48 protein-coding genes (1 of these 48 only partly in view) are annotated in these 54015 nt (G+C 46.6%); 18 read left to right on the top strand and 30 right to left on the bottom strand.

The annotated features are described in order from the left end of the window. Positions 1 to 177: 177 nt before the first annotated feature. From nagB to C8N47_RS06945, 6 genes are all read right to left on the bottom strand, one after another. Positions 178 to 1005: a glucosamine-6-phosphate deaminase gene (gene nagB / locus C8N47_RS06970; RefSeq protein WP_107821818.1), complete on the bottom strand. Its 828-nt coding sequence runs from the start codon at positions 1003 to 1005 to the stop codon at positions 178 to 180. A 10-nt stretch (positions 1006 to 1015) separates the two neighbouring features. Continuing rightward, entirely contained in the window at positions 1016 to 3019 is a 2004-nt protein-coding gene (locus C8N47_RS06965) for a DUF4954 family protein (protein WP_107821817.1), read from the bottom strand. Positions 3020 to 3022: 3 nt separating this feature from the next. Then, positions 3023 to 3736: a class I SAM-dependent methyltransferase gene (locus C8N47_RS06960; protein ID WP_107821816.1), complete on the bottom strand. Its 714-nt coding sequence runs from the start codon at positions 3734 to 3736 to the stop codon at positions 3023 to 3025. Between the two features lie 16 nt (positions 3737 to 3752). Beyond that, positions 3753 to 4031 (bottom strand): hypothetical protein, encoded by a 279-nt coding sequence (locus C8N47_RS06955; RefSeq protein WP_146161453.1) that lies wholly within the window; start codon positions 4029 to 4031, stop codon positions 3753 to 3755. A gap of 181 nt (positions 4032 to 4212) precedes the next feature. Continuing rightward, on the bottom strand, positions 4213 to 5760 hold the full coding sequence (locus C8N47_RS06950) for an OmpP1/FadL family transporter (protein WP_107821814.1): 1548 nt from the start codon (positions 5758 to 5760) through the stop codon (positions 4213 to 4215). A 54-nt stretch (positions 5761 to 5814) separates the two neighbouring features. Further along, a complete protein-coding gene (locus C8N47_RS06945) occupies positions 5815 to 7233 on the bottom strand; it encodes a hypothetical protein (protein WP_107821813.1) in 1419 nt (472 codons plus the stop codon). A 98-nt stretch (positions 7234 to 7331) separates the two neighbouring features. Between C8N47_RS06945 and proS the strand changes: the two genes are divergently transcribed. The 4 genes from proS to tilS all read left to right on the top strand — a co-directional run bounded on the left by proS (position 7332) and on the right by tilS (position 12134). Continuing rightward, positions 7332 to 8807 (top strand): proline--tRNA ligase, encoded by a 1476-nt coding sequence (proS, locus tag C8N47_RS06940; RefSeq protein ID WP_107821812.1) that lies wholly within the window; start codon positions 7332 to 7334, stop codon positions 8805 to 8807. 71 nt (positions 8808 to 8878) lie between these two features. Continuing rightward, positions 8879 to 9565, top strand: coding sequence for a hypothetical protein (locus tag C8N47_RS06935; RefSeq protein WP_107821811.1), 687 nt, complete (start codon positions 8879 to 8881; stop codon positions 9563 to 9565). Position 9566: 1 nt separating this feature from the next. Further along, positions 9567 to 10790, top strand: coding sequence for a peptidase T (gene pepT, locus C8N47_RS06930; RefSeq protein ID WP_107821810.1), 1224 nt, complete (start codon positions 9567 to 9569; stop codon positions 10788 to 10790). Then, on the top strand, positions 10791 to 12134 hold the full coding sequence (tilS, locus tag C8N47_RS06925) for a tRNA lysidine(34) synthetase TilS (protein WP_107821809.1): 1344 nt from the start codon (positions 10791 to 10793) through the stop codon (positions 12132 to 12134). 101 nt (positions 12135 to 12235) lie between these two features. Here the strand turns inward: tilS and C8N47_RS06920 are convergent, their stop codons facing one another. Further along, positions 12236 to 12841 (bottom strand): outer membrane beta-barrel protein, encoded by a 606-nt coding sequence (locus C8N47_RS06920; protein ID WP_107821808.1) that lies wholly within the window; start codon positions 12839 to 12841, stop codon positions 12236 to 12238. Positions 12842 to 13325: 484 nt separating this feature from the next. Between C8N47_RS06920 and C8N47_RS06915 the strand changes: the two genes are divergently transcribed. Then, a complete protein-coding gene (locus tag C8N47_RS06915) occupies positions 13326 to 13673 on the top strand; it encodes a hypothetical protein (protein WP_107821807.1) in 348 nt (115 codons plus the stop codon). Between the two features lie 65 nt (positions 13674 to 13738). On the opposite strand, the gene C8N47_RS06910 is transcribed toward C8N47_RS06915, so the two are convergent. Further along, positions 13739 to 13993 (bottom strand): hypothetical protein, encoded by a 255-nt coding sequence (locus tag C8N47_RS06910; protein ID WP_107821806.1) that lies wholly within the window; start codon positions 13991 to 13993, stop codon positions 13739 to 13741. A gap of 1619 nt (positions 13994 to 15612) precedes the next feature. After that, complete coding sequence (locus tag C8N47_RS06905; RefSeq protein WP_107821805.1) at positions 15613 to 16518, bottom strand: OmpA/MotB family protein; 906 nt, start codon at positions 16516 to 16518, stop codon at positions 15613 to 15615. A 177-nt stretch (positions 16519 to 16695) separates the two neighbouring features. Here C8N47_RS06905 and C8N47_RS06900 point away from each other — a divergent pair, with 177 nt between their 5' ends. Together C8N47_RS06900 and C8N47_RS06895 are read left to right on the top strand one after the other, a co-directional pair. Beyond that, positions 16696 to 17418 (top strand): DUF4163 domain-containing protein, encoded by a 723-nt coding sequence (locus C8N47_RS06900; protein ID WP_170111319.1) that lies wholly within the window; start codon positions 16696 to 16698, stop codon positions 17416 to 17418. 502 nt (positions 17419 to 17920) lie between these two features. Then, entirely contained in the window at positions 17921 to 19126 is a 1206-nt protein-coding gene (locus C8N47_RS06895; protein ID WP_107821803.1) for an aminotransferase-like domain-containing protein, read from the top strand. Between the two features lie 114 nt (positions 19127 to 19240). Here the strand turns inward: C8N47_RS06895 and C8N47_RS06890 are convergent, their stop codons facing one another. Genes C8N47_RS06890 through folP form a run of 6 tightly spaced genes read right to left on the bottom strand, consistent with a single transcriptional unit; the run spans position 19241 to position 25453 of the window. Beyond that, entirely contained in the window at positions 19241 to 20518 is a 1278-nt protein-coding gene (locus C8N47_RS06890; protein ID WP_107821802.1) for a M16 family metallopeptidase, read from the bottom strand. Continuing rightward, positions 20515 to 21750, bottom strand: coding sequence for a M16 family metallopeptidase (locus tag C8N47_RS06885; protein ID WP_107821801.1), 1236 nt, complete (start codon positions 21748 to 21750; stop codon positions 20515 to 20517). Before C8N47_RS06885 ends, C8N47_RS06890 begins: the two co-directional genes overlap by 4 nt. 5 nt (positions 21751 to 21755) lie before the next feature. Beyond that, positions 21756 to 22718 carry an NAD(P)H-dependent flavin oxidoreductase gene (locus C8N47_RS06880; protein ID WP_107821800.1) on the bottom strand — a complete coding sequence of 321 codons (963 nt, stop codon included), beginning with the start codon at positions 22716 to 22718 and terminating at the stop codon, positions 21756 to 21758. A gap of 52 nt (positions 22719 to 22770) precedes the next feature. Next, positions 22771 to 23841: a mechanosensitive ion channel family protein gene (locus C8N47_RS06875; RefSeq protein ID WP_170111318.1), complete on the bottom strand. Its 1071-nt coding sequence runs from the start codon at positions 23839 to 23841 to the stop codon at positions 22771 to 22773. A 13-nt stretch (positions 23842 to 23854) separates the two neighbouring features. Then, complete coding sequence (gene cdaA / locus C8N47_RS06870) at positions 23855 to 24643, bottom strand: diadenylate cyclase CdaA (protein ID WP_107821798.1); 789 nt, start codon at positions 24641 to 24643, stop codon at positions 23855 to 23857. Beyond that, the gene (gene folP, locus C8N47_RS06865) at positions 24644 to 25453 is read right to left on the bottom strand and encodes a dihydropteroate synthase (protein ID WP_245915680.1); all 810 of its coding nucleotides are present in this window, start codon (positions 25451 to 25453) and stop codon (positions 24644 to 24646) included. It lies immediately after the preceding gene. Between the two features lie 4 nt (positions 25454 to 25457). Here folP and C8N47_RS18750 point away from each other — a divergent pair, with 4 nt between their 5' ends. The 5 genes from C8N47_RS18750 (at position 25458) to C8N47_RS06845 (ending at position 30231) form a co-directional block, all read left to right on the top strand. Next, complete coding sequence (locus C8N47_RS18750; protein ID WP_170111302.1) at positions 25458 to 25700, top strand: hypothetical protein; 243 nt, start codon at positions 25458 to 25460, stop codon at positions 25698 to 25700. 38 nt (positions 25701 to 25738) lie between these two features. Beyond that, positions 25739 to 26281, top strand: a complete 543-nt coding sequence (locus tag C8N47_RS06860) for a DUF1599 domain-containing protein (RefSeq protein ID WP_107821796.1) — start codon at positions 25739 to 25741, stop codon at positions 26279 to 26281. A 39-nt stretch (positions 26282 to 26320) separates the two neighbouring features. Then, positions 26321 to 27469 (top strand): BT_3928 family protein, encoded by a 1149-nt coding sequence (locus C8N47_RS06855; protein WP_107821795.1) that lies wholly within the window; start codon positions 26321 to 26323, stop codon positions 27467 to 27469. 316 nt (positions 27470 to 27785) lie between these two features. Continuing rightward, complete coding sequence (locus C8N47_RS06850) at positions 27786 to 29729, top strand: sialate O-acetylesterase (RefSeq protein WP_107821828.1); 1944 nt, start codon at positions 27786 to 27788, stop codon at positions 29727 to 29729. A gap of 79 nt (positions 29730 to 29808) precedes the next feature. After that, complete coding sequence (locus C8N47_RS06845) at positions 29809 to 30231, top strand: gamma-glutamylcyclotransferase family protein (RefSeq protein ID WP_107821794.1); 423 nt, start codon at positions 29809 to 29811, stop codon at positions 30229 to 30231. Between the two features lie 394 nt (positions 30232 to 30625). On the opposite strand, the gene C8N47_RS06835 is transcribed toward C8N47_RS06845, so the two are convergent. Next, positions 30626 to 32284 carry a diphosphate--fructose-6-phosphate 1-phosphotransferase gene (locus C8N47_RS06835; protein ID WP_107821792.1) on the bottom strand — a complete coding sequence of 553 codons (1659 nt, stop codon included), beginning with the start codon at positions 32282 to 32284 and terminating at the stop codon, positions 30626 to 30628. A gap of 253 nt (positions 32285 to 32537) precedes the next feature. On the opposite strand from C8N47_RS06835, the gene C8N47_RS06830 reads away from it, so the two are divergent. Then, positions 32538 to 32819: a YciI family protein gene (locus C8N47_RS06830; RefSeq protein ID WP_107821791.1), complete on the top strand. Its 282-nt coding sequence runs from the start codon at positions 32538 to 32540 to the stop codon at positions 32817 to 32819. Between the two features lie 164 nt (positions 32820 to 32983). On the opposite strand, the gene fabD is transcribed toward C8N47_RS06830, so the two are convergent. The 3 genes from fabD to C8N47_RS06815 form a co-directional block, all read right to left on the bottom strand. Continuing rightward, positions 32984 to 33874 (bottom strand): ACP S-malonyltransferase, encoded by an 891-nt coding sequence (fabD, locus tag C8N47_RS06825; RefSeq protein ID WP_107821827.1) that lies wholly within the window; start codon positions 33872 to 33874, stop codon positions 32984 to 32986. 196 nt (positions 33875 to 34070) lie between these two features. Beyond that, positions 34071 to 35075: an ornithine carbamoyltransferase gene (gene argF, locus C8N47_RS06820; RefSeq protein ID WP_107821790.1), complete on the bottom strand. Its 1005-nt coding sequence runs from the start codon at positions 35073 to 35075 to the stop codon at positions 34071 to 34073. Positions 35076 to 35087: 12 nt separating this feature from the next. After that, complete coding sequence (locus C8N47_RS06815) at positions 35088 to 36044, bottom strand: carbamate kinase (protein ID WP_107821789.1); 957 nt, start codon at positions 36042 to 36044, stop codon at positions 35088 to 35090. A gap of 590 nt (positions 36045 to 36634) precedes the next feature. On the opposite strand from C8N47_RS06815, the gene C8N47_RS06810 reads away from it, so the two are divergent. Together C8N47_RS06810 and lolA1 are read left to right on the top strand one after the other, a co-directional pair. Continuing rightward, positions 36635 to 39103 carry a DNA translocase FtsK gene (locus C8N47_RS06810; protein ID WP_107821788.1) on the top strand — a complete coding sequence of 823 codons (2469 nt, stop codon included), beginning with the start codon at positions 36635 to 36637 and terminating at the stop codon, positions 39101 to 39103. An 18-nt stretch (positions 39104 to 39121) separates the two neighbouring features. Further along, positions 39122 to 39772: an outer membrane lipoprotein periplasmic chaperone LolA1 gene (lolA1, locus tag C8N47_RS06805; RefSeq protein ID WP_107821787.1), complete on the top strand. Its 651-nt coding sequence runs from the start codon at positions 39122 to 39124 to the stop codon at positions 39770 to 39772. A 75-nt stretch (positions 39773 to 39847) separates the two neighbouring features. On the opposite strand, the gene rocD is transcribed toward lolA1, so the two are convergent. The 8 genes from rocD to C8N47_RS06760 all read right to left on the bottom strand — a co-directional run bounded on the left by rocD (position 39848) and on the right by C8N47_RS06760 (position 47563). Beyond that, positions 39848 to 41065 carry an ornithine--oxo-acid transaminase gene (gene rocD, locus C8N47_RS06800; protein WP_107821786.1) on the bottom strand — a complete coding sequence of 406 codons (1218 nt, stop codon included), beginning with the start codon at positions 41063 to 41065 and terminating at the stop codon, positions 39848 to 39850. A gap of 453 nt (positions 41066 to 41518) precedes the next feature. Next, entirely contained in the window at positions 41519 to 41791 is a 273-nt protein-coding gene (locus C8N47_RS06795; protein WP_107821785.1) for a DUF493 family protein, read from the bottom strand. Between the two features lie 272 nt (positions 41792 to 42063). After that, positions 42064 to 43503, bottom strand: coding sequence for a peroxiredoxin family protein (locus tag C8N47_RS06790; RefSeq protein ID WP_107821784.1), 1440 nt, complete (start codon positions 43501 to 43503; stop codon positions 42064 to 42066). After that, positions 43460 to 44572, bottom strand: coding sequence for a glycosyltransferase family protein (locus C8N47_RS18665; protein WP_146161451.1), 1113 nt, complete (start codon positions 44570 to 44572; stop codon positions 43460 to 43462). Before C8N47_RS18665 ends, C8N47_RS06790 begins: the two co-directional genes overlap by 44 nt. A gap of 72 nt (positions 44573 to 44644) precedes the next feature. Further along, entirely contained in the window at positions 44645 to 45682 is a 1038-nt protein-coding gene (locus C8N47_RS06775) for a DUF4097 family beta strand repeat-containing protein (protein ID WP_107821782.1), read from the bottom strand. Further along, entirely contained in the window at positions 45663 to 46250 is a 588-nt protein-coding gene (locus C8N47_RS06770; protein ID WP_107821781.1) for a hypothetical protein, read from the bottom strand. The genes C8N47_RS06775 and C8N47_RS06770 overlap by 20 nt, the downstream gene beginning before the upstream one ends. Before the next feature lie 9 nt (positions 46251 to 46259). After that, positions 46260 to 46817, bottom strand: coding sequence for an RNA polymerase sigma factor (locus C8N47_RS06765; RefSeq protein ID WP_107821780.1), 558 nt, complete (start codon positions 46815 to 46817; stop codon positions 46260 to 46262). A 53-nt stretch (positions 46818 to 46870) separates the two neighbouring features. Next, positions 46871 to 47563, bottom strand: coding sequence for a tRNA/rRNA methyltransferase (locus tag C8N47_RS06760; protein WP_107821779.1), 693 nt, complete (start codon positions 47561 to 47563; stop codon positions 46871 to 46873). A 213-nt stretch (positions 47564 to 47776) separates the two neighbouring features. Here C8N47_RS06760 and C8N47_RS06755 point away from each other — a divergent pair, with 213 nt between their 5' ends. Next, positions 47777 to 48670, top strand: a complete 894-nt coding sequence (locus tag C8N47_RS06755; protein WP_107821778.1) for a cation diffusion facilitator family transporter — start codon at positions 47777 to 47779, stop codon at positions 48668 to 48670. Between the two features lie 6 nt (positions 48671 to 48676). On the opposite strand, the gene C8N47_RS06750 is transcribed toward C8N47_RS06755, so the two are convergent. The 3 genes from C8N47_RS06750 to C8N47_RS06740 all read right to left on the bottom strand — a co-directional run bounded on the left by C8N47_RS06750 (position 48677) and on the right by C8N47_RS06740 (position 50717). Then, positions 48677 to 49153, bottom strand: a complete 477-nt coding sequence (locus C8N47_RS06750) for a DUF456 domain-containing protein (RefSeq protein ID WP_107821777.1) — start codon at positions 49151 to 49153, stop codon at positions 48677 to 48679. After that, positions 49153 to 49974 carry a CPBP family intramembrane glutamic endopeptidase gene (locus tag C8N47_RS06745; RefSeq protein ID WP_107821776.1) on the bottom strand — a complete coding sequence of 274 codons (822 nt, stop codon included), beginning with the start codon at positions 49972 to 49974 and terminating at the stop codon, positions 49153 to 49155. The genes C8N47_RS06750 and C8N47_RS06745 overlap by 1 nt, the downstream gene beginning before the upstream one ends. Positions 49975 to 50072: 98 nt before the next feature. Beyond that, positions 50073 to 50717: a peroxiredoxin gene (locus C8N47_RS06740; RefSeq protein ID WP_107821775.1), complete on the bottom strand. Its 645-nt coding sequence runs from the start codon at positions 50715 to 50717 to the stop codon at positions 50073 to 50075. A gap of 343 nt (positions 50718 to 51060) precedes the next feature. On the opposite strand from C8N47_RS06740, the gene C8N47_RS06735 reads away from it, so the two are divergent. Continuing rightward, entirely contained in the window at positions 51061 to 53460 is a 2400-nt protein-coding gene (locus C8N47_RS06735; RefSeq protein ID WP_107821774.1) for a TonB-dependent receptor, read from the top strand. A gap of 34 nt (positions 53461 to 53494) precedes the next feature. Next, positions 53495 to 54015 carry the 5' end (the start) of a PepSY-associated TM helix domain-containing protein gene (locus tag C8N47_RS06730; protein WP_107821773.1) on the top strand. 589 nt of this gene lie beyond the right edge of the window, so only the first 521 of its 1110 coding nucleotides appear in the window; the start codon lies at positions 53495 to 53497; the stop codon falls past the right edge of the window.

Genomic DNA, 54015 nt, shown 5'->3' with positions numbered 1-54015 from the left:
AAATCATAGTACATCCTTTTTTTTGTGAAACATCAAGGATGTGAAAATCGAAAGAATAATCCCGAAAGCCTATACGTTATCGTGGAGACGGATACTTTTCAACCTTTAGCCCGAAATGAACAAGAGCCACAACTGATTAGGCTGTGGCTCTTGCTTTTTACTGAGGTCGGGACGGACCTACCAAATCAAGTCACTTTCCAACACCTTTTGGGCATCCAGGTTGTTCGCTTCAATCGATTTGAAGTGCTTGTAAGTACCCACTTTCAACTCGTAAGTGGCATGTTCGTCGCATACGATCATTCCTTTGGGGTGCAATTGTAACGCACTGATGGTCCATATATGGTTTACACCTTCTTCCACGGCGTGTTTCAATGCACGGGCTTTATTCAGTCCATTTACAATAATCAACACTTCTTTGGCATCCATTACGGTTGCAACACCAACAGTCAGCGCTAATTTTGGCACTTTGTTGACATCGTTTTCGAAGAAACGCGAGTTGGCAACAATGGTGTCGTAATTCAGTTCCTTGTCTCGTGTGCGCGAGGCAAGCGACGATCCCGGTTCGTTAAAGGCAATGTGTCCGTCGGGACCAATACCTCCCAGGAACAGGTCGATACCACCAACTTCCTTCATTTTCTGCTCGTAGCGGGCGCATTCTTCTTTCAGATCCGCGGGGTTGCCATTCAGAATATTTACATTTTCTTCCGCAATATCGACATGGCTGAAGAAATTGTCCCACATAAACGTATGGTAGCTTTGCGGGTGATCTTTCGGAATACCGACATATTCGTCCATATTGAAGGTGACGACATGCTTAAAGCTAACATTTCCGCTTTGATGCAATTTGATCAGCTCTTTATAAACACCCAGCGGAGATGAGCCGGTTGGGAGGCCAAGAACAAAAGGTTTTTCCTTGGTCGGCGCAGCTAACTGAATTTTTCGGGCTATGTAGTTGGCAGCCCATGCGGATAACTCTCCGTAATTTTCCTGAATAATGAGTCTCATTTTTCTTTTTTTAATTTGTGATGGTTATTTGTTGTAGTTGGTTGATTACACGTTCGCCAAGTTTGGTTTTCCGGTCAATATGGTGAAGAACTTCCTTCACAAAGCTGTTTTCTTCGAAACGTCCCCGAACTTGTTCAAAATCTTTTTGCTTAATTTCCTGATCTCCGTCGATGCCAAAGCCGGTCATCGAGTCCAGCCGGAACTCTTTTTTAGCGTCTTCATAAAGCAATTCATCCAGTTCAACGACACTTTCACGCCATTTACGAATAATATCAATAAGTTCGTCGCGGCTAAAATCGGCAAGCGGCTTTTGAAGGTACGATTCCATAAACCGAACGGTCCAGTTCCATTCGTAATCGTAATAATTTTGGTGAAGGGTTCTGAAAAACTGATCGATGGTTTTCAAATCGGTGATCGTACCGTTTTCGATTCCGTTCAGCAATTTGATCACTTCATTTTTGGGAGCAAGCAGTCCCGAGAGGTCAATCCAATCGCCCAAGCCTATTTCACTATCGGCCTTCAGGCAGTCTTGCAGCCCGGCACCTCCTTCGAGCTGGGCTTTGTTCAACCGGGTGATTATAGAGTTGCCAATGAATTTCATAATGGCCATGTCGTATAGTTTCAGGCCTTTGTGCAGCGCATCGCGTTTGATCCGGGTGTTGTTGTACGAATACTCGCCGGTTGTTTCACCCGATATCCGGCGTATCTGGTGCAGAATAGCGATGGCCTGTGCCATCTTTTGAATGGTAAACGGACTCAGTAAGTTGAAATTGATACAATCCAACTGGTGTTCATCAGTTCGTTTGTCGCGCTTTGGCCATTTCAACACATCGCGGATGGTTCCCACGCTGCGCAGGTTAACCCCCGGAACCAGCCAGCTCTCGTCGTTCTTTTCGATGAGGTAGGAGAAGGGCATATCCGAAGTATCCGAGTTTTTGTAGTGCCGTCCCATAACCAGCGTGAATGCACCGATTTTGGCTGGCCACAGCAGGTAGGAGTCGCTGGTGGTTTTCGAGCCACGTTCAACAACACCATGGTGAATGGGCCCCAATTTATACATGTGGTTACTTTGGTTCGACCCACTTCCGGCATTGCAAAACGAAAACATCCCGGCAATCAGCAAGGTTGATTTGTGATGCGTAACGGTGTAAGGGCCGGCAAAAACTGCGCAAGCCTCACCGTGAAACCCCTGGCAATTGGCGAAGAATAACGAGTTTTGTGCCGAATATTGTGCGCCAATCGAACAACCTTGGCCGACAAAACAATTGGATACGATAGCTCCGTCGCTAATCTCGGTGCCCGATGAAACGATAAAATTTTTCAGGATAACATCCTGGCCAATCAGTACGGGCGCAGACTTTGTAGAGTTGATGGTTCCGTTTTGCAGGCTGCTGGCACCATTAATCCGGGTGTACGCTCCGGTTTTTACATTTCGAAGCTCCTTGCAGTTAAATATTTGGGTATGTTCACCCAATACGCCTTTGTTGCTTTCAACCTCATGGCAGTACTGGCCGATCATTGTTTCGATTTTACAAACGGCATCGTGCCGGTGTTTGTAAAAAGCCATAATGTAGGCCAGGTGAGCCGATAACTCGTCGTAGATCACCACCGACCGTCCGCCGGTTTCATCCATCACGTCAACCGTTGTGCCGTTGCCAAAGGTGCTTGGTCCTTCAACTGCACAGATGTCGGTATTGTCGATAATCACATGATCGTGAATGCTGTAATTGGCGATGTAGTTTTTGATGTGGTTGATGAACACATTGTCGCCAATCTCACAATTGTGAAGATGGGCATGGTATATGCCGCATTGCTTTTTTACCCCTCCGTAAAGCTCAATTTCGCCCGTTTGGCTCCCGAGGTAGATTGTCCCGCTAAATTGAACGCTCATAAAACGCGTCGGATCAAATTCGTCGGAAACAAAAATCCGACTCCAATCTTCAGCCTGGCAATTTTGTTTTGTAAGTTGCTCAATTTCTTCCGTTCGCAGGGAGCGATATTGGTGTTCGTTCATAGTTTATATATGTTTGATCGTTGCGAGGTAGTCGTAGTGATCGCCCTCGTCGATAGATTCGATTCTGAGCTCTGCCTTTTCAAGCTCTTTGGCCAACGATTCCGGATCGAGATAGAGCCAGGGGAAAGCTTCTCCTTTTTGTTGGTTGTATTCAACCTGGTAGTTCATTTCGCCATAATAGGCTGTGGCATTAATATCAACACAGGCCGAACCGTCATCGTCCAGGTAAAGGTAAATTAAATCAGACGAATCGATCAGAATTTGCCCTTCCGGAGCCAGTAAGCTTTTCAGTTGCTTAAGAAATGTTTGAAAATTAGCCAGATTTCCGGCAATGCCGGTGCCATTCATCAGTAACAGCAGGCTGTCGAAATTCGACTCATGGTACCCGAATAAATCGGAATGAATAACTTGCCGGAGTCCGCGGTCCTTCATCACTTCGCAACAAAGAGCAGACTGCTCGAGTGCCGTCACATCATATCCCTGATCCTGTAAATACAGACTGTGACATCCGGCGCAAGCACCAATGTCCAGAACTCGTCCCCGGGCCTTTTTCAGGGCTAACTGCTCCAGTGCTGGCATCTGCTCGAAGCTGCGGAAAAAGTAGGAGGGAAGAACCTTATCCGGATCAAAATCATCCGCATAAATTACAACAGGTTTATCTTCTTTTTTGAAGTGAAAATTGTGGACTGCTAGTCCGATGGGATCATATATTGGCATTCTTTTCTTTTGAAGGCTATTCAACACTTAAAATAGGCGCTTCAAATTTAAGACAAGTTTCCTTTTTTTGAGAATAAATATAGAATCCTTCGGTATCTCCTTCACCAATAATGAAGATTCGCAGGTCGGGGAGCTTTTGTGAAATTGATTTAATATCGTCGAGTTTGATATTTTCTTTCTGAAGCCATTGGGAAGTTTTGATGTCTCCAAGCTTCAAGCGTCGCCCTGTGCGATCAGCTTGGTTAAATATCTCCAAGGAGGAGTGATAGTCGATATGTCGAAATAGATTAGTCATCGGTTATTCGGTTCCTGTTTCCGAAATCAAGTTACGGCGAAAGTTTTTCAAAAAAAACAGAACCGGCTGTTATTTTACGAACGACTATAAATTGAAGGTCGAAACATCAGTTTCGCTATACGAACGAAAAAGAAAAAGCACCCCGAAAGGTGCTTTTTATCATTGAAAATATGATGTTCTTTTAGAATCTGAACCCGAGGGTAAAGCTCACATAGTCCTTTTGGTAATCCATTTTTGCAGCTGGTGAACTTCCCAAATCCAAACGGCTCGGAAACTGGTAGAGCTCCAGGTGGTTTGTATTGGCAATGTGTTTATAGGCTAAATCAAAGAATACGCCACCACTTTTAATGCCAAAACCCAGAGCATAAGTTTGGGTGTCCTCGTTACCATTGGGTTGGTTTGTGTCGAATGCAAATTTTTCGTACGGACTGGGAAGATACTCATAGCCTCCCCGCAAGCTGAAGAAATTATTGACGCGGTATTCGGCTCCAATCCGAAGATTGCCGACTGCTTTAAATGCCTCTTCAATATCATTATTCTCGTAGCTATAATCCCATCCATCGCTTGCATCGCGAAGCTTCATGGACGAATAATCGACATACTCATAGTCTACACTGATCAGTCCGGCCTTACCAATGATGTAGGCAGCGCTCAGAACACCTTTCATCGGACTATCAATTCGGTAATCGTAGTCATAATAGGGAGAGCCAGCTTCTCGGCTAACATTTTGGCCATCCTCCGAAATGTTCGAGTACATATAAGTGTCAAAACTATCGTGCAGATCGTAGAAAGTTGGCGTGTGGAACGCTACTCCCAGACGAAGCTCATCAATCGGTTTGAAGATTGCTCCAACTTTAAAGTTAATTCCGGTTCCGGTGGTCTTTAAATAGGATTCGAGTTCGTAACTGTTCAACTTGTAAGGAAAGTCGCTGCCCTGATAACTCTCATTTCCACGAATATCCTCAATAAAACGACTGGTCTCTTTATAGTATACATCCTGAATGCCGACCGTTGCGCCCAAATAAACCTTATGGTTGAAGTTGGCTGCAAAGGAGATGGTATATTCATCCTGACTCCCTTTTTGTGAAAACGTTCGGCGCTGATCGTGCGCAAAATTCTTAGAGCCTTCGATACCGCTTTGAGTTTCTTGCATATCATGGTAATATACAGAAGGCTCATCAGTGTAGTCGTACACTAATCCCGTCTCAATTGCTAAACCTTCGTATGCATCATAGTACATTATTTCAACGGGATGGTTGAGATTGTAGGTAAATTGATCCAGCATTGATGAAGTTGCTCCGGCTCCGCTGATGATCTTGTGCATATTGAAATTATTCATGCGGTTATAGCCTAAACCCAAACTGAAGCTAACCAGCGAGCTGGTACTGTTAGGAGATGAGGGGAAGTTAACAACATAGCCAATGTTGGGAACACTAAGATTGAATTTTGAATCGGATGCAGTTGTTCCCAGGTAATTGGCTTCAACATCGGTATTTCCCAGTTGTGTTGTAATAACAAACTCGCTACTTCGGTACACTCCCAGACCTGCCGGGTTTATGCTGGCAGAAGTGAAGTCGCCGCCAAGCGCTCCAAAGGCGTTTCCCATCGCTGTAGCCCTTGCTGTCCCCTGAATGCGGGTGTCCGAAAGCCGAATGGCATCGACCATATTTTGAGCAAACAGGGGCGAGCTTGCAAGGAGAATAATAAAGGCACTAATAATTTTTTTCATAACTATCTCATTTTAGCTAATTATTGTAAGCTTTCTGTTGTTGGGGACACCCAGTTAGCGGCGTCCACCACTTCTGCTACTACCGGAGCTGCTTCGTGTTGAGCTACCCGATGATCGGCTCGGACTGCTTGTGCCCGACGAACGGTAGCTTGACGAACTACGGCTTGGCGTGCTATACGACGATGAGCTGCGGCTCGGACTGCTGTACGATGATGAACTGCGGCTTGGCGTACTGTACGACTTGCTGCTGCTCGATCCCCGTTGGTAAGTAGTCCCCGATTTATAGGTGCTTCGGTAGCTCGAGTTTTGTTGTGTTCGTGTAGCCGGTTTCGAGTACGACGAGTTGGACCCTGAACTTCGGTAGGTGTTATTGTTGTAGCTCGAACGGGTTACTGTTCTGGGTTTGGTATAACTTGGCGTATAGCTGCGTGTTTGAGTCGGTGCCGTATAACGCGTGCCGCTCGTGGTGCTTCTGTTAGTCGTTGTTGCCCGGGTTTGGCTGCCTGAACGAACTGCCGGAGTTTGACTTGCTCCCTGGCTTGAGCGTGTGGTTGTATTGATCGTTGACACGCTTCGTCGGCCACTGGAGCTTACGCCGTTAACATTTGCATTGCGACGCTTATCCATAATTGTAGCACTTCGGGTTGTCGCTGTGCTCGTACGTGCTGTAGAGCTCGATACGGACCGGCGGGTTGTCGCAGCACTGTTCATTGTGCCAGATGATCTTCGAGCAGCGGCTTGCCTGGTTCCTGTTGCAATATTACCCGACGAGCCACCAAAAGTCGTCCTTCGACCATATCTAACGTTACCATCGTGGTAGTGAGGATATGAGGTCCAGTGGCTTCCATAATACGGATATCCCCAGTAGCTTCCGCCGTAATACCACGAACTGCCCCAATGGTATGGGCTTCCCCAATAGCTGTAGTATGGGTAACCCCATCCGAAGCTTATGCCAAAGCTCCAGCGCGGGTAATACCAATCGAAGTAAAACGGATCATAGTAGAATGGATCGTAATAGAACGGGTCGTAGTACCAGCTGTAAGGCGAATAATAGCCATAACGATGAAAGCGGTTGATCCGATAGGCAAAATCCAGATCATCACCTTCATAATAATTATTGATAATATAATTAGCGGTATCCTCATTTTCCAAGGTCGTGGTATCGCTATCCACCAATTCCATGGATGACATATCGTAGCGGTGGATATCGGCGTTCGGATCATCGGTGGTAAAAACGTGATTCTCATACGTGCGATTTCCACTTTGGTCAACCGTTTGTTCCTGCATGACAAGTGGTGCGGCATTTGTTGGCTGCAGACTTTGATCAACAGGAACCGGATCTGTCATAACCGGTGGAGGAACATCTCCGGGAGTAAAGTAGATGTCATCGTACCGATCGGTTACATAGGTCCCGGTTGTACATGCACTCAGTAGCAGTGCTAGTGCCGAGATGATTGTAACTTTTGCTTTCATAACTATCCCTCCTGTAACTTTTAAAAATAAATTTATTTACTTTGTAGCCTCTATAATTACATTACAAATAAAGCAAATACCATACCAAATCAAAAGAAATGGCGAAAGAATTAACCCTTAGGGCAGAGAATTACTCGCAGTGGTACAACGAGCTGGTTGTGAAGGCTGATTTGGCCGAATCATCAGCTGTTCGGGGCTGCATGGTGATTAAACCTTACGGATATGCAATATGGGAAAAAATGCAGGCCGAATTGGACCGTATGTTCAAAGAAACAGGACATGTTAACGCTTATTTTCCCTTGTTTATTCCCAAATCGTTTTTTAGTAAAGAAGCCGATCATGTTGAAGGCTTCGCCAAAGAGTGTGCCGTAGTTACACATTACCGGTTGAAAAACAGCCCGGACGGAAAAGGAGTGGTTGTTGACCCGGATGCAAAACTGGAGGAAGAGCTGATCGTTCGTCCCACTTCGGAGACCATTATCTGGAACACTTATAAAAACTGGATCCAGTCGTACCGCGATCTTCCGATTTTGTGTAACCAGTGGGCCAATGTTGTACGCTGGGAGATGCGTACCCGTTTGTTTTTGCGTACGGCCGAATTCCTGTGGCAGGAAGGGCATACCGCCCATGCTACCAAAGATGAAGCATTGAAGGAAACGGAGCAGATGGTGAATGTATACGCCGATTTTGCTGAAAATTTCATGGCTTTACCGGTCGTTAAAGGAGCCAAATCGGCCAACGAACGTTTTGCCGGAGCACTGGAAACTTACACCATCGAAGCCTTGATGCAGGACGGAAAGGCGCTGCAGTCGGGAACTTCGCACTTTTTGGGACAAAACTTTGCCAAAGCATTCGACGTTCGTTTTGCAACCAAAGAAGGAAAAGAAGATTACGTTTGGGCTACCTCCTGGGGTGTTTCAACCCGTTTGATGGGGGCCTTGATTATGGCTCACTCCGACGATAACGGCTTAGTCCTCCCTCCCAAATTGGCCCCTTATCAGGTGGTTATTGTGCCAATCTACCGGAATGATGATCAACTCAATGCAATTAATGCCAAAGTTGACGAGCTGATTGCAAAGTTGAAAGCGCGCGGTATCAGTGTGAAATACGATAACTCGGATAACAAAAAACCGGGCTGGAAATTCGCCGAGTACGAATTGAAGGGTGTTCCCGTTCGTTTGGCTGTTGGTCCGCGCGACCTGGAAAACGGAACGGTTGAAGTTGCCCGCCGTGACACCCTGACCAAGCAAGTTGCGCAGCTGGAAAATATCGATCAGTATGTGGCTGAATTGCTGGAAGAAATTCAAACTTCGATTTACAATAAAGCGAAGGACTTCCGTACGGAGATGACAACCAAGGTTGATACTTACGACGAGTTCAAAGACGTACTTAAAAATAAAGGCGGCTTTGTGCTGGCTCATTGGGATGGCACTCCCGAAACCGAACAAAAGATCAAAGAAGAAACCAAAGCAACAATCCGTTGTATTCCGTTTGACGGCGAGAAGGAAGAAGGAGCATGTATTTACACCGGAAAACCATCTCAGCAACGTGTTTTGTTCGCTATTGCTTACTAACATGATTTTTCATACCCGATAAAAGCAGTCAATTATGGCTGCTTTTCTTATTTTTAACAGAAAAACAGCGTATGGATGCTCCCAAAAAGAAGGCCGATCAGTTGGAAACAATTGTTATCAAGTCCAATATTAAGCAACAGGTTTACAAAAATACACTTGAGTCTTTTAATTTATTGAAGGATGCCTTGCGTGAGCTGGTCGATGAGTATTCGCAAACCTTGCGTGGCAAGATTAGTGATGAACTGTTGCCGACTTTTCACGAAAAGGGGCCTTTTGAGGCCGAGTTTCGCCTGGCAGCCGACATGCTACTGTTTAGTATGCACTCCAATGTGTTTGTGTTTAACCGCGAACATCCGGTATGGAAAACCGAGTACGTAAAGGAAGATCCGCTAAATTCGTATTGCGGAATTATCAATATTTATAATTTCTTGTCCGACTCGTTCAAATACAACCGGATGCAGGATTTGGGCTACCTGATTGCCCGTATTTTCATCAACAAGGAGAGCCATTTCTTTGTTGAAGGAAAGCGTCAGTCGGGCGAGCTGGTCAAAGATTTCAAAAACGATGTGATGTCGAAGAAAAACATCAAGCAGATTCTGGACACATCCATTCGTTATGCCATCGAGTTCGACTTGTTGGTGCCACCTTACGACCAGGTAAAAATTGCGTCGGTTGAACAGATGAAGGAAGAAATTTTTCACTCGAAAATGAAAACCGGCAAACGTGTCGGGTTTAAATTTAATTCAGACGATATTTAATATGAAGGAGACAATTGTTAAGCGTTTCATCGGATACGCCAAAGAATACACCACATCCGATCCGGCAAGTAAAACTTTTCCCAGCACAGCGCGCCAGCTGGCTTTTGCCGACAAGCTGGTGGAGGAACTCAAGCAGATTGGCTTGAGCGAGGTTATAAAGGATGAATATGGCTATGTAATGGCCACCCTGCCGGCAACAACCAACGAAAAAGCACCCGTAATTGGCTTTGTGGCACATGTGGACACGAGCCCCGATTTCTCGGGCGAAAATGTAAACCCCATCATTCGCCAATATGAAGGAGGTACCATCCAATTGAACTCCAAAATTGCGCTTTCGCCCGATCAGTTTCCCGACCTGCTGACCTACCTTGGCGAGGAAATCATCACCACCGATGGAAATACGCTGCTTGGTGCCGACGATAAAGCCGGTGTTGCTGAAATTGTAACAGCGATGGAATACCTGGTTCAGCATCCCGAAATTAAACACGGAAAAATTCGCATCTGCTTTACGCCGGACGAGGAAATCGGTAAAGGTGCCGACCATTTTGATGTGGCTAAATTTGGTGCCGACTTTGCCTACACCCTCGACGGTGGCGAACGGGGCGAGTTGGAATATGAAAACTTCAACGCGGCCATGGCTTCCATTACCATTCAGGGACGCAGCGTGCACCCCGGAGCTGCCAAGGATAAAATGATTAATGCCATCCACGTGGGGCAAAAGCTCGACAGCATGCTGCCGGCAGAACAACGCCCCGAATATACCACCAATTACGAAGGCTTCTTTCACCTGATTTCGTTCGACGGTAAGGTGGAGCAAACAAAAATGATGTACATCATTCGTGATCACGACCGCAACTTGTTTAACCGCCGCCAGGAAATGCTGACGCAGGCTTGTATCTTCCTGAACGATGAGTACGGCGAAGGCACCGTGGCCCTGGAGATGGAAGATCAATATTACAACATGCGCGAAAAAGTGGAGCCGGTGAAACACATTGTTGATTTGGCCGAAGCAGCCATGATTGACGTGGGTGTGACACCGATCATCCGCCCTATTCGCGGAGGTACTGATGGTAGTCGCCTCTCGTTTATGGGACTCCCTTGTCCCAATATTTTTGCCGGTGGGCACAACTTCCACGGCCCTTACGAGTATGTTCCGGTTAACTCGATGGTGAAAGCCGTTGAAGTGATTGTGAAAATTGCTGAAAAAGCGGTAGGCCATTGCTAGATGCTCGACAAGTTTACAACATACATCCGGGATGAAAAACTGTTTGCCGATACCGACAAGCTGGTGGTAGCCGTAAGTGGTGGTGCCGACTCGATGGTGCTGCTGAAGTTGTTTCAGCAGTTACCCAACACGTTTTGTGTGGCCCACTGTAATTTTAAGCTGCGTGGAGCAGAATCGGACGGCGAGGAGGTTTTCATCCGGGATTATTGCGCTGAGCAGGGCATTGAGTTGTTTGTTCAGCAATTCGACACGCGCGAGTATGCGCAGCTCGAAGGAATTTCAATTGAAATGGCTGCCCGCGACTTGCGCTATGCCTGGTTTGAAGAGCTTCGCCTGCAGTTGCAGTACGATTATCTGGCAACAGCCCATCATCGCGACGATCTGATTGAAACCATGCTGATCAATCTGAGCCGCGGAACGGGTATTCGCGGGCTGAGTGGCATACAGGCTAAAAACGGAGCGGTTGTACGTCCGTTGCTGTTTGCCTCGCGCGAAGAAATACTGGCCTTCGCAGCTCAAAACGAACTGCCCTATAAGCACGATTCCAGCAACGACGAGCTGGTGTACCAACGCAACATCATCCGCCACCAGCTAATTCCGTTGTTCGAGACCCTGAATCCTTCGTTCCGGAAAAATGCGGCCAAAACAGCGGCTATCCTGAAAGATACTGCTGTGCTGTATCAGCAAAAGCTGGGCGAAATTGCAGCCGGCATAAAGGAGGAAGAGCCCGGGCTTACGCGTTTTAATATTGAAAAACTGAAAGCTTTGCATCCCCAACAAAGTCTGATGTTCGAGTTATTTCATCCTTTTGGTTTCAAGGCCGAACAGATCCCCGAAATTATTGCGGCGTTGGAGGCCGGAGCCGGGAAAAGCTTTTTCAGCAAAACACACCGGCTGGTAAAGGATCGAGATGCCTTGCTTTTAACGACCTTAAAACCAGACGACGCGCAACGCTTTTACATCGACAGCAACTGCCGGGCAATTGCCGACCCCCTGCAAATGACTTTTGAGCAGATGGCTAAAAGTTCCGCCTTTCGCTTTTCAACCAACCCGTTGGTGGCCGACTTCGACCTGAGCAAGCTACAGTTTCCGCTGCTTTTGAAAAAGTGGGAGCAAGGCGAGTATTTCAGGCCGCTGGGGATGCAGAACCTGAAAAAACTGAGCGACTTCTTTATCGATCAGAAGCTTTCGATCCCCGAAAAAGAAGCCCTTTGGATTCTTTACAGCGGGAAAAAAGTTGTCTGGGTCGTTGGACACCGCATCGACGATCGCTTCAAAATTACCAACGACACGCAGGAGGTTTTGCGGATCTCAATGGTATCCGAAAGCTGGAAGCATGAGTAGGGGATTTAATGCAAGAAAATAGTCAATTTATAATTGATTAAGACCAATTGCCTACCGTCAATCCGATAGTCAATTGGTCTTAATCAACGCAATCTAGATTTTTATTTCAGGTAGATGGCGATCCCGATATTCGCGCCAAAGTTACCTTGCTTAATTTTCTCACTATCATCATCCTTGTTTTTAAATGTTGCTTTGGTATAGGATAACCCAAGGTTGAATGATATGTTTTCTTTGACAAAATAGGCTAGACCACCGCCGAAATTTATCGTTAATCCGCCGTATGAATCTTCGTAATTACTACCGGTTTTTGGCTCCCATTTATTGGTCATGGAAGAATAGCCGACACCTGCTTGTGCAAACGGTTTTATGTCTCCTTCTACCGGAAAAAATATGAATGCACTGGGAATCATCATCACTGAGTTCATGATTTCCTTATCTCCATCTTCATATTTCATCGTCTCGAATGACATGGTGCTGGATAGTCCGATTGCGATGTTATCCTGAATAAAATAACCAAATGAAGGCATCACGCTGAATGAACTCAAGTCGTAGTCATCATAGGTTTCGCCATCGTACTGAACTTTGTAGTTCATGGCTAAGAAATTTAGACCGGTACTACCGGATAACAGGAAAGTCCCTTTTTCGGTTTGAGCTGAAGCCACGAAAACGAACACAGAAAAGATTAAGGTTAGAATGTTCTTTTTCATAAAAATTAGTTTTTAGATTTATAATTAAGAGCGAACAATATCAGAAATTAGCAGAGGCTCAGGCTTACATTCTGAATGCGCCGAATTCATGATTGAAACCCATAAGTAAATTACAAATTGCTATGCATAACCGCAATAGCTCAATTGAGATTTATGTTGTCTTATTGATTGAATCGCATTCGTGGTATTAGGGATACTTGTTTCAATGTATATTACTGCACGGATGAATAAAAATACGTTAAATAAGACGATAGATAAGTTATTAATGAGCAATAATTACCGGTTATTGATATATAGAAAACGATAATTGAGGATTATTTATTTGAATGCGAGTATGAAAGAGTCGAATTAGCTAAAATATTTAGCAAATTCGGTTATTTTTTATGCCTTGTCGCATAATGAAGAGTCGAATAGTTGTAATTTTTAACGAAAATAGCTGTAACTTATCCTTGTTATTCATTTCGAAACCACAAAACATAGTGCTATGAAAGAATTACCGGTTAAGGCCATGGTTCAGCGCGAGGCGCGAAAGCGGAAAATAAGGGCTGCCGATGTTGCCAAGGGGCTCGGCATTGATTACACCTCGGCGCGGACCTTGTTTTTGCGTCCCACAATGCAGGTGCAGCGTCTGGCTGACTTGTCGGAGCTGTTCGAGTACAACTTCTTTCGCGAGTTGGCGCAACAGTTGCCCTACGACGCACCTTACTACAACGATGAAAACGAATTGAACAGCGCAACCGATGAAATTGGAAAGCTGAAACAGCGAATCTTTGAGCTGGAAATTGAAAACCGGACACTCAAGGAAGCTTTTCAGCAAGCCTTAGCGCGTTGATCGCAAAGCTTGTCAACAAAAAAGCCCCCGAACAATTTTGGAAAATCACCAACAGGAATGAAAGGTTAGTAGTTTTCGACCAGGCTGTTGTCGTTGTTTTCAACAGTTGTCGGGTTGTCGGGGTGTCGTGTTTTCCCGTTGTCGTGGTTGTCACAAGTTATCGGGTTGTCGTCCAAAACAGCATCAACAAGCAAATAGGCCTTCTTATCAATAAGGAAAAGTCGAAAAACCGGTTGGCCTATTTTTATCGAGAGCGGAATCAAACGGAAAGCTTCGTGCGATCCCGGAGGGATGCAATTTGGGTAGCTTATCGAAGACAATGGGAAATTCCGTCCCGTACGGGACGGTACAAGCTGCTGTGATATCGTTTATGCTACCCAAATTATACCGTTTTACAGGCTAATTTATGCTCTGAAATAGGATGGGATAATGCCGATAGACTGAAAAAGGAGCATTGGAACGAAGTGATCCGATGCGACATTTTTGAAGCTAATCGGTATTGAATGGCTAAAGCCATTGCTGAAAGCGTAAAACCCGTCCGGTAGGACAAGGTTCCTCTTTAATCAAAAGTAGAACTAGAAGAAGCAACCTCTGAAACGCCGTGAAAGGAACTTTCAAAGCATATACCAGTAGCCCTCTGTAACTCTCCCCTGAATTGAACCAATTCTGGCGGATTAATTCAATTCTGTCCACGCTCTGCCCGCAGAGAGGGGAACCCCGAAGCTACAGGTAGATTGCAAAAAACGCATCCACGCATAAGAATGAGGTTTGATCAATGCCGAAAAGTTGGAACCCGGTTGGCCTACTTTTATCAATGCCGAAATCAAACGAAAAGCTTAGAGAATCCGGGAAGCTCCGACGTGAGTCGGAGATCACCCGGATGAACTTAGCTTTTCGGCAGATGGCGGTTGCAGATAAAAATCAGCCATGACTTTTTTGTTTCGTTTTTGTGTCACTACAAAAATGAAAACCCGTCCGGTAGGACAAAAGATCCGAATTGAGTTAAATGTTGGAATGAAAAGAATAGGCTATGAAGTGGCCGTGGAGGAACGTTCAGTGAATGCGAACGTCCTTGTGTAACTCTCCCCTGATTTGAACCAATCCTGCGGATCGCGTCAAATCTGTCCCCTCTCTGCAAGCAGAGCGGGGGAAGTCGAAACCGGACTCAGTTTCATTTGGTGAGAGGCGAATCGTAAGCTTCGTGCGATCCCGGAGGGATGCAATTTGGGTAGCTTTGGCATTTCCGCGGGTAAAATTCCGTCCCGTATGGGACGGGAAAATCTTCGATTTGTCTTTGGTGCTACCCAAATTGAATGGCTAAAGCCATTGTCAAAAAATGAAACCGCATCTGGTAGGACAAAACATCCTCTTTTATACAAAGTAGAATTGACGGAACACTCGCTTAAGCGTCGAAAAAAGGGACATTCAGAAAAAACCTTCATGATTCCGGGGAATCACCAACAGGAATGAAAGTGGCGGAAGACAGCAAAAGGCATTTAAGAGAAGACGGAAGCTCGCTCGGAGCGGGATCGGCCTACTTTTTATCGATGGTGAGAGGTGAACCGGAAGCTTAGTGAATCCGGGAAGCTCCGCCGACAGAAGGAGATCACCCGGCTGAACTTAGCTTTCGGGAGCTGACACCTGAAGATAAAAATAAGCCTTGCGTTTTCTGTTTCGTCTTTGGGGCAAGCCAAAGATGAAAACCCGTCCGGTAGGACAAAATATCCGAATTGCGCAAAAGTAGGAGTGAAAAACAGCCAGTTTTGGGGCAACTCTCATCAGCGCTGGTTTGCTACAAAAGAAGCCTGGCTACCGGTTGAAGCTGAACCCCTATTCAATACATCCCGGATGCGGTTTAGAAACCACATCACCTAAAGGGACTTTCAGGAAAAAGCCCCGAACAATTCCGGAGGCTTCCATTAACAAAAAATCAGCTTGTTTAATCATCCATTTTCAGCAGTTGCATAATTTCTTCCAACTTGGGCGAGAGGATGATCTCGGTGCGGCGGTTTTGCGCCCGGCCTTCGGGGCTTTCGTTGCTGGCTTTGGGCGAATATTCTCCCTTGCCCGAAGCCGTCAGGCGGTTTGGTTCAATACGATACTCGCCAGTCAGGATTCGCACAATGGAGGTTGCGCGGGCAACGCTCAGGTCCCAGTTGTCGGCGTATTTAGCGGTGTGAATCGGGATGCTGTCGGTATGTCCTTCAACCAAAATATCGATATCGCGGTTCTCTTCGAGTACGCCGGCCAGCACTTTCAGCGCTTCTTTGCCCTTGGCCTCCACAGCGGCACTTCCCGATTTAAACAGCAGCTTGTCGGACATGGAAACGTACACCTTGCCGTTCTTCACGTCAACCGACAGCTCGTCGGACTGAAAGCCCAGCAGTGCATCACGAATCACATCATTCAGCCGGCGGGTAATCGAATCCTGGCGGGCAATCACCTGCCGAAGATCGTTCAGCGCTTGTTCGCGTTCGGCCAGCAGGCGTTCCTTTTCGTTCAGCTCCTGCGTTTTCTGTTGCAGCGCCAGGCTAAACTGCTCCGATTCCGACAGCTTTTCGCCCATCAAATCTTTATACCTGCGCTCAACGTCGCGGAGTGAAGTTTGCAGCCGGGCAACATCATCGTTCAGCTCGTCGATGTTTTGGTTCAGTTGACCGATCTCCGTTACCCGCGCATCCAGCGCATAACACAAGCTGTCGCGTTCGTCGAGCAACAGCATGGCCCGCTTGGTCAGAAAATAGTTGTTTTCGGGCTTGGCTTCTCCGCATTTATAGAATGGAGCGCACGAACTTGCCGCTATGGCTGCGGCACAAAGCCATAAGATGAATCGATTTGTTCTCATTTGTTTCTTCGTTGAATTGTTATCCTGTACGTCATCAACACAATCGTGTTGCGCGATTTCTTCGGCTTCATCTTACAAATTTCGTTCCGCGATGGGGGAAAAATGCGAACTCCGAAGAAGGCCGGCAGGCTGTGTTTCTGGCTTGGTAATTGTTATGTGACTCCCCAAAACAGAAAAATGAAACGAACGAAATTTTTGAAACGGCTTGTGTACAGCAGTGGTTGCTTGTTGATGCTGCTACTGGCCGCGTGCAGGTCGGGCGAAACGCCGGTTGTAGTGGACGCGCAAAGCACCACAGACCGGGCAACCAACTGGACTGCCGAGATGCAATATCCGGTGTTCTCCTCAGCCAACGAGCGGGTTAACCGGAGTCTGACCCGGCTGAACCGCGAAATAAGCGCTTATCTCGCAGCACAGCAAGAGGCTATGAAAGAGGATGCCGATGCTTTATTTACTGATTTCACCGATCAACAACGGCCAGCCTGGAACTACGAGCTGGTTGTTAACAACCGGGTGTATCGGGCCGACGATCACTATGTGAGCTTGCAGCTGGAGCTGTATCGGTACATGGGCGGGGCACACGGAACAACCGATTTTGTAGCATTAAACTACGATGTAGCCAGTGAAGAATTGTTGTCGGCAAACGATATTTTAGATTTGCGGCAAAGTTCAAAAATCAATCAGCTGTTGCAAGCGAATTTCGGGAATCCCGAGCAATGCTTCGATACCGATCCGACCATGGAACTGGTTTCCGCAGTCTGCTTTTCGCCCGATACGGTTTACTTTACCTTTGGGCACTATGCCTTGGGGGCTTATGCCTGCGGGCCAGCCGAAATTTTGGTGCCTCAGGAGGAATTGGGCGAAGCATTTCTTCCTCAAATTGGATCTCCGTTGAATTAAGCATACAACGCTTAACATTGGCTGTTTCATTTTAATTTTTCCGCCCGTGAACTGAAAAAAAACAGAAAAGGCATGGCCGGGAGCCAAAATCTCTTTCCTTTGTGAAAACAATGCAGAACAACACCATTCATACGATTCTTGTCGTCGCGCTCGTGGTCTCCGCGATGGGCTAGGGAAGAGTATGGGTGAATAGATATTAAATTTTGGATCAAAGCCATTCTCTTCGGAGGGTGGCTTTTTTAGTGCTTATTGCTGAAGATTAATAATTCATGTTGAAGAATAATATGCCTGAAATTTTTGGATATATCCTGGTCACGGCCGTCGCGTGTGTCCTTGTGGAACTGACCACATAGGAGCGGGACTGTATGGCATCAGGCAAAGCCCTTTCCGTTGTGGTCAATCAGCGGGAAGGGCTTTTTTTATTTTATCAACCGGTTCAGCTGAAGCCGTTTTTAACAAGCTTGAATTTCGAAAAACAAACAAAAACCTTAAATAACAAACTATGGAAGATCAGTTTCCTGAAGAAAAGTTTTCCGCACAGTACCGGAACATCCCGGCATCGTTTGTCCGGAGTATCCTAAATGCCATCGGGCAGCAGAAAATGATATCGTTTGCCGGCGGATTGCCGAACGCTTCACTTTTCCCGGTCGAGGCATTGGCCGAAAGTACCCGCGCGGTGATGGCCGACTCGGGGCACACCATCCTGCAATATGCGGGGTCGCTGGGCTATTACCCGCTGCGCGAATGGATTGCTGCGCGCTACAGTGCCAAGTATGAGATGGAAATCACTCCCGAGATGGTGGTCATCACCAATGGCTCGCAGCAGGCCATCGATATCCTTTCGAAACTGCTGATCAATCCCGGCGATCGTGTTATCCTCGAGAAACCAAGCTACCTGGGCGCTATTCAGTCGATGTCGGCTTACCTTCCCGATTTTAGGGAAGTAGACCTGCTGAAAGATGGCGTGGATTTGTCGCAGGTGGAAAACCTGTTTCGCAACGACGACATCAAATTGATGTATGCTGTAACCAATGCGCAAAATCCCTCAGGCATCAGCTATTCGTTGGAAAAGCGGAAGGATTTGGCCATGCTGCTGCGTAAATATAATCAGCTGTTGCTTGAGGATGATCCTTATAACGAGATTTGCTTCGGTGACGAGTTTCCGGCTCCGGTGCGTAATTTTGCACCCAACCACGTGGCCTGGACGGGTTCGTTTTCGAAGATGGTAGCTCCCGGAATGCGCAATGGCTGGGTGGTGCTGCCCCCGGCATTGGTTCCGCACTTCGATAAGGCTAAGCAGGCATCTGATCTTCACCCCAACAATCTTACACAATATGTGCTGCACCACTATCTGACGCATAACGATTTGGATGAACATTTGCAGCGTATTCGCACTAAATATGCCAGTCAGGCGGCCTGTATGACCGAGGTGTTGGAGCGTTACCTGCCCAACGAAGTGCAAATAACCCCACCGACAGGAGGCATGTTTATCTGGCTTACTTTGCCCGATGGCCTGCGTGCTGACGAGTTAATTCACAAAACCATGGAGCGCGGTGTGATCTTTGTTCCCGGGAACTCGTTCTACACCAAAGGGCAGGGCAGCAATCATATCCGCCTGAACTTCACCAATGCCGAGCCGGCAGAAATTGAAACCGGCGTGAAGATTATAGCCGAAGAAATGGAGAAGATGCTGTGTGTGGTTTCTTAATCAGTGACACCTTATAAGAAGAAAGTCATCCTGAACTTGTTTCAGGATCTTGATCGATTAAACGACAGATCCCGAAATGAATTCGGGATGACTCTTTGAACGATTGCCGGAGTTTTATTGTCCGGCAACGACGGTATACAGACTGTCGGTCTGCAGGTATTGTTTAGCCAATTGCTGCAATTGCTCAGCTGTGATGCTCAAAATCGCTTGATGATAGTTGTCGTAAAACGAATAATCCAGCCCAAAATCGTGCAGGTTGCGGAAGGCTTGTCCTAATGCAAAAGCTCCGTCAAAGTCGCGCAGAAACTCGCCGGTCAGGTACTGACGGACACGTTCCAGCTCGTCTTGCGGAACCGGCTCGTTTTGCAGACGCTCAATTTCGAAGGTTATTTCTTTCAAAGTCGCTTCTTCGTACGATTTGTCAACTTCGGTGGCAATGAGCAAATATCCCTCCCGGTTCAGGTTGATGAAGTTTGCACCAATACCGTAAGTGTAGCCTTTGTCCTCACGGATGTTCAGCATCAGGCGCGAGCTAAAGTAACCACCCAATATGGTCACCAGTATCTGCAAGCCAAAGTAATCGGGGTGTTGTTTGTCTACCAGCAGCTTCCCCAGGCGAATAGCCGACTGAATGGCGCCTTCTTTATGCACGCGCTCCCGTTTATTCGTTTGCGGCTGAGCGTGGAATTGCGGAGTCTCCACAGGAGTTCCGTTCCAATCATCACCTCCAAAATGATGATCCAGCTGTTGAATCACCTTATCCGTAAATTGGCCGGCCAAATGAAGCTCGCAGTTCTGCGCGTGATAATGTGTATTGTAAAAATCGACGAAGTCGTCTAAGCAAACATTTTCAAAATCCTCGGCCTTTAAGCCCAGTGCATACGGATGGCCTTCGCCAAACAATACCTGGGAGAATTTCTTCTGACAAAGAATCTTTACCTTTTCCATCTCGAGCATAAAACGTTGTTTACGACGATTCAGCAGGTTGTTGAATTCTTTCTCCGGAAACACGGAGGCTTTCAGCATATCTTCTACAACCGGCAATAGTTTGCCGATATGCTTATCGAGTGTTATTACCGAAATGGTTGCGTAGTGGTAGTCGGCCGTACACTGCAAGTAAGCGCCGTGAAAGTCGAATAGCTCAGCAATTTCGGCAGCCGTGTATTTAGCAGTTCCTTCCTGCAACATGGCGTTTGTCAGCGAGGCCAACAGCTGCTTGGGCTGATACCACACGCCCGCATTAAAAACGAAATCAATTTTACAGACTTCCTGTTTGCCGGCTTTCAGGGCATAAACCGGTATGCCGTTTTTCAATACATGCTTTTCTGGGCGAACTAAATCGGGTTTGCCAATCGGATGCAGGGCGGGGGCTATGGTTCTGTTGATACTCATTGGGCCATGTAATTTAGTTGTGAACAGTTTTCCTTGCGGAAGATTTTTTGCGCTGTTTCGCGGATCTCCTCAGCTGTTATCGAACGATACCAGTCCAGCTGGTCATTCATCATTTCAGCCCGGTCGATATTTTCGTAGGTTGCCAGCTCCTGAGCCATATTCAGATAGCCCATCTGAGCATAAACATGGTTCGCCTCCAGCTTATTCTTCACCTTTTCAAGCTCCCGGCTGTCTACCGGATCTTGCTTTGTTTTGTTCAGTTCGATCCATACGGCTTTTTGGGCCACATCTATGCTCACGCCTTTGTTCAATTTGCCGGAAACCACAAACAGCCCCGGATCATGGTCGCCCGAGATGTAGGCATCCAGTTCGGTGAAAAGTTGTTCCTCCTGAACTAATTTCCGATACAGCCGCGATGAATTACCCGATGAAAGAACATCGGAGATCAGGTCGCAGACGTAGTACTCGCGACTACGACGGTCGCTCATCCGGAAGGCCAGGTAGAGTGCAGTATCGGGCACTTTACGGGTTACCGTAAGTTCGCGAAACTCGGTTTGCTCCGGCTCGACGGGGAGATCCGTTTGGCGAACGTCGCGTTTGGGAATACTGCCAAACCATTTGTCGGCCAGTTGCAGGCATCGGTCTTTGTCGATGTTGCCGCTTAACACGAGCGCTGCATTGTTGGGCGCATAAAAGCGGTAGAAAAAGTCTTTTACTTCTTGCAGACTTGCATCAGCGATATGACTGATTTCCTTTCCAATGGTTGTCCATCGGTAGGGATGTTTGGTGTAGGCCAGTTCGCGCAGCAAAGCCCATACATCGCCATAAGGCTGGTTCAGGTTGCGCTGTTTAAACTCTTCAATGACCACATTCTTTTGTACATTCAGGCTCTTTTCCGAGAAGTCCAGCTCCAGCATACGATCCGATTCCAACCAAAAGGCCGTTTCCAGGTTGTCCTTGGGCACGGTCAGGTAATAGTTTGTTAAATCGTTGGTAGTGTAGGCATTGTTTTCGCCACCAGCCAACTGCAACGGAATATCGTAATCGGGAATGTTTTTGGTACCTCCGAACATCAGGTGTTCAAATAAATGCGCAAAACCCGTGCGGTGCGGGTTTTCATGCTTTGCTCCAACGTGGTAGCAAATATCCATGGCTACCATGGGCGTTGAATAATCCGGATAGAGAATGATATCCAAACCGTTCTCCAGGCGGTGTCGTGAAAATTCAATCATAAAATTTAAAACGAAAATTTAGAACCTTCAACAATCAATTGGCGGGTTTGGCTGTACTCGTCGATCAATTTTTTCATGATCTCTGCTACGCTGGGAATATCGTCGATGATTGAAGCGATCTGGCCAATTTCCAATTCGCCTTCATCCAGATCTCCCTCGAACATTCCTTTTTTTGCGCGACCGCGGCCCAGTAGGTTTTTAAGTTCTTCTTCCGAAGCGCCCCGGGCTTCCATCTCAGCCACGCGATTAAAGAATTCATTTTTAATCAGGCGAACCGGAGCCAGCTGTTTGAGTGAGAGTTTTGTATCACCTTCTTTCATGCCGACAACCAGCTTTTTAAAAGCTTCGTGTGCTGATGACTCCTGAGAGATAGCGAAGCGTGAACCAATTTGCACACCATCGGCACCTAAAGCCATGGCAGCCATCATGGCCTGTCCCGTAGCAATACCCCCGGCAGCCATCAGGGGCATGGAGGTGGCTTTACGCACCGAAGGGATTAAGGTCAATGTTGTTGTTTCGTCGCGACCGTTGTGCCCGCCGGCTTCGAACCCTTCGGCAACGATGGCGTCAACTCCGGCATCTTCACATTTTTTGGCAAAGAAGGCACTGGCAACCACATGAACCACCATTATACCACGTTGATGCAGCCATTGTGTCCATGCCTTGGGGCTTCCGGCCGAGGTAACAACGATTGGCACTTTCTCCTGCTCAATGATTTCCATTACTTTCCCCAATTCGGGGTAGAAGAGCGGAACATTCACTCCGTAAGGTTTGTCGGTTGCAGCTTTGGTTTTTTTGATGTGTTCCAACAGGGTTTCGGGATGCATCGATCCGGTGCCCAGCAGCCCCAGACCACCGTGATTACTCACTGCCGAGGCCAGTTTCCAACCACTGCACCACACCATACCACCTTGGACAATCGGGTATTTTATCTGAAATAAATCAGTTATTCTGTTTTTCTGAGACATATAAAATAGCTTTTTCAATTATAAACACGAAATGGAACGCCCGGCAATCGGGCTATTCAAAACTTTTGGAGCGCAAATGAAGGTCGCGTTGGGGAAAGGGAATTTCAACACCTTGCTTGCGAAACTCATCGTCTATCACAAAACGAAGGTCGCTCTTGATATTTTCAACCAGGAAATCGCTTACGGTCCAAAAATACAACTGGAAGTCGAGTGACGACTCCCCGAAGTCGTTAAAGCGAACAAAGGGCTTCGGATTCTGAACAATTTCCTGATGTTGGCTGGCCGCAGCAAGCAGAATTTGTTTCACCAACTGCACATTGGAACCATAGGCTACGCCAACATTAACATGAAAACGTGTAGCTTCCATATTATGCGTCCAGTTGATCACTTTTTCGGTTGTAAAGCGGGAATTCGGGACAATAATAACCACATTATCGCGTGTCAGCACTTTCGAAAAACGTAAGCCAATGGTCAGTACGCGACCAATTGTTCCTTCAACCTCCACAATATCGTCAACCTTGATTGAACCGTCGAAAAGGATGATAATTCCCGAAAAAAAGTCGTTGAAGATATGTTGCAGCCCGAATCCAACACCGATCAAAAGTGCCGAAATACTGGCAATCACAAAGGTCATATTCAAGCCCAGCGAACTGGCAATGATTGAAAGTCCGAGCAGCCACACCAGGTATTTCATAATCTGCCCGAAGGACTTTCCCCGGCCGCGGTCCATCCGCTTGCGGATAATGCGTCGGTTCATCCAAAAATCAAGTGCGTAAGTCATCATCCGGGTGATATAAATCACAATAATCGCTCCGATCAGGCTTTTGACGGTTACCTTATAGTCCTTGTTCGAAAAAATAGCCTGATCCAGAACCTGGTGATAATTGATGTGCAAAACATCCAGGATCAAGGCAAGCACCAGCAGCGTCGATGTCACGCGGATTCCCTGGCGTACAAAGCGGATAAATTTGGCATCGAACATATTTTTGCTGCCAAAACGCAGTACAAGGCGGTTTAATGCGATGGTCAGAATGATACCTGATATCAGGATGGATACCGATACAACCAGCTGGAACAGGGTGACGGTTATATTGTTGCCATGTAAAACAATAATTTCTTTCATACGCATTATTATCTTAATCCGATGGATGTAGTACTTGCTCCAGAATTTTAGTCAGCTCGGCCTGCGAGATATTTACCTGCACATGGCCGGCACGGGCGATTGATATTTTGCCTTTTTCTTCGGACACAATAATGGCGACGGCATCCGTTTCTTCAGTAATACCAACTGCTGCACGGTGGCGTAAACCTAAATTCGGATCAATATCCTGCTTGTTGGTCACCGGCAGAATACAGCGTGCTGCAATAATTCGGTTGCCAATAACAATAACAGCGCCGTCGTGCAGGGGCGTATTTTTAAAAAAGATCGTTTCCAGCAGCGCATCCGAAATCCGGGCATTAATTTTTTCACCCGTACGAACGTATTCCCGTAGTTCAGAATGCTGAGCAATAACGATCAGTGCTCCGGTCTTTGTTCGGGCCATACTTTCGCAGGCTTTCACCATCATCCTGATTTGCTCTTCCGAGGCGGTTCTGTATTTATCTGACGAAAAAAGCTTATCAACGCGCAGTAATTTATTGACCTGGCTGTTACTTCCGATGAGCAACAAAAAACGCCTGATTTCGGGTTGAAAGACGACGATCAGTGCCAGCACCCCAACGCCCAGGAACTGCGCCATCAAGGTGTCCAGCAGTTCCATATTCAGGGCTCTGATGAGCATCCAAAACAGGTAAACCACAAACAATCCGATAAAGATATTGAAGGCCACCGTTCCTTTAATCAGCATGTATAGCTGATACAATAAAAAGGCGACCAACAAAATGTCGAGGATATCTAAAAATCGGATGGTGATAAACAAGTTCATCTATTTGGCAGACTCTTTTAGTTTATTGAAGATTTTTACCGCATGAACGGCTTCCTGCACGTCGTGTACCCTCAAAATGTCGGCTCCGCCCAGCAGGGCCATGGTATTGGCAACAGTTGTTGCCGGCAGGCTGTTTTCCGGATCAATCTCCAACGCTTTATACAGCATCGATTTTCGGCTTACACCCACCAGAACCGGAAGTTGGAATACTTTAAAAGCATCCAGCCGATTGAGCAGATCGTAATTATTTTCCAGGCTTTTGCCAAATCCAAACCCCGGGTCCAGAATAACATCTTTGACCCCAGCCTTGGAAAGCTTTCGCACTTTATCGGAGAAAAACTTCGAGATATCTTTAATCACATCCTCGTATTGCGGCGTTTCGTGCATATTGGCTTGCGTGCCGTGAATATGCATCAGGATGTAGGGGACACCCAGCTTGGCAATCGTGTCGTACATGTGCTCGTCGAACGTGCCGCCCGAGATGTCGTTCACAATACATTCACCAACCTCGTCGATCACGCGCAGAGCAACCCACGAGCGGAAGGTGTCGATCGATAAAGGAATATCGGGAAAGCGTTTTCGCACTTCCGTAATTACCGGCAACAAGCGGGTCAATTCCTCTTTTGTTGAAACGTTTTCCGCTCCCGGACGGGTGGATACCGCTCCCAGGTCGATGATGCCGGCACCTTCAGCAATCATTTGTTCTGCCCGGGCAACAGCCGCATCAACATTGGTGTATTTGCCGCCATCGAAAAACGAATCGGGGCTTACATTTAAAATCCCCATCACCACGGGGCTGGTTAAATCCAAGAGTTTGCCATTCAGTGAAATGGAACTTTTTCGTTTGAAAAATTTACTGGCAGAACCTGTTATCAACATAAATCCTAACGCTTTGAGAAGTTATACTTTGTCTTATACAAATGTAAAAATATGCCGTCAAAATACGCATTTAATTCCTATTTTTATGGCTGCATCGGCCTTGAAAAGCGATGCCCGAACGGAGTTTGTTGCTGGTTATGAGTCTGATTTGGATTGCAGGCCGGTAAAACTTCCGTAAATAGATTATCAAAAAAACTTTGTTGTATTAATTTCAAGATGGAGAAAACAATTCAGGAATATCAGCATGTGATTGCGATTTGCGAGGATATCTTTACGAAAAAAATGCAGGATTACGGTACTGCCTGGCGCATTTTGCGGCCCAGTTCGCTCACCGATCAAATCTTTATCAAAGCGCAGCGCATTCGCAGTATCGAAATGAAAGGCACCATGAAGGTGGACGAGGATAGCCGCTCGGAGTATATCGGCATCATTAATTATTGTATCATGGCCTTGATTCAACTGGAAAAGGGAATTGCTGAAAACGATGACCTGAGTGCCGACGAAACACTCGAACTTTACCGGTTTTATTTCAACAAAGCCCTGGATTTGATGTTGAATAAGAATCACGATTATGATGAAGCCTGGCGTTTTATGCGAATTAGCTCGATTACCGATTTAATTTTGATGAAAATTAAACGGACCAAACAAATCGAGGACAATGCCGGGAAAACAATCATATCGGAAGGGATTGATGCGAATTACCTGGATATGATCAACTATGCAGTATTTGCAATGATCAAGCTGGAGTTTCCCGAATAGCGGGACTAAAGCAGCGCAAACAACTAAAACAAGGAGCTTATGAAGTACATCTGGCATCTGTGTCGCATTTTGCTGGGACTGGTTTTTATCTTTTCCGGTTTTGTAAAGGGGATTGATCCACTGGGCTCGGCCTACAAGTTTACCGATTATTTTCATGCCTGGAATATGGATGCGCTGGTGGCTCTGGCATTGCCGCTGGGGATTCTGTTGTCGCTGGCCGAATTTGTCACCGGAATTGCGCTGGTTACCAATGTGTTTAATAAAGTATTCAGCTGGTTTGCGCTGTTGTTTATGGGCTTTTTCACCATCATTACCTTAATTGTAGCCCTAAACAATCCGGTAACCGATTGCGGCTGTTTTGGTGATGCGCTGACCCTGACTAATTGGGAAACCTTCTATAAAAATATTGTCTTTTCGGCCTGTGCTGTTATACTCGTTGGCTGGGGAAAGAAATTTCGACCGGCAAAATTTCCGCTCATTGCGACGATCATGGCCGGTGCAACAGTATTGGTTTTTGGCTATCTGATCGATTATTCATACAATCATTTGCCGATCATCGATTTTCGGCCGTATAAAATTGGAACAAACATTCCGGCGGGCATGGAAATGCCGGCTGATGCGGAGCCCGACGAATATGCCAACATTTTTGTGTACGAAAACCGGGAAACCGGGAAACAGCAAGAGTTTACCGAAGACAACTACCCCTGGCAGGATAGCCTGACCTGGAAGTTTGTATCGATGGAAAACGAATTGGTGAAAAAAGGCTATGAGCCACCAATTCATAATTTCAGCATTGAAACGATCGATGGAGAAGACATTAAAGACTTTTTCCTTTATGATGATGCGTACACATTTATGTTGATCTCTACAGATTTAGACGAGGCAAACTGGTCGCCGCTGGAACGAATAAAGGCTTTGAGCAGTTATGCCCAGGATAATGGCATGCACTTTATTGGACTGACGGCTTCCTTACTGGACGATGCGCAAATGATTGCAGAAGAGAAGGAGTTGCCTTTTGAGTTTTTCAATGCCGATGAAATTACCCTAAAAACCATTGTGCGAGCGAATCCGGGGCTCATTTTGTTGAAGAAAGGCACTGTAATTGACAAATGGCACTTCAATGATATTCCAACGGTAGAGGAGTTCCAAAAGCAGCTGACTTATTTGGGACAACGGGAGGTTGAATAAGGAACACACTTTTTTATACTCTGGAAAACCGGCTTCGTTTGAGGTCGGTTTTTTTTAAAACTAAAAACCCCCGCCTCTGGTAAGGTGAGAAGAAGGATTTCTCGGCGGGGGAGTTTAATTAATAATGCCTAAAAATAGTCATTTTCGCGTGCCGATGAACGCGTGACTAATTCCTTTTCAAAAAAATCTGCTAAAAAATACCAGTACAGAACGGGACATACCAGCTTGATTTCATTAAATTGCAGATCCAATAATTTCTGAACGGATGGGAGTCGGAAGCTTCCTCTGTTTACACATCATCAAAACAAACAAACTTATGAAACAACTGCTTAGCCTGCTGGTATTGCTTTTGTCTATCAACTCGTTGAAGGCTGAAGTAAAACTGGCACGAATTTTCAGTTCAAACATGGTCCTCCAGCAGGGGATTGAAAACCCGGTTTGGGGATGGGCTGATAAAAATGAAAAAATTACCGTTCTGTTTGCCGGGAAAGTATTAAAAACCAAAGCCGGTGGCGATGGTCGCTGGCATGTAAAACTGCCTTCGATGGATTACGGAGGGCCATACACCTTGCTTGTGGAGGGGAAAAACGCCATCCGGCTCGAGAATATCCTGATTGGCGAGGTTTGGGTGTGCAGCGGTCAGTCGAATATGGAGTGGATTGTGCAAAATGTGCAAAATGCCGACAAGGAAGTTGCGGAAGCAAACTATCCGCAGATTCGCATGTTCACCGTTCCTAAAAAGGTGGCCACCACGCCTCAGCGCGATTTGGCGGGCGGTGAATGGGAGCTTTGCACACCCGAAAATGTGCCGCATTTCTCTGCCGTTGGTTATTTCTTCGCCCGCAATTTGTTTCACGACCTGAATGTGCCCGTTGGCATGATCCATACGTCGTGGGGCGGAACCGTTGCCGAAACCTGGATGAGCCCCGAAATGATTGCCCGGGAACCGGAATTCGCCGAGCAGCTCAACCAGCTGAAAACTTTCGATATGGATGCTTTTGTGGCGGAGCGCACCAAACAGATTGAAACCGTATTGGGCGGGACTGTACCGAAAGAAGATGCTGGACTGGTTAATGGCAAAGCGGTTTACGCAGCTGTTGATTTGGACGATTCCGCCTGGCATTCCATTCAAACGCCAAAGGTTTGGGAAGAAGAAGGCTACCCCAATATCGACGGTATTGGCTGGTATCGGAAGACCGTTGAGTTAACAGCCGAACAAGCCGGGTTGCCGGCAAAAGTAGCCTTGGCAAAAATTGATGACCGCGATAAAACCTACATCAACGGAAGGCTGGTGGGCGAGACCAATATGTACAACGAAGATCGTTTGTACGCTATTCCGGCGGGTGTTTTGAAGGCCGGCAAGAATGTGATTGCCGTTCGTGTGGAGGATACTGGCGGCGGTGGCGGTATTTACGGCGGTGATGATCAATGTTACCTGCTGACCGGCGAAGAGAAAATCAACCTGGCCGGTTTGTGGAAATTCAGCATTACCGAGGTGAACGATGTTGCGGTGACTTTGGGGCCGAACGATTTGCCCTGCTTGCTTTACAATGGTATGTTGAAGCCAATTATTCCTTACGGAATTGCGGGCGCAATTTGGTACCAGGGCGAAGCGAATGCTGACCGTGCTTATCAATACCGCAAATTGTTTAAAGATCTGATTAGCGACTGGCGGGCCCAATGGGGCTTGGGCGATTTTCCGTTCTGCTGGGTGCAGCTGGCTAATTTTATGGCAGCCGACCAACAGCCATCGGAAAGTGCCTGGGCCGAACTTCGCGAAGCACAAACGATGGCGCTGGAGCTACCAAATACCGGTCAGGCTTTGGCGATCGACATCGGCGAGGCCGGCGATATTCACCCACGCAATAAACAAGATGTGGGAAAACGCTTAGAACTGAATGCGCTGAAGATTGCTTACGGTAAAGATGTTGTCAACTCGGGCCCGATGTTTGACTCGATGGAGGTAAAAGGCGATCAAGTGTACATTCACTTTAAAGAAACCGGCAGCGGTTTGCTGGTGAACGACAAATATGGTTATGTGAATGCCTTCGCCATTGCGGGCGAGGATCAGCAGTTCCACTGGGCGAAGGCCGAATTGGTGGATGACACGACCGTGGTTGTTTCTTCCGCAGATGTTGAAAAGCCCGTTGCGGTTCGCTTTGGCTGGGGCAATAACCCCGACGATCTGAATTTGTACAACAAGGAAGGTTTACCGGCTGTTCCCTTCCGCACGGATAGCTGGAAAGGCGTAACGGAATAGATTTCGATCCAAATACGATTGATGAAGCCTCGCGATGCGGGGCTTTTTCAGTATATTGAATCGGTCAAAATAAATCATAATGGCAGATCCCTGGCTTTTTTCGTACGGCACCCTTTCGGAGCCCGAATACATTCAACGTTTACTAAAACGCTTACCCGCCTACAAACCGGGCAGTTTGGAGGGGTATGGCCTGTATCAGCACCCCGGCAATGGCTATCTGTTTGTAAAACCCCAATTGGGAAGTCGGGTGGAGGGGCAGCTTTTTCGCGTCAGTTGGCGCGAGCTGGAGCTGATTGACTGCTGGGAGGATGTGCCGCTTTACCAACGCGAGCTGCTAAGGATTCAAACCGGGCCCGGGCAATGGGTTGAAGCCTTTGTTTACACGCAGAAAGCATCAAATGGCGTCCCTGCCACTTCTGAAAATTTGAAGCGCCGTCAGGAGATTCTCAATGACCTGGACAGTTTTCTGGAAAGTATGCGGCGGGGCGGTTTTTTCAAGTAGGCAAGTTCTGAGTCGTGCCGCGCATCAGCGGGAGGCTTTCGAAATTGTTCAGAGCCTTGCCGTGCATCAGCGGCATCGCTTCGAAACGTTTCAGGGGCTTGCCACGCATCAACGGCAAGCTTTCGAAACAGAACATTCGCGCCCCGCGCCCCGGAGGCGAGCTTTCGAAAGGGAACAAAACCGTCCCTCGCACCGCTGGCGAGCTTTTGAAGTATCTCAGAGTCGTGCCGCGCTCCAATGGCATGGTTCTGAAGAGTAACAAAGTAACAACGCTTTGCCACAGCCGTGCGGCAAAGCTTCGAAAAGCGTAATTATTCGGTTTGCTTTCTGGTAATTCAAAAATAAAAGAGCCTCCTTACAAAGGAGGCTCTTTTTAGATATTTGGAAGTCGGAATTATTTCTTTTGTTCCAATTGCAGCGTTACGGTTGTACGGTCGCAAACTTCGCTTGGTCCCCAGTACTGGATTGGTCCAGGGTACAGGTAGCTTGTTTCGATTGCCCATTTTTCGCGGTTTTCGGCCAGGTATTTGAATGGAGCGCCGTCCAATTCAACCAATGCCTTTTGAATAACCGGTTTCATGTGTCCGTGACGTTTTTCCATGTTCATCATCATCGTTACAGGAACACCACCAGCGATCCATTCGTCGGCAGGAGCTGTTGTGTTACGAACACTTGACATATAACCTGTTTTACCTGATCCGATCAATACAGATGCCGTGTAACCCAACGAGTAGCAATAGTCAGCATCGAAGTTCGACGGAGCAGCACAACGACCTTCGTAACCGAAGAAGTGGAACTGCGTACCGAATTTACCAACATATTTACCTTCAGCTTTCAGTTCAGCCAAACGGGTTTTCACCATTTCACCCAACAGTTTTTCTGTTTCGATCAATGATACTTGTACGTTACCGTGCGGGTCACGATCCAGTGTCAACTGGTCAGCGATCAATGAAGGCAGTGAGTTGTAAACTTTGGCCGATTCAGCAGAAAGAATGCTTGATACAAATGCACGACCTTCAGCTTTGTCCGTGTATGATTTGAATTTAGCTTCCGATTCAGAACCTTCGGCCAACAAGTCGTTCAATTCAGCGATCAAGGCTTTCATTTCCGGAACGAATTCAACCAAACCTTCAGGGATTAATGCCACACCGAAGTTGTTGCCGTTTGCAGCACGCTTCGCGATGATGTTGGCCATATAATCAACAATTTCGCCCAAAGTTTGCTTTTTCGCAGCAACTTCTTCCGATACCAAGGTGATGTTGGGTTGTGTTTGCAATGCAGCTTCCAAGCCAATGTGCGACGCAGAACGTCCCATCAGTTTAATGAAGTGCCAGTATTTTTTAGCCGAGTTCGCATCGCGTTGGATGTTTCCGATCAACTCCGAGTAAACTTTAACAGCTGTATCGAAACCGAATGAAGTTTCAATCATTTCGTTTTTCAAGTCACCATCAATTGTTTTCGGGCAACCTACCACTTGTACACCTGCGTTTTTAGCGGCATAGTATTCGGCCAATACACAAGCGTTGGTGTTACTGTCGTCACCACCAATGATTACCAAGGCTTTGATGTTCAGTTCTTTCAAAATTTCCAAACCTTTGTCGAATTGCGCTTCTTCTTCCAGTTTGGTACGTCCCGAACCGATGATGTCGAAACCACCTGTGTTGCGGTAACCTTCCAGGTATTCAGCAGTGATTTCCATGTATTTGTGATCTACCAATCCGCCTGGTCCACCTAAGAAACCATACAGTTTACTGTCGGCGTTCAGTTTTTTGATACCGTCGAAGATACCGGAAATTACGTTGTGACCACCAGGAGCCTGGCCTCCTGAAAGGATCACGCCAACATTAACGGGACCTACATTGGCAGCAGCGTCAGTTGCTTCGAAAGTCAACAACGGCATACCATAAGTATTGGGGAATAATTCTTTAATTTCGGCCTGGTCGGCTACAGATTCGGTTGCGGCACCGTCTACGATTTTTACCGCACCTTTTAATGATTTTGGAAGTTTAGGCTGGTATTGAGCCCTGGCTTGTTGTAATGCACTAATGGTCATCTTTTTAATTTTTTGGAAAGATTTACTTTTTTCTGAAAAATTCTCCCCAAAAATAACCTAAAAAGCTGGCATTCGTCCTGTCGTCAAGGGACTATTTTTCGATTTAAAGTTAATTTAAACCGTTTTGAAAGCTGTTTTCAACTGGACGATAACAGGATAGAAAGCGTGCCGGAGCAATAGCTGTTTTGTTATCAAAGCAGTAGGACTGTCGCTTCATTGCTTTTCGTATTTTAGGGCGAAAAATAATTGGCCTATGTTATTTCTGATTACGATCGAATATAAAGTGGAGTTGGCCCAGGTGGAGCCGTATTTCGAACCGCACATCGCTTTTGTGAAACGTTATGTCGAAGCGGGTAATTTTTTGCTAACCGGCAAGAAAATCCCGCGTACAGGAGGCCTGATTCTGGCTCAGGTTGAAAGCCGCGAAAAGTTGATCACGCTGTTGAACGAAGATCCGTTTATGGAATTGGACCTGGCGGACTTTGAGATCACCGAAATTCAACTAAGCCAGGTGTCGCCCGAGTTGTTGGGCTAGGTTAATCCCGGGCTGTTGTCATGCTGAACTTGTTTCAGCATCTGTTCAGTCATGGTTTGTCGATTTCGAAATAAATTCGGCATGACAGAAACTTACTTCTTTCAAGTAAAAAGGAACTGCAACAAACTGCAATTCCTTTTCGGTATTTTGTCAAAAGTTGAAGCTTATTCAGCTACATAGCTGTCGATACCAGCCGTTTCGGCTTTGCGGTCAACTTTTTTGATCAATCCTTGTAACACTTTACCCGGGCCAATTTCAGTGAATGAAGTAGCGCCGTCTTTCAGCATATTTTCAACAGTCTGCGTCCATTTTACCGGAGCAGTCAACTGAGCGATCAGGTTTTCTTTGATCACTGCAGGATCCGAAACAGGCTGAGCGTTTACGTTTTGGTAAACCGGGCAGATCGGAGCACTAACTGTTGTGGCTTCAATAGCAGCAGCCAACTCTTCGCGAGCCGGTTCCATCAGCGGTGAGTGGAAAGCACCACCAACAACCAATTTCAACGCACGTTTGGCCCCTTTCTCCGTCAAAATTTCACAGGCTTTGTCGATCCCTTCAATTGAACCGGAAATAACCAGCTGCCCCGGACAGTTGTAGTTGGCCGGAACAACAACCTCGTCGATCGATGCACAGGCTTCTTCAACAGTAGCGTCGTCCAACCCAACAATAGCAGCCATGGTTGAAGCTTGCAATTCGCAGGCTTTTTGCATGGCTTGTGCACGTTGCGAAACCAGTTTCAACCCATCTTCGAAAGTTAGCGCGCCATTGGCAACCAATGCCGAAAATTCGCCCAACGAGTGACCGGCAACCATTTCGGGTTTAAAATCTTTTTGCGTTTTTGCCAAAATAACAGAGTGCAGGAAGATGGCAGGTTGGGTAACTTTGGTTTGTTTCAAATCGTCAACGGTTCCTTCGAACATGATTTCAGTAATGTTGAAACCCAAAATTTCGTTGGCTTTATCAAATAATTCTTTGGCCAAAGGAGAGTTCTCGTAAAGGTCTTTTCCCATTCCCGGGAATTGAGCTCCCTGACCGGGGAATACAAATGCTTTCATAATGAAATATTTAAAAAATTTTCGCGCACAAATATAGATGATTTTTCCGCCCGTGGTTTCCAAAACACCGATTGATTGCCGAATTCAAGTCTAATTTTGTTTATTAACTCGACTATTGGACATGCTTGTTCCAATTTTTAGCAGGCCGAAGCTGCTGCAATCCGGCAGAGATTGAAAACGAAGGTCGCTCCGGGTTTTAACGTTCGGCCATGGTTGCTACCAAGACGGCTTTAATGGTGTGCATCCGGTTTTCGGCCTCGTCGAAAACAATCGATGCCTCACTTTCAAACACATCATCCGTTACTTCCAGTGCCGATAAGCCGTATTTTTTAAAGATCTCTTCGCCAACTTTTGTTTCGCGGTTATGAAAAGCCGGTAAGCAATGCAGAAACTTGACGTTCGGATTGCCGGTTAGTTTCAACATCTGTTTATCCACCTGGTAGGGTTTCATCAGCTTGATGCGTTCGTCCCAAACTTCAGCCGGTTCGCCCATCGACACCCACACATCGGTATATAAAAAGTCGCAGCCGGCAACAGCGTCGGTCACATCATCGGTTATGGTGATTTTGGCTCCGCTATGCCGGGCAATTTTGCGACAGTTTGCCACCAATTGCGGATCGGGTTGGTAATTGGCCGGTGCGGCAATGCGGAAGTCGATTCCCATTTTGGCTGCCCCAACCATCAGCGAGTTGCCCATATTATAGCGGGCATCGCCCAGGTAGCAAAGTTTCATCTCGCTGAATGGCTTTGCACAATGCTCCTGCATGGTTAGCAAATCGGCCAAAACCTGCGTGGGGTGAAACTCATTGGTCAGGCCATTCCAAACCGGAACGCCGGCATAGTTGGCCAGCTCTTCAACAATGGCTTGTTCGTAACCGCGATACTCAATGCCATCGTACATGCGTCCCAATACCCGAGCGGTATCTTTCATCGACTCTTTGTGCCCAATTTGGCTGCCTGTTGGGCCAAGGTAAGTTACCCGCGCGCCCTGGTCGTAGGCTGCAACTTCAAACGCACAACGCGTGCGGGTCGAGGTTTTTTCGAAAATCAGCGCAATGTTTTTCCCCCGTAATGCTTGTTGTTCGATTCCCTTTTTCTTTTGGGCTTTTAGTTTGCTTGCCAGTTGCAATAAGTATTCGATTTCCTGCGGCTCAAAGTCCAGCAATTTCAGAAAATTTTTGTTCTTCAGATTAATGGTCATCTGTACTGTTGTTTAGGATTCGTACTCCATGGTTATTTTCGATCCGAAGCTTTTATCGGCCAGCTTTTTGGCTTCGGTGATAATGCTTTTGGAACCGCCACGCTCCAAAAAGTTCAGGCTGGCTCTGATTTTCGGAGCCATGCTTCCCTCTCCAAAAGTACCCTTTTCGAGGTAGTTTCGCGCATCGGCATAGTTTAAAAACTCGAGTTTTTGCTGCGAGGGCAAGCCAAAGTTTTGGTAGATAAACGGAACATCGGTGAGAATGTAGAACTCGTCGGCACCAATTTCTGCCGCTAACAGCGAGGAGCTCATATCCTTATCAATCACGGCGTCAATTGTTCGCAACTGCTTGTTCTCATCAAAATATACTGGAATACCGCCGCCACCGGCAGTAATTACAATGTTTCCGGCTCGCGCCAGTTGGCCAATCACATCCTTGTTGAGCAGATTAATCGGGTCGGGCGAGGATACCACGCGCCGCCAGCCACCTTTATTTTTACTGTCCGGTTTAAATTGCCAGCCTTTGGAGCTTTCAAGCAACTGAGCTTCGCGGCTGTTATAGGTTTTCCCGATTCGCTTCGACGGATTTTTAAAGGCCGGATCAAGAGGCGATACCGTGACCATGCTGATCATGGAAATGATATGGCGCTTAATCTGATGACGTGTCAGCAGGTTGCGCAGCATTCGCTCAATCATGTAGCCTATGCCACCTTGCGAGTCGGCCACGCAGATGTCCAAGGGCATTGGTGCAATGTGATACAGTTGTTCTCCCGCGTCGTTGCGCATCAGGATATTGCCGACCTGGGGGCCATTGCCATGGGTGATCACCAAATTATAGCCCTCCCGCAGCAAGAAAACAATATTTTCCAGCGTCTCGGTGGTGTTGGCTTCCTGCTCTTCAATGGTGCCCGTTTCATGATTGCGCAAAAGCGCATTCCCTCCCAATGCGATCACGGCAAGTTTATTCATATTTTACTCCAGTTTACATGATGTGAATACCGAAACTAACTTTTTGCTTACGAACAAACTTAAGCATATCGGAGGTCACAAATACTGCGTTTTGTATGGATTTTGCTCCCTGGATGGCTGTTATTGAACATCAAAACTCATCCATGTTGTAAATTGCTTGCGCCCCGGGCTTTTCTTCAACCTGTGCCGACATAAGAAGCGTTGTTTCAATCAACGTTCAAAAAAAACACAGATGATTCCGGGGAATCACCAACCGGAATGAAAGGTTAGGATTTTTTTCAATTATACTGTTGTCGTTGTTTTCAAAAGTTGTCGAGTTGCCGTTCCTCAGCTATTCAAAACCAGTTATTAGCATTGTAATTTTAGGCCTCTGCGTAGTAAGACTTTCAGAAAAGAATAACGCTCATGAATACCACTAAAACCGACACAATATGACTCGGGATACTGTTCTGTAGGAAGCCTGTGGAAGTGCGGATTTTCAAGAATGGGCTGTTAATAAAATAGACTGTCAAAACATTTTTAGTTGTGGGGCCGGGCAAGAATATCGGTTCAAAATTCGTTACCTTTGCAATCGAATTTTACAAAATAACATGGCAAAAAAGAAAAAAATCAAAAATAAGAATACCGGACCAGGTATGATTTCGAAAATCAAAAGCCTTTTGACGAGTGAAAAGTTTCGGTACACACTGGGATTTCTGCTTTTTGTTTTTGGGCTTTATTTGATGATCGCTTTCATTTCATTTTTAATTTACGGCGCTGCCGACCAAAGCAAGTTGGATATTTCGTGGCGCCAGCTGATTAAAAGTGCCGATATCAGAGTGCAGAACAAAGCCGGGAAAACCGGTGCTTACCTCAGCGAAGTGATCATTAACCGTGGTTTTGGACTTTCTTCTTTTTTGTTTGTCTACCTGTTGATTATTTCCTCGTTCGAGGTTTTTAAACGGCCATTGGTTAAGTACCGCCGCGCCCTGTTATTCAGTATCATCCTGATTTTCTGGATCTCAGTTTTCCTGGGCTTGATGCTTTCCGGATTCGGAGCAACCAGTTCTATCTACTTGGGAGGTAAGTTCGGTTTCTTTATGGCAAACTGGTTTAGCTCACTGGTCGGATTTATCGGAACGTTCTTTTTGCTATTGTGCAGTTTGTTCCTGATTGTTTTGTTCGGAACCGACAAGTTTATTCCCTGGCTGAAAACGATTTTTGCACGTAAGGAAGTCGCTACCGTGGCTGAACCGGAAATGCGCGACGAAGATGTGAAAATAGGAGCGTTGATCGATCAGGAACAAAGCATTTCGAAGGTAATTACCGAGCACGATACGGTTGAAACCAATTTCGACCCGGACACCGGCGAAATATTCAACGAAGAACAACCGAAAATTGACGACCGTATTGATGTGTCGGACGTGGAAGACCATGTGGAACGACAAATGCATGGTGAACTGGAAACTGCGGATGACCTCCAGGAGCAAGAGAAGGAGGATCAGGATGGCTTGGAAATGACCGTTGAAAAGATTGAGGAAGAAACCGACGAAGATTATAAGGCGTCGGTGGGCGATGAGCCTTACGATCCGACGCTGGATTTATCGCATTATCATTTCCCGACAGTGGACTTGCTGGACGATCATCCGGCGGGAAGCAACGAAGTGACCAACGAAGAATTAATCTCGAATAAGAATAAGATTGTTGAAACGCTTCGTCATTATAAAATTGAGATTACCAAAATCCGCGCGACCATTGGGCCAACCATTACGCTTTATGAGATTGTTCCTGCACCGGGCGTTCGTATTTCCAAGATTAAAAATCTGGAAGATGATATTGCACTAAGTCTGGCCGCACTGGGAATTCGTATTATTGCACCAATCCCGGGACGTGGTACAATTGGTATTGAGGTTCCAAATCAGAAGCCTGAAGTGGTTTCGATGCGCTCGATCATTTCCTCGAAAAAATTTCAGGAAAGTACGGCTGAGCTGCCGGTGGTGCTGGGGAAAACCATTTCGAACGAAACCTTCCTGATCGACCTGGCGAAGATGCCGCATATTTTGGTTGCCGGTGCTACCGGACAAGGTAAGTCAGTGGGATTGAACGCCATCATCACATCGCTGCTGTACAAAAAGCATCCTTCGCAGTTGAAGCTGGTGATGATTGACCCGAAGAAGGTCGAGCTCAGCTTATACTCAACCATCGAGCGCCATTTCCTGGCCAAGCTGCCGGATGACGAAGAGCCCATTATCACGGATATTCAAAAGGTGAAGAATGTCCTGAACTCGTTGAATATAGAAATGGATAGCCGCTACGACTTACTGAAGAAGGCGCATGCCCGCAACATCAAGGAGTACAATGCCAAATTTGCCGATCGACGTCTGAACCCGGAGAAAGGGCATCGTTTCTTGCCCTACATTGTGGTGATTATCGACGAGTTTGCCGACCTGATCATGACTGCCGGCAAGGAAATAGAACTACCTATTGCCCGTATTGCCCAGTTGGCACGTGCTGTTGGTATCCACATGATTATTGCCACTCAGCGCCCGTCAACCAACATTATTACCGGTGTAATTAAAGCAAACTTCCCAGCCCGTATTGCCTTTAAAGTGGCTTCGATGATTGACTCGCGGACAATTTTGGATACCCCCGGTGCTAACCAGCTGATCGGTAAAGGGGATATGCTGATTGCGGTGGGTAGTGCGATGACCCGCTTGCAATGTGCTTTTGTGGACACTCCCGAGGTTGAACGCATTTGCGATCACATCTCGGAACAACAGGGTTATCCCACAGCCTTTATGCTTCCCGAATATGTTGGCGAAGGCGACGGCAGTGCATTGGATACGGACCTGACTAACCGGGATGAACTGTTTAGCGATGCGGCCAAGATTGTGGTGATGAACCAAATGGGCTCCACATCGATGATTCAACGCAAATTCTCGATCGGCTACAACCGGGCAGGCCGGATTATGGACCAGCTGGAAGCAGCCGGAATTGTTGGCCCCAGCGAAGGCAGTAAAGCCCGCCAGGTGATGGTGCAGGATGAATATAGTTTGGAACAATTATTGAGTAACATGTAAAAAAAATATTTAAGCGAAATGAAAAAATTAATGTCCTTAGTTGGGCTTGTCCTGCTTGTTCTCTCAGTGTCAGCTCAGGTTGACCAAAAAGCAAAATCGATCTTGGAAGAGGTTACCCAAAAAACACAATCGTACACATCTATCCAGGCAACCTTCGACTACATTCTGGATAATAAAGAAATGGAGATTCACGAAGAGAATAAAGGTACAATTAGCATGAAAGGCGATATGTATCTTTTAAAATTGACTGAGTTGGGCCTTGAGATTTATTGCAACGGTAAAGAAGTTTCAAGCTATATGAAAGATGCCAACGAGGTAACCATTTCTCCGGTGGATTCAGAGTCGGGCGACATGATGAACCCATCGAAGATTTTCACCATCTACGAAAATGGTTTCAGCTACAAGTTTGTTGAAGAGAAAGTTATTGGCGGAAAAAGTTGTTATGTCATCGATCTGTTTCCGGAGAATGATGACATTGAATACACGAAAATCCGCATAATGATCGACAAACAGCAGATGCTGATTAGCAAAGCAGAGATGGCTGGCGCCGATGGTAATACCTATATTATCGACGTCAAAGATATGAAGACCAATGCAGGGATTACCGACGATGTTTTCACATTCAACGTGGCTAAACACCCAGGGGTCGATGTGATTGATTTGAGATAATTGATGCACATACACATAAATGAACAAAGGAGCTCGAGGGCTCCTTTGTTCATTTATATCGGCTGAATATTGAGTTTACAGTTCTGCAAACGTTTGGCTAATGCGGGCAATGGCATCGCGCATTTGCGCTTCGGTAATAATTAAAGGTGGGGTGAAACGAATGATATGCTCGTGTGTTGGTTTTGCCAAAATGCCATTCTTTTTCATCGCCAGACAAACATCCCAGGCTGTTTTTCCGTTGCGGGGTTTAATGGCGATGGCGTTCAGTAAACCCTTTCCGCGAACAACTTCAATCAGATCCGACTTTACTGCTTTCATTTCGCGGCGGAACAGTTCACCCATCCGGCTTGCATTATCGGCCAGTTTTTCTTCCTGAATAACCTCCAGCGCTGTAATGGCGACTTTAGCCGCAACCGGGTTGCCGCCGTAGGTTGATCCGTGTTCGCCAGGCTTGATGGTCAGCATGATGGGGTCGTCGGCCAGCACACAGGAAACCGGATACATACCCCCCGACATGGCTTTCCCGAGGATGAGAATATCGGGACGGACACCTTCGTGGTCACAGGCCAGCATTTTGCCCGTACGTGCCAGTCCGGTTTGTACCTCGTCGGCCAGAAACAACACCTGGTGTTTTTTGCACAGCTCGGCGGCTTTTTTCAGATAGCCGTCTTCGGGCAGGTAAACACCCGCCTCGGCTTGAATCGGTTCAACTAAAAAGCCAGCCACAGTGGGGTCGCTCAGCGCTTTCTCCAAAGCGGGAATATCGTTATAGGGAATGTTGATGAATCCCGGCGTATAGGGACCATAGTCGTTGTAGGCATCCGGATCGGAGGACATCGAGATAATGGTAATGGTGCGGCCATGAAAATTGCCGTTGCAGACTACAATTTTAGCCTGATTCGGAGCAATGCCCTTCACTTTGTATGCCCACTTTCGGGTTAGTTTAAGAGCTGTTTCGTCGGCCTCGGCCCCCGAGTTCATGGGCAGCATTTTGTCGTAGCCAAACAAGCGGGTTGCATATTCTTCCCATTCACCCAAAACATTGTTGTAATAAGCGCGCGAGGTGAGCGCCAGTTTTCGGGACTGCTCAACCAGTGCGGCCACAATTTTAGGGTGGCAATGCCCCTGGTTCACGGCCGAGTAGGCTGCCAAAAAATCGTAATACTTGTTTCCTTCAACATCCCAAACAAATACTCCTTCGCCGCGCTCCAGTACCACCGGCAGCGGATGATAATTATGTGCCCCGAATCGATCTTCGCGATCCATATAGTATTGGGCGTTTCCAGTATTCATAGCAAATCAGTTTAAGAGATTTTAGACAGAGTTAGTGATTTTTTCGCTTCGAACAAAGCGTGTTAAGCTGTTCAACAATAGGCTGAAACCTGAGTTTTCTTATTGTTGATTTGACGAAAAATCTTATACTGGTTCACGCCGCTGGTTACGGCCGCACAAGGACGGTTGCAGTACGCCCTGCGTTTTGTGAACATCGATAAAACCAGGGGGCAAGGTTTTTTAAGGGACGAGAAGTATATTGAAACCATTTTATCGCTCAATGCGCACGCTGAAATACTCAGGTAGCAGGCTCCCCGATTGAAAGTTCGTTGAATTTTTACCTTCAATTGGTTTTCAGTGCATCGTGAGCCTGCTATGGCAAGAGTTTCTAAGTTAGGTTATTACAGATAGCTAATAGTCTGAAATCTGAAAATCCAACCATCTATCATGGGTGATGTCAGATACAAACCAGAATTATAGGATCAACACACCCTCGATACGGTCTGCCTGTTCGGTAATGTCGATAATTTCGTCAGCGCTGTTCATAATGGCCACACAGGTTATAGCGACATATTTCAGGCTGGCGGTGTGTTTAAACGACAACTCGCCGTGCTCGGGCAGCAGGGCTTTCACCTGTTCCACCTTGCCGTCTTGGTTGGGCGTGATGAACTTAAACATATATTTCAAGGGCCAGCTTTCTGACTCCATCAAACGGTAGCGCAGGTTTTTAAATTTATCTGTATTCATGGCTTATTTTCTTAAATTCTCAAACAGTCCTATTGGTGCATTGTTTATCGTCAATCGGAGCTCGCGAAGATACAAAGACGATCCTTGATCTAAAAATAGTTTCACGGAGGCGTTAACATCGCGTACACAAAACTTGCTATCCGTTCAGGATCGAAATATTCGGTCGTTTATGGGGATGCATTTCCGCACGCAGTTGCTCTGAATTTGATTTCTTTTATCGATGCATTTCACCGAACCGTTGCTATCTCTACTTGTTTATTCGTCATCGGCCATCAGATGTTTCGCTTCTCCGGGATCACACCTTTCATCATCAGAAAATGGCGAAGACCGGCAACATCAAGCTGCTTGGCAATGATTTTTTTGTCCTGGTCGAGTAAAAAGAAGGAAGGAGTTGTGCGGATACCATACAGCCGTTTCATATTGGAGATTTGTTTCGGATCCCACAGGTTGTGCCAGCCGTTCAGCTCATGTTGTTCCAAAAAATCGGACCACTCCTGTTTGTCTGTCATGGTGTATACAGCGTATACTGTTAGTTCTGATGGACGGGCTTGCAGAAAAAGCTCATCGTAGAGTTTGGGAATTTCCTTTTTACAATGGCTGCATCCGGGTTCCCAAAAAGCAAGAATGGTGTAGCGGGCTGTTTGGTCGTACAGACTGTGAAATTTGCCTTCTGCATCTTCGAGCAGCAACTCAGGAGCCGGCTGTCCCAGTAGGTTGTTTTGGCGCAGCGCAACTTCCTGCCGGATGTTTTCCATTGTTTTGTCATCGGCCCAGTGGCCCTGTCCGCTCAGGTAGTAGCGTTTAGCCAGGGCGACAAACACATTCTCCATACCCATTATTTTCGACTGTATGGTATTGTTGACTAAAAAGGAGGTCAGGTTTTGAAATATCTCTGCATTGTCGCGGAATTTTTCAATTATCCGAATAGCTTCGGGCAACACGCTGTCGGGGCTTTGTAGCAGCACCTTGTTGAAATAATCCTGCAATTGGCTTTTTACAAAAGGAGTCCGCCACAAAGCGCGCTCTCCCAAATCGAAATTATCCCAATAGTGCTGCTTGCGGAAATTGTACTCGTACACCCATTTTAGCGAATCGTTGGCCCGGTATTTTTCAGGTATTTGCTCCGGGTTGATTGTTGGCCGCTGAGTAGCCAATACCATTTTCCCAAACAGATTGTCTTTGTTCTTCAATCCGATGGTATACTGGTATTGGCGCACCTCCTGATCGAGCTGCTGAAGTTCGTGCTTAATTTGCGCCGGAGAATCTGGTGCATCCTTCAGTTTTGCCGAAAGCTCGGCATAACGCGCCTTTTGACCCGCCAGGTAGTTGATGTATGCTTGAAATTGTTTTGTTTCGTTCGCTCCCTCCACTCGAATTTGATTTTTTTCGGGCACAAGCTTGATGCCGAACTGCTGATCGGCCCCCAGCAAAAAATCGAAGTGTTGCTGTTCGTTCAGGTAAAGCTCGTAGATCCCCTGATCCATCAAGCTGTCCTTACTCAGCAGGGCCATGCCTTGTGCATCGAGCTGAAGCGTATCTTTAACATACAGCCCGCCGAAATAATAGCCCGCAACAAGAAGCTGGCTGTCGCGATGCTCGGGGAAGTTTATTTGTATTTGAACGGCCTGTGCTCCGCAATGCAAGGCGGAGAACGTGAAAAGTAGAAAGCTACAAAAGCTCCATAATTTTTTGCGCATTAATCTCATTGGCATAAAATGTTTCCAGTTTCATTTTCCGCCGGATGATTTCTTCTTCGTCGAAAGGCTTGTCCATCAGTTGGCGGATTTGTATGATCATTTGCTCGGGCGAGTCTGCAATATGGCAAAGATTTTCCAAACCGCTGCCTTCTACCATCGTTGAATTTACCAGACAATGCCGTCCCCCGAAAAGTGAATGTAACAGTTTCAGTTTCATGCCCGATGCCTGAAAAGTAGGAAGCAAACAGATATGCGCGTCGGTAATCAGTTGATTCATTTCTTCGGCCGCCGGATTGGCAATGATTGTGATATGGGGAATATCGCGGACTTTCTTTTGCAACCAAGCCGGTGGGTTTTTGCCTGCAATGACAAAGCGCTCGGTAAGTTGACTAAACACCTGATCAATCAGATAGCTGACGGCCTGCTGGTTCTCGGAAACACTCAAATTGCCATGAAATAGCAAATAATCGCCTGTGCCGCTCTGGCAGCTAATGGTGTTGAAGGAATGAAAAGCGGGGATGAAGCTGGTTTTGCCGTAATGTTTCGCAAAATAGTCGGCTTCGCTTGCCGAAATAGCCAGGATGTGATCGGCCCACCGTAGCAGCTTTTCAAATCTTTTCAACTTAAAACTCTCGAGCAGATAGTACAAACGCTGTTGCCAGTCGGTCGACGAATGATACAAATTATAATAGTATTTGTGTTCAATGTTATGCGCCCGCACTAACTTGGGAAAGGCTCGCAGCAAGGGGTGATCGAGCAGCGAACAGCAATGCAGCCCTTCAAACAAAACAGGAGCGGGCATCGCCAGTAGGTTTTTCAGAAGTTGGGGGTGCTGCCGTCCTTTCACAATATAAGGCACCGGGCTAAAATGTGTCGGTATTCCTGTCTGGCGGGGATAATAAAAAACCTGCTCGCAAAATTGCGTCAACTCTCCAGCCTGCGGTCGGTCGTATTCGAAGCAGTGCAGATGAATTTGAACGTTTTGGCAATGCAGTGCCTTTAGTTTGTAATAAATGTCAATAACACCGCCGTAATCGGCCGGGTAGGGGGTGTTGAAACTTACTATGTGTAGCTTTTTAGTCATAGCGGGCGATGACTAAAGTATAAAAAAACCGCAAGTGGATTCCTGCGGTTTTTATGTTGTAAAAATAAATTGCTAATTATTTAATTTGATGCCTCCGTAACGGCTTCGGATGACGACCTTTTGCGATCCGTCGGAGGCGCCAATGTTCCCTTGCACCTTCAAACTGGTGTTTTCTTTGTTGCGGTTGCCCTCGAACTGATCGTCAGGATACTTGATGTCGCAATAATCACATTCGGCATCAATTGTATACGAAAGGTCTTCCATGCCGAGCGATACTCCTCCGTAGGTATTACTGATATCGATTGATGTGAATCCAGGGGATACCTTGTCGATACTTACCGACCCGTAGGCCGTTTCGATGGCCAGTGAGCCATTCAGCTCATCGAGTTTGTAGTTGGTGTATTTGGAATCGGCTATAATCTGCCCAACGCGTCCCAATTTCACGCCGTCGTATTTCGACTCCAGCTTCAGCGACTCCAGTTCATCGATATTAATGCCTGAGTAGGCCGACTCAATGTGCATATTGCCGGCTTGCCCGAAGAATATTTTCGAGTACTTAATTTCTCCGACCATTGCATTCACCGCTTCGATGTCAGCTTTTCCGTATTTTAACTCCAGCTGCACCCCTTCGGCCGGCGCATTCAGCGTGCCGGCTGTTAAGTTTCCGTAGGCGATTTCGAAAGCTCCCGGAGCTTCAAGTGCCTGGACGGCCACGTTCCCAAACTTGTTGGTGACCGTCAATGCCCGGTCTTTAGGAATGTTGATTTTGTAGTCGATCGAGAAATTTTGCTTCGATTTAAAATCTTGATTAATCTCCGTTTTCGCGTTCAACGTTCCGCCGCTACGGTAAATATTAATGTCGATTAAATCCATGAGTTGCTCAGCCCGCCCTTCGTTGCTGGTCTCAACGGTGATGATTACGTCAACAGTGACCGAATCGCCGCCGAAGTCGTTAATCTCGATTGTGCCAAATTTGTTGCTCACATTCAAAGCTGTGATTATTGCCTTGGCGTAGCCCTGGTGTACTGTTTTACTGTATTCCGCTGCTTGTAGGCCAAAGGGCAGCAAGGCCAGCAGCGCCAGTAGAATTTTAAATTTCACTTTCATCATGGTTATAAGTTTTTTGTTTTTTTACTTCTTCCAGTTTTTCAATAATCAGGTTGATAATGGCCAACCTGGTTTGATATAGCTCCAGCATGGCATTAATCACCCGCTCGTCTTCGGGGTTTGCCGCCAGCTCATCCTGCAGGCGTGCGTAGGTTTCCTCAAAATCGGCTATTTCTTCCTGCATCATGCGCTGTTCATCAGTCGAGATGATGCCGTCTTCGCTCAGTTTTTCCCAATGCCGCATGCCCTGGTCAATGGCTGAGGTATAGTAAAATTCAGCTTCTGCATATTCGGGCGCCACACTGCCCAGTGTAATGGCCGCTTCTGGTTGTGGCTGTTGCAGGTACATCCGAAGCTGATTGCCCAGCAGCAGTACAAAAGCCACCGTAGCTGCTACTTGCAGGAAAATTTTTCGCCGTCTACGAATCGGGTCTATCCTTGGGGCGTTCAAACGTTGTGCAAATCGTTCAAAATGTCCTTCGGGGGCGTCCTCATCAAAGAATGCCTTATTCTCGCGAATGGTTTTTTCCAGTAAATCGTCAAAATCTTTCATCGCCTTCATGTTTGTCATTCATCTGTTTTAGTTGAAGGAAAACAGCTCGTCTTTGACCAGCAGATCGCGAAGCTTCCGTTTGGCTCTCGATAGCTGCGTGCGCGACGAGACGTTTGAGACATGCAGAATCTCCGCTATTTCATCGTGGTCGTAGCCCTCGAGCAGGTAAAGGCTCAAAACAACACGATAGCCCTCGGGTAGCTTCATTATTGCCTGTTTCAGCTTGTTCAGGTCAATCTGCCGGATTTCCATTTGCGGATTGGCTTCTTCATCCATGACTCGCTCGTCAATTTCTTCGAAAACGACCTTTCGCTTTTTCAGATAATCCAATGAACGGTTAACGACAATTTTTTTGAACCAGGCGCCAAAACTAACTTTTCCTTCGTAGCTGTCCAATTTATTGAAAACACTTAAGAACGATTCCTGCATCACATCTTCAGCATCGCCGCAATTACCCACAATCCGCAGGCTGGTATTGTACATCGATTTATAGTACAATTTGTACAACTCGAACTGTGCCTCGCGGTTTCCCGCTTTGCATTGGTCGATAATGCTTTGATGAATGTTTTTGTACTGTGTTTCCAAGGCTTAACAGCTTAATCTGTTTGAAAGACGACAGCTGACTCAGAAATGTTGCATCAGTCTTCGGCCTTTTTTTCAAAATATTTATTGCAGATCGAATGCAGCAGGTGAATATCTCCTTCACCCAGTAAGTTTAAGCGTTCCAATATGCGCGGATAAATAGCCGATTCTTCCTTGAAATTAAGTGCCAGTAATATTTTACTCGTTTTGCTTTTCAAGGCGCGAAAGCCATTTGCATTGACTTCACGAGGCGTTGTTTGTGGCTCGGATTGGTGCAACAGGCTTAGCTCGTAAGCATATAGCATGACGGCCTGAGCCAGGTTTAAGCTGGGGTAGCTGGTTTGAAGGGGGACAGTAGTTACCATGTCGCAACGGCGCAACTCCTCGTTACGCAAACCGCTGTCTTCGCGCCCAAATACGATCCCGATGTGCTCAATGGCCTGTCCTTTGGCTTTGAGTAGCGGCACCAAATCGCGGGTTGAGTAATAATCTTCTTTCACCAGACGTTGCTTGGCGGACGAGGCAACGATGAAATCGAGATCGTTCACAGCCTCTTCAAAGGTTCCGAACAAGCTGGCACCCTCCAGAATGTCGTTTGAGGCGTGGGCCAGCCATCGCGCCGGATCGCTCAGATGATCGCATGGATTTACAAGTCGCATATCCGAAAATCCCATGGTTTTCATGGCCCGGGCGGCAGCACCTACATTTTCGGGAACAGCCGGTTCAACTAAAATAAAGCTAATCTTCATCGAATTAATCTTATTGTGCAAATATAATCGCTCAGCCGAAGTCTCGAAACTTTATTTGGGAATGACCGCGCTAAACATGCATTCTGCTTGTCTGTTATTTATATCGGGTTTAAATAAATTCTGAAATTTGAATTGAATTGTTTTCGGTAAGCCGGAAGGCTGAAAGGTTTTAGCTACTTTCCGGTTCAAAATTGATAAATTAGTTTCCCGATCATGGAACACGATCACGCACATCATCATCAGCACAGGCATAATCGGTTAGGCCTGACCTTCTTGTTGAATATTGTTATTACGATAGCCCAGGTTATTGGTGGGATTATCAGCGGTAGTTTGGCCTTAATTTCGGATGCCATCCATAATTTGAGTGATGGTGTGGCTGTATTGCTGGCCTATATTGCCGACCGGCTCGGACAACGGGAAAAGACAGCCAAACACTCATTCGGATATAAACGAGCTGAAATACTGGCTGCTTTTATCAATGCACTGGTTTTAATTGCTATTTCCTTCTACCTGATGATTGAAGCCATAGATCGATTTGCCAACCCGCAGGTGGTCGATTTTAAGTGGATGCTGGGGCTTGGTATTTTGGGGTTCCTGGCCAATGGCTTTTCGGTTTTCCTGCTGCACGACGATCACCACCATAACTTGAATGTAAAAGCGGCTTACCTGCACCTGCTGGGCGATGCTTTGACTTCGCTGGCCGTAATCGTGGGGGCTGTGTTTATTTGGGCTTGGGGCTGGACTTGGATCGACCCGCTGGTGACCTTGCTGATCAGCATCTATTTATTGGTTCATACTTTTAATTTGCTGAAAGAGTCAACCGAAATATTGATGCAGTTTGCTCCGTCATCCATCGATCCGGACGAAGTGAAAAATAGCCTGGAAGCAGTGCGTGGGGTGAAACAGGTTTATCATATTCATATCTGGAGGCTGACGGACCATTCCATTCACTTTGAAGCACATATTGAGCTGGATGCAGACCTTCAACTATCGCAAACCCGCGACATTGACCGACAAATGAATGAGATTTTACGCGACGTTTTTTTCATCAATCATGTTACCCTTCAGTTTGAATATAAGCACGAAGGTAGCGGCAAAACATGTTAGCCTGAATCAAAAAATTTTTTCCACGAAATACCAGCACATTATCCCCGAGGCGATGAGTTTCAGAATTGTTCCGGCCAAAAATCCCATTAACGCGCCAACACCAGCCCGCAATGCTTGCCGGCTGCGCTTACCTCCGGCAAGTTCGCCAATGAAGGCACCGACAAATGGACCTACAATAATGCCCAAAGGCCCCAGAAAAATCAGCCCGGCCAACAAACCGATCACGCTACCCCAGACACCCGGCTTGCTGCCTCCGAATTTCTTCGTACCCCACACCGGAATAATTTGATCCAACACCACAATTAAAATCGATATAATGCCCCAGGTTAACAGGAATTTCAGGCTAAACTGGTAGCTCGATGTGAGGTGAAGCAACAGCAAGCCCAGGTAGCTTAATGGCGGCCCGGGAAGCACCGGGAGAACCGATCCGGCAATTCCCGCCAATATCAGTATCGCACCCGTAATAATAAGTAGATAGTCCATTAATTTCTTAGCTTTTCGTTGTGCGCGAATACGGCAAAAATTCCGATCAGCACCAGACTAAAACCAGCCAGCAGGTAACTGATATGCAGTTGTTGATCGCGCTCGAGCAGAAAAAACGAAAACTCCGACAGTTCGCGGTAATATTCAATGCTAAGCAAAACCAGCAGGTTGTTGATGGCATGCCCCAGAATGCAGGCGAAGATATTTCGCGTAATAATCATGATCCAGCCCAGCAAACATCCCAGCAGAAAAGTTGCCGGAAACTGCCAGGGGTTAAGGTGAAATAAAGCAAAAAGAAGACCCGAAAAAAAGATCGCAATCAGCTGCGGGTAGTTGCGCATGAGGCCATGCATGATGATGCCCCGAAAGATAAGTTCTTCGATGATTGGTGCAATGACAACCACCTTCAATACGGCTCCCCATATCCCAAAATCGTTATTGAAAATCTTGTCAAACAGTTCCCAGAACCATGGCGGGGCAGGGAGGACTTTTTCAACCCACAGGTTGATTTCATTCAGAAAAACATGAGCGCTCAGCAGAAAAAGAATGATTGGGACGATGATAAGCGGGTTAAACCACTTCATCGGAAATAAATTGCGAACCGAAGTTTTTGCTTTTCGGTAGCCGAAATAAAGGATGAAAATAATTGAACCAAGTCCTAATGCAAGCTTCTTGGCCGGATTATACAGAAAATCGGTTCCGTGGTAATAATCCCAGATGGCCAGCGGAAAATCGACCACTGTTTGTATAAAAATATATAATATGACCAAGTGGGCGGCCCCCAAAAACGTCGGATAGTAGCGTTGCTGATTTGTTCTCATAGATCAATATTACAAAACCGAAGATAGTTTGTTTTGATCAATATAAGAAAAGGAGACAACAGAAAGTTATCCCCTTTAGAATCGTTAAGAAATAGTTGTTACAAATCTTTTTTGGCCAGGTAAAAATCCATCATTTCGTAGTCCGACTTTTCACGCTCAATCATCGCATCGACCGTTTTGGGTGGCGGCACAATAACTTTTTCGCCCGGCACCCAGTTCAACGGGAGAGCTACATTGTGTTTGTCCGACGTTTGCAGCGCTTTCAGTGCGCGAACAATTTCGTCCATATTGCGCCCTACGTTCAAGGGGTAATACATTACCAGGCGTACTTTCCCGGTTGGATCGATAATAAATACAGCCCGAACAGCGGCCGTTTCACTTTCATTGGGTTGCAGCATTCCGTAGAGCTTGGACACCTTCATGTCGATATCGGCAATAATCGGAAAATTGAAAAGTATTCCTGAATTCTTTTTAACATTATTAACCCAGGCAACATGAGCATGAATACTGTCGATACTCAGGCCCATGAGTTTGGTATTTAATGCCTTAAATTCGTCACTTCTGACAGCAAAACCACTCATCTCGGTCGTGCAAACGGGCGTAAAATCGGCCGGATGAGAAAAGAGAATCACCCAGCTGCCTTTGTTGTACTCCGAAAACTGGATGGGGCCGTAAGTGGTGTTTGCCTTAAAATCGGGTGCCATATCGCCTATGCGTGGCATTTGATTAATTTGTTCTTCCATAGTCTGTCATTTTTAAAAAGTTAGTGTGTTTGTGTCTAACAGTTAAATACTGAATGTACCATTCAAAGGTTCAAAAAAAATGGTAATTTTTAATGGTATGCAGACTATTTCTAAAACATATATTACTGATCATTTGTCCACAAAACTTTAATAAGCACGGGGCGTTTCCTCCTGGTATGATCTTCGGAAAATAAAGCAAGAATACCAATATTTGGTGATATGCGCCTTTGTTTTTCGGGTTGGGAATTTCCTGCGTTAGGTGTAAATACCAAGTATTGGCGATTGATGAGCCTTGAAGTTCTGATGATTTTTGTCGGACAATTCAATCAATTCAAAAATCTTTATGATGAACTTCAAAAAAATACTTTTTACCCTTCTAATCTCATTTACGGGCCTGTGGTCGATTGCCGGGCAGGTCGAACTGACTATTGTAAAAGGTCGGGTTCTGGACGAAAACGGCGAGTCGCTGGTTGGGGCTACGGTTATTGTTCCGGGAACTAACAAGGGAACAACAACCAATGATATGGGGAAATTTATCCTGAAAAACTTACCCGTCGGCATTCACGAGCTAAAAGTTAGTTTTATCGGCTATCAAACCATGATCCGAACAATTAACCTGAAAGACTCGAAAGATGCTGTTTTAACCGTACAGCTAAATCCCGACGAGGAAGAACTGCTGGATGTGGAAGTCTTTGGCGAGCGCTACCGGCAGCCCGCAAAACTGGATGCCATTACCCGGATGCCCTTGCGCCCCAGCGAGCAAATCCAGAGTATTTCGGTAATTTCCAACAAGCTTATCGAGGAGCAAGGCGTGCTGACAATTACCGATGCGGTGCGAAATGTGCCTGGGGTAACGATGTTTGGTTCGTATGGTGGCGTGCGCGAAAGTATGTCCATGCGCGGATACCGGGGAGTGCCGGTTCTGAAAAATGGTGTGCGTATCGACTCGGACTTCCGCACAGGCTCGGCTTTATCGGAAATGCAGGGTGTTGAAAGCATTCAGGTGATTAAAGGATCGGCAGCCATCACACAAGGTGTGGGGAACGACCTGGGAAGTGCCGGAGGTGTGATCAATATAGTGACTAAAACGCCGAAATTTGAGAATAGCGGAGAAGTTTCGGTGCGTGCCGGCAGCTGGGGTGAGTTTCGCCCGTCGTTTGATGTGCAAACTATTTTGGATAAGGAACAAACCAGTGCTTTACGTTTAAACGGAACTTTTGCCCGGAAGGATAATTATCGCCCCGTTGTGAACTCTGATCGTGTGTACATCAATCCCTCGTTCGAGTGGCGCCCTGATGATCGCACGGCAATCACGCTCGAAATGGATTACATGGATGATAACAGAACTCCCGTCACCAGCAGTGTCAACCTGGATGGCGATACGATTGAGGCACTGTACGATATGCCACACGATAAATTTCTGGGCTTGCGCAACGACCATGTAAGTAACCAAACACGGACATCCGCTGTGCGAATTACCCGTCAGCTGACCAACCAAATTAGCTTGCGTGCGGCCTTGTTCAATTCGTCCTATAAAGTCGACAATATCAGCACGAATGTGAACACACGCGTCAATGGGGAAGCTAATTTGAGACGCCGAACCTTGGGGCGCTCCTTACGTGACGACCAAAATTCAACCTTCCAAGTGGATTTTATTGGCCGCGACTTGTTTACCGGCTCCATCAAACATACGTTTCAACTTGGGTTCGACTATAAAAAGACCGATTTGTCGACCACCAGCTACCAGTCGTTTGTGGTTGATACAATTGATGTGTTGGCTCCAACGATCAACAACGACTTTGTTGATGTTAGCATGACGGCGAACGATGCGGTAGCCTCCAACTCGTCGGGATACGGTTTGATGGCCCAGGAGGTAATGACACTGAACAACTACCTGAAGCTGATTATGGGCCTTCGCTACAGCGCTATTCAAAGCAGCTCGGCAACCGATGCGGGGCCTACAACCGGAGATGCCTGGAACCCGATGATCGGAACAATGATCAGCCCGATTAAAAATGTGAACTTATTTGCGTCGTACACGACAACAACCAGCTTACGGTCGGCGGCCAATAAAATGGAGAATGGCGAAAACATTGGCCCGTCAACCACCCGCCAGTGGGAAACCGGTATTAAGTCCGACTGGCTGAATAACCGCTTGCGCTTCAACTTAACCTATTTCGATATTATTACCGAGAATCTCTCGTACGCCACTTATGTTGAAGGAACCAGCCAGCGTACCGGATATTACGACAAAGCAGGCGATCTGACTCGTCGGGGTGTTGAAACAGAACTGAGCGGCCGGATTCGGGAAAATTTACAAGTGATGCTGGGCTATGCCTACCTGGATGCACAATATAAGAACAGCCCTAGTTACCAAGACGGTTCAGCACCAATGAATGCACCCAAACACACGGCCAATGCGTGGGCCAACTATCTGGTTCAGAAGGGTCTTGCAAAGGGGCTTTCGGTAGGTGCAGGCATCTATTATGTCGGAAAACGACCGGTAAACGACTGGAGTTTAAAGCCTGACGGGCACGGCTCGATGACCGGCAGCAAACCTTTCGACATGCCCTCGTACACAACCGTCAATGCACAGCTGGCCTACGCTATCGGCAATATCACAACGCGTGTGTATTTCAATAATATCTTCGATGCCCTCGGTTACACTTCGTACTACCGCGGTGGATATATCAACCAAATTGATCCGCGCAATTTCTCGGCGGTCATTAGCTATCGTTTCTAGGCGGTTGTTCAACTTTTGATAAAGGATTAAACAGATGGCAAAATTGCTTAAAACAATACATCTATGGCTGTCGATCCCGGTTGGGCTGATTATTAGCTTAATCTGCCTGACCGGGGCAGCCCTGGTTTTTCAGGACGAAATACTGGAGCTTCGTTACCCCACAAGATATTTTAACAAGGAACAGCAGGCTGCAACTCTGCCGCTGGATCAACTAATTCCGATTGTTGAGCAACAGCTGGAAGAAAATCGGGTAACCGGAGTGCAGGTTTTTGCAGATAGTCGTAAAAACTATGTGATGAACCTGGAAAGCGGATTTCGAACATCGGCTTTTGTGAATCCCTATTCGGGAGAGATCACGGGCTACTATAAGCCACGCGAAAGCGCGTTCTTCACCATCATGTCCCTGCACCGCTGGCTGATGGGCGGATCGGACAGTTGGGGCAAAATGATCATTGGAATTTCCACAATGGTGTTTGCTTTTATCCTGCTTAGCGGCTTGCTGTTGCGCCTGCCGCTGAAACTGCAGCGGCGGAATTTTTCAATTCAATTTCGAAA

The sequence above is a fragment of the Mangrovibacterium marinum genome (assembly GCF_003046625.1).
GTDB classification, from domain to species: domain Bacteria; phylum Bacteroidota; class Bacteroidia; order Bacteroidales; family Prolixibacteraceae; genus Mangrovibacterium; species Mangrovibacterium marinum.
This window is presented reverse-complemented; position numbering and strand designations above follow the sequence as displayed.

Excerpts from the sequence above, each read along its gene's own strand:
- C8N47_RS06900 (WP_170111319.1), top strand. The coding sequence starts at position 16,696 with ATGAAACGAACGAAATTTTTGAAACGGCTTGTGTACAGCAGTGGTTGC.
- C8N47_RS06740 (WP_107821775.1), bottom strand. The coding sequence starts at position 50,717 with ATGGAAGAACAAATTAATCAAATGCCACGCATAGGCGATATGGCACCC.
- C8N47_RS06760 (WP_107821779.1), bottom strand. The coding sequence starts at position 47,563 with ATGAAGATTAGCTTTATTTTAGTTGAACCGGCTGTTCCCGAAAATGTA.
- C8N47_RS06750 (WP_107821777.1), bottom strand. The coding sequence starts at position 49,153 with ATGGACTATCTACTTATTATTACGGGTGCGATACTGATATTGGCGGGA.
- C8N47_RS06950 (WP_107821814.1), bottom strand. The coding sequence starts at position 5,760 with ATGAAAAAAATTATTAGTGCCTTTATTATTCTCCTTGCAAGCTCGCCC.
- rocD (WP_107821786.1), bottom strand. The coding sequence starts at position 41,065 with ATGAATACTGGAAACGCCCAATACTATATGGATCGCGAAGATCGATTC.
- C8N47_RS06855 (WP_107821795.1), top strand. The coding sequence starts at position 26,321 with ATGAAGTACATCTGGCATCTGTGTCGCATTTTGCTGGGACTGGTTTTT.
- lolA1 (WP_107821787.1), top strand. The coding sequence starts at position 39,122 with ATGAAAAAATTAATGTCCTTAGTTGGGCTTGTCCTGCTTGTTCTCTCA.
- C8N47_RS06810 (WP_107821788.1), top strand. The coding sequence starts at position 36,635 with ATGGCAAAAAAGAAAAAAATCAAAAATAAGAATACCGGACCAGGTATG.
- C8N47_RS06735 (WP_107821774.1), top strand. The coding sequence starts at position 51,061 with ATGATGAACTTCAAAAAAATACTTTTTACCCTTCTAATCTCATTTACG.
- C8N47_RS06915 (WP_107821807.1), top strand. The coding sequence starts at position 13,326 with ATGAAAGAATTACCGGTTAAGGCCATGGTTCAGCGCGAGGCGCGAAAG.
- C8N47_RS06770 (WP_107821781.1), bottom strand. The coding sequence starts at position 46,250 with ATGACAAACATGAAGGCGATGAAAGATTTTGACGATTTACTGGAAAAA.
- cdaA (WP_107821798.1), bottom strand. The coding sequence starts at position 24,643 with ATGAACTTGTTTATCACCATCCGATTTTTAGATATCCTCGACATTTTG.
- C8N47_RS06745 (WP_107821776.1), bottom strand. The coding sequence starts at position 49,974 with ATGAGAACAAATCAGCAACGCTACTATCCGACGTTTTTGGGGGCCGCC.
- C8N47_RS06795 (WP_107821785.1), bottom strand. The coding sequence starts at position 41,791 with ATGAATACAGATAAATTTAAAAACCTGCGCTACCGTTTGATGGAGTCA.
- C8N47_RS06845 (WP_107821794.1), top strand. The coding sequence starts at position 29,809 with ATGGCAGATCCCTGGCTTTTTTCGTACGGCACCCTTTCGGAGCCCGAA.
- C8N47_RS06850 (WP_107821828.1), top strand. The coding sequence starts at position 27,786 with ATGAAACAACTGCTTAGCCTGCTGGTATTGCTTTTGTCTATCAACTCG.
- C8N47_RS06960 (WP_107821816.1), bottom strand. The coding sequence starts at position 3,736 with ATGCCAATATATGATCCCATCGGACTAGCAGTCCACAATTTTCACTTC.
- argF (WP_107821790.1), bottom strand. The coding sequence starts at position 35,075 with ATGACCATTAATCTGAAGAACAAAAATTTTCTGAAATTGCTGGACTTT.
- C8N47_RS06775 (WP_107821782.1), bottom strand. The coding sequence starts at position 45,682 with ATGATGAAAGTGAAATTTAAAATTCTACTGGCGCTGCTGGCCTTGCTG.
- fabD (WP_107821827.1), bottom strand. The coding sequence starts at position 33,874 with ATGAAAGCATTTGTATTCCCCGGTCAGGGAGCTCAATTCCCGGGAATG.
- pepT (WP_107821810.1), top strand. The coding sequence starts at position 9,567 with ATGAAGGAGACAATTGTTAAGCGTTTCATCGGATACGCCAAAGAATAC.
- C8N47_RS06875 (WP_170111318.1), bottom strand. The coding sequence starts at position 23,841 with ATGAAAGAAATTATTGTTTTACATGGCAACAATATAACCGTCACCCTG.
- C8N47_RS06920 (WP_107821808.1), bottom strand. The coding sequence starts at position 12,841 with ATGAAAAAGAACATTCTAACCTTAATCTTTTCTGTGTTCGTTTTCGTG.
- C8N47_RS06945 (WP_107821813.1), bottom strand. The coding sequence starts at position 7,233 with ATGAAAGCAAAAGTTACAATCATCTCGGCACTAGCACTGCTACTGAGT.
- C8N47_RS06755 (WP_107821778.1), top strand. The coding sequence starts at position 47,777 with ATGGAACACGATCACGCACATCATCATCAGCACAGGCATAATCGGTTA.
- C8N47_RS06885 (WP_107821801.1), bottom strand. The coding sequence starts at position 21,750 with ATGATTGAATTTTCACGACACCGCCTGGAGAACGGTTTGGATATCATT.
- C8N47_RS06790 (WP_107821784.1), bottom strand. The coding sequence starts at position 43,503 with ATGCCAATGAGATTAATGCGCAAAAAATTATGGAGCTTTTGTAGCTTT.
- C8N47_RS06835 (WP_107821792.1), bottom strand. The coding sequence starts at position 32,284 with ATGACCATTAGTGCATTACAACAAGCCAGGGCTCAATACCAGCCTAAA.
- C8N47_RS06830 (WP_107821791.1), top strand. The coding sequence starts at position 32,538 with ATGTTATTTCTGATTACGATCGAATATAAAGTGGAGTTGGCCCAGGTG.
- C8N47_RS06860 (WP_107821796.1), top strand. The coding sequence starts at position 25,739 with ATGGAGAAAACAATTCAGGAATATCAGCATGTGATTGCGATTTGCGAG.
- C8N47_RS06955 (WP_146161453.1), bottom strand. The coding sequence starts at position 4,031 with ATGACTAATCTATTTCGACATATCGACTATCACTCCTCCTTGGAGATA.
- tilS (WP_107821809.1), top strand. The coding sequence starts at position 10,791 with ATGCTCGACAAGTTTACAACATACATCCGGGATGAAAAACTGTTTGCC.
- nagB (WP_107821818.1), bottom strand. The coding sequence starts at position 1,005 with ATGAGACTCATTATTCAGGAAAATTACGGAGAGTTATCCGCATGGGCT.
- C8N47_RS06965 (WP_107821817.1), bottom strand. The coding sequence starts at position 3,019 with ATGAACGAACACCAATATCGCTCCCTGCGAACGGAAGAAATTGAGCAA.
- C8N47_RS06935 (WP_107821811.1), top strand. The coding sequence starts at position 8,879 with ATGGATGCTCCCAAAAAGAAGGCCGATCAGTTGGAAACAATTGTTATC.
- C8N47_RS18665 (WP_146161451.1), bottom strand. The coding sequence starts at position 44,572 with ATGACTAAAAAGCTACACATAGTAAGTTTCAACACCCCCTACCCGGCC.
- C8N47_RS06890 (WP_107821802.1), bottom strand. The coding sequence starts at position 20,518 with ATGAGTATCAACAGAACCATAGCCCCCGCCCTGCATCCGATTGGCAAA.
- C8N47_RS06905 (WP_107821805.1), bottom strand. The coding sequence starts at position 16,518 with ATGAGAACAAATCGATTCATCTTATGGCTTTGTGCCGCAGCCATAGCG.
- C8N47_RS06895 (WP_107821803.1), top strand. The coding sequence starts at position 17,921 with ATGGAAGATCAGTTTCCTGAAGAAAAGTTTTCCGCACAGTACCGGAAC.
- C8N47_RS06880 (WP_107821800.1), bottom strand. The coding sequence starts at position 22,718 with ATGTCTCAGAAAAACAGAATAACTGATTTATTTCAGATAAAATACCCG.
- C8N47_RS06815 (WP_107821789.1), bottom strand. The coding sequence starts at position 36,044 with ATGAATAAACTTGCCGTGATCGCATTGGGAGGGAATGCGCTTTTGCGC.
- proS (WP_107821812.1), top strand. The coding sequence starts at position 7,332 with ATGGCGAAAGAATTAACCCTTAGGGCAGAGAATTACTCGCAGTGGTAC.